The following is a 57,671-nucleotide window of genomic DNA, read 5'->3' on the forward strand; positions in this document are numbered from 1 at the left end:
AAACCCTTCATTTACATTACTCGAATTGATCGGTTCGTTTCTTCTACCCAAGACACATATTGCTATATGTCTCGCTTCTTGTACTACTTCTCTGTTTATGTAAATCTTTTCAAAGAACTCTTTCTTTAGCTTATCAAGAACGTTTATTCTCAAAAGCGAGTGCAAAGGTAATACTATTTTCTTTTCCCTCCAAATGTTTTTAAAGAAAAGTTTGAAAAAACTTCAGAATTGGGGATATTATGAAGCTTAAAGACCTATAAAATAGGAGAAAGCGAATAAAAAAATTGCTAAGGCAACACCTTTTATCTAACTTTATCATGTGGAAGAATGCTTCATTATAGAATCAAACTTTTCTTACGAAGCTATATAATATTAAGGCATACATAACAAAACAAGAGCCAACCAAACAATGGGGCAACCGCAAAAAACTTACTCATGCCCGCTCCCAAACAATCAACCTTCATAAAAAGTGGGGCGACATGCTGATTTAATCAACATATCGCCCCACCCTATATCTTTAAATAAGTATAACGTTGTCTATGTGATTTTACCTTGATAGCTTTCAAGTCACCACCACACATCACCCTCTATATATAATAAGGTACGCTAGAGAAGGCCAACCATTATACTCTACAATGTTTTAAATTCTTTGAGTTTGGCACACTCTTTTCACCTCATCTCAATGCAATATCAAAGTTGTTTTAGATAGCAAGCAAGACCATGACGCTGTCCTAAATACTTGGCATCAAAAGCATCAATGGGCTTTATCTCTTCAATTACATAATTATTTCCATTAAATGTAACTGTATGGCCAACCTGATATTCAGCATTAAAACGCACCATTTGCTTTTTACAACGTTCTGATACACCAAAAAATATCATGCGCGCCGACCCATCTGAAAAAACTTCTATTTTGGGTTTAAACTTTCCATAGTTGATATGATACCAAACACCAACAACAATTATAGCAATGCCGAAAATGATAACAAAGGCTGCCAACCAATAATAAGTACTTTCTTCCATAGCTTATAATCCTCTTGTTCTTATAATTTACGATACTTATTAAGATTCCAGTTGGCATAACGTTGCAAGTTCTTGTGCAACACATCAGCTTGAGAGAAATACTCCCAAGGTATAGCTTTTGCTGAAATTTTCAAGACTGCACACTCAATAAAGATACTATTCTGAAATTCACCATAATGTACATACACTTGATCGAAATCCACTTTTTGAAGTTTTCCACCCATCGTTACAAAACCGATACCGTCATTAAAGATGCAAATTTCTTCAAAAGGACGTTTCTCTTTCAACTTTAATAGTGTGCCAATAACCAGCGGAATGGCAATAAACCAAATTCCATTGATGAGAAACTTCACTCCAGATGTAACCCAATCAACATTCTTCAAAGCATCAGCAAAGTTAAGCATTGCCACTTGTACTGCCGGCATGCGTGTCACAATTAAGATTACAAGGAACACAGCCCAGCCTTGAACGACCCTTTTCCACTTTTCAAAACCTTCATAATTACTTGCCTCTAAAACATGTTTAGATATTAAACTCTCTTCCATTTCTTTGTTTTTTATTGTTAGATTCTACTGACAAAGTTAACGAAATCCATTCAATAAACCAATTATTGTCCTTGTTTTTTAACATTCTTGCTATAACTCGGATGCAATACGACACATCCAACACACCGACATTCCATAAAACACAGACATAGAAACATCAAAAAATTGCAGAAAGATGCAACTATTTCGTTTAAAAAAGAAGTTCAAAATATAATTCGTTTGAAACCAAATATATCAGTCCATAAACTATACTTAGTCATGTATATAAATTCTATCAATTTATAGTATGACTAAACTCAACTTTATTTCTTCTTGGTAAACCATTTCGTTTGATCGAGTCTTTCGATGATAGTCAAACGCGATTGGTCGCCTTTTCCAGACTAAACATTATTTCATAATTGTAATTACAAACTATAACATTACCGTATTTGTCTACGACTCCCCTTTAGTTTCCTTTCCAACTATCTTCAAACTCATCGTCCCAAACAAAGTTTTTCTTTACCAAATTGTTCTCCCCGCCATGATGAGAATCACCTTTTTCTGCACCAATTCCATCTGAATCAGCAAGAAGTAAACTCTCATCCAAACATTGACAAAATGTGCTCTCAGGTCTAACGTAGCGTTTTCCATTTACTTTCACCATATTAACCAAATGATTTAATTTGTTCATTTCTGAGCATATTTCTATGTGATGACCCATACGAACAACTTTCATCACAACACCGATCAAAATCACTTTTCATCTCATGCCCATGTATCCACTACATGATAGCTACATGTTCACATACGATGCAAATATAACAATATTTTAATAACATTCATATTTATACGCAAAAATTATTCGTTTATATGTCATAAAAACTGTTCTGTATGTGAAATTCATTGATTTATCATTATAAAATGACATATATTGCCGCCTAATTTGCCACTTTTTACCGAACAAACTATGGCTTTTTACCGCGTAAAACAGGTGAGATTGAATTACGTTATGCACAAGAGAACATTCTCAAATGAAATTGAAAGAGAGTTGGTCTGTTCATAAGCAAAGGATAGCATGACACACAAGGCATCAGAAATAAGGTGAATATTGTGGATGAAATCAATCCATGGTAGATGAAAAATAAGGTATCACGATGCCTATTATCAAGCATTTTTAAGAACAACTCTTTTTAATCGACGCTATAAAACAAAGAAGGCCGGATATCTGTTTCACCAGATATCCAGCCTGTTATATTTCTCTCTCTTAAACCTCGACTACTTATTCAAACCACGATTATTCATCGTTGTGTTGAGCAACAAAAGATATTTGCTGTACTGACTGTTGTTCAAGATATAGTGCATATACTTGAGATTCTTCTCAATGGCTTTGTCAACCATACCTTTACGCTCATCTTTTGGAGCATTAGCAGCATTCATCATCTCGATGCAGAAAGTCTTATGCACATCTTCAACGCTTTCCAATTGATCCATTGACAAGCCAAGAGCCTCTGCAAGTTTGCTGTAATTAACGCTCATATCGTAAGCTGCTACAGTGTTAGTTGCCTTTGTGTTCTCACCTTCGGCAAACGCCATTGTCATACTCATCAATGCTACAAGTGTCAAAATCATCTTCTTCATAATCTCTTTACCTTTCATTTCTTTTAGAACTCCTACCTTGTTTCAGAGTTCGAATTATACATATTATTTTGTTCCTAAAAACTCTTTATCTCTTAAAGACATTGCAAAGGTAGACCAAAATCACTTTACTTGCAAGAATTTATAAGATTGTTTGCGTAAACAGATACTTTTATTGATATAAATCAATAATACATATTACGAATTAAAAGCAAAGGTGTTGCAAATAAATTAAATCGTATTTTTAAATTGGATTCTGCTTAATGATTTACTCCTTATTATATAACCACTGCACAGAATAACCAGGAAACGAATATTAAATAAGCGAAGAAGTGGGAGCAAGACTATGGCCTTGCGTTATTTTATGTCACTAACGAAATCATTGAAAGTAGGCCTCCACACTGCGTTTTAATGGTATGCAGCTCGCATGATGACAAAATAAATGAGGGTAGTCAACTGACTACCCTCAACCAACACAAAAACTAAACTAGACTTAACTAAAACGATTACCGATTCTCTCGAACCTCTTAATCGTAGATGCAAATATAATATCTTCTATCGTTAAATCGAAAAAATTGAATAAAAAACAGCAAAAAAAATGCTATTTCTATATTTTTATGGTCAAATTTAGAAGATAATTGTCTAATATTACCATAGCTGCCATTGCTTCAACAATGGGAACTGCTCTTGGCAACACACATGGATCATGACGTCCACGCACATCGATTGTCGTTTCATGCCCATGGATGTCTACGGTATTCTGCGGCATAAGAAGGGTGGCAACAGGCTTGAATGCAACACGAAAAACAATATCTTGTCCGTTACTGATTCCTCCTTGAATGCCTCCACTATTATTAGTCAGGACTGAAATTTGGTCATTTTTGTTCACAAACACATCATTCATCTCACTTCCTCTATGCCCCACTCCGGCGAAACCCATGCCATATTCAAAGCCTTTTGCAGCATTGATACTCAACATTGCAGCCCCCAACTGAGCATGAAGCTTGCCAAATTCGGGTTCGCCAAGCCCCACCGGACAGCCTTGAATCACACAAGTGATAACCCCACCGATGGTATCTCCTTCGGCTTTCACCTGCTCAATGAGCGCTGCCATGCGTGAAGCGGTGGGCTGATCTGGGCACCTCACATCGTTGTTATCAATGGTATTGAGGTCATAATCCTGGTAATTGCGCTCGAGAACAATGTCACCTACCTGAGAAGTATAGGCCTTGATATTGATTTTCAACTTGCGAAGTGCGAGCTTAGCCAAGGCACCTGCCACGCAACGCGCTATCGTAATGCGGGCTGAAGAACGTCCACCTCCACGATGATCACGTAGACCATACTTCATTTGGAATGTGAAATCGGCATGTGACGGACGGAAGATGTCGCGCAGATTATCATAGTCTTTCGAATGTTGATTAGTGTTATAAACAGCAAAACCAATAGGCGCACCAGTTGATTTCCCTTCAAACACACCACTCAAAAACTCCACATGATCGGGTTCTGTACGGCTCGTGGTAAGCTTACTCTGGCCGGGACGTCGTCGGTTTAGTTCGTGTTGAACGAATGCTTCGTTGATTTCTACCCCGGCAGGCATACCATCTACCACGCCCCCGACAGCCACTCCGTGACTCTCACCAAAAGTGGTCAGCGTGAATATATTGCCGAAACTGTTCTTCATTAGCCCCATTTCTTCACCTTATATTAATGGCAACCGCCACCACATCCACCTTCACAACCGCCTTCACTGCAGCTGCCTCCACAGCCAGAACAGCCACCTTCGCCGTTGAGCATACTCATATATTTAGAGATTTCCTCATTCGTTGCCTCGCGACTCTCTAAGATTTCGCCAACGAAATTCAATGATTTGCCTGCCAATGGATGATTAAGATCAACCTTTACCTTGTCGTCTTTAATGGCCAAAACACGGGCATTGAAGCGGTTTCCGTCTTCATTTTGCAATGGAATGATAGCATCTACCACGATATGTTCCTCGTCAAACTTACCATTTACGCTAAAGATTGCCTTGTCAAGTTCAAGTACATGCTCGGGATGATGCGTCCCATAAGCTTGTTCTGACGTAAGCGTGAAGTCGAAATGATCACCTTTTTTCAGGTCAACCAAAGCCTGTTCAAAAGCTGGAATCGTAATACCAAAACCACTGATAAACTCGAATGGGCGACCTTCTATCGTCTCTTCTACCAATTCTTTCTTGCCATCTGTCACATCATAGAGTGCATAAGAGGCTGCGATGTACTTATTATTATTCTGTTCCATTTTATTTATTATTATTTAATTTATTTCTGTTTGATTGATGTTTACTTCCGTTTTACAACTCATTTTAGTGAACTTATCGCGTGATTATTGTTCATTTGAAGCGCATTCAGACCTTATCTGTCACGTGTTCGCACTTCGATAGCGACATCTATCCCCCAAAAAGTTGTATACACACATTGTCTAAGGCGATTAAACGCTTTCAAATAGGCACATACCTCATGCGAAATTTGCAATTAAATCACTCCGATGATTTCGCTAACACTGCTGCAACCATGGGCATCAAGCCAAGTGTTCAGCCCATCTTTCACCTTCTTTGTGATGGTAGGATCAACGAAATTAGCCGTCCCTATCTCTATAGCCGTGGCACCACACATTAGGAATTCGATGGCATCTTCTGTGCTGCTGATTCCTCCTAAGCCTATAACAGGAATCTTAACTGCATGTGCAACATCGTAAACCATACGCAAAGCAACAGGCTTAACGGCTGGACCACTCAACCCACCAGTACGAATACTCAGCAAAGGTTGACGCTTTTCAATGTCTATAGCCATGCCCATGAGTGTGTTAATCAACGACACAGCATCAGCTCCTTCGGCTTCACAGGCGCGCGCAATTGAGGCAATGTCTGTAACGTTTGGTGAGAGTTTGACAATCAAAGTCTTGTGATAAATGGCCCTAACGGCCTTTACAATGCTTGCTGCTCCCTCGCAAGTTACACCAAAAGCCATGCCACCTTCTTTGACGTTTGGACAGCTAATATTTAGTTCTATGGCAGGAATAGCTTCAAGAGTATCTATTATTTGTGCACATTCTGCATAGGTTTCAGCACTGTTTCCGCTTACATTGACAATCATATTTGTGTCAATATCCTTAATCAACGGATAGATATGTGTGGCAAAATAGTCTACACCTTTGTTCTGAAGTCCAACGCAATTAAGCATTCCACTGGCTGTTTCGGCCATACGAGGATAGTCATTTCCCTGTCGCGGATGAAGCGTTGTACCCTTCACAATGATGCCCCCAATCTCATCAAGTGGCACCAAATCGGCAAACTCTAAACCATAACCAAAAGTTCCCGAAGCTGTCATCACGGGATTCTTCAATGCTAATTGATTTATCTTTACACTTAGATCTGCCATAACAACTGATTAATATTTAACACAGGTCCGTCTGTACACACACAGCGATTCCCTTCATTTGTCTTCTCAACACAACATAAACACGCACCGAGACCACACGCCATTTTATTCTCCAAAGAGACTTCACAAGTGATGCCATTAGCCTTTGCATAGCGCGCAACACTCATCATCATAGGCTTTGGCCCGCATGTAGCGATGCGCGAAAACTTTTCTTTTTGGAGCACCGAATGATTGGTAACAAATCCTTTTTCGCCCAAACTTGCGTCTTCAGTCGTAATAAAAACGCGTCCAAGTTGATTGAATTGGTCAACTTCCAAAAGGTCCTCGCGCGTACGCGCACCTAATAAGAAGGTTGGAATTCCACCTCTTTTCTTGATCTCATAGCCTAAATGGAGTAAGGGAGCAATACCAACTCCGCCTCCAACTAACAGCATTTTTTCATTTGAATCGACTGGAAGTGTAAAGCCATTCCCCAAAGGATAAAGACAATTTAGCTGTGATCCAGGCTTGAGTTTCCCTAATTGTCGGGTACCATTTCCAACCATTGCGACAAGTAACCACAACTCGTTTTTCTGGTCATCTACAAAGTTTATTGAAATGGGGCGCCGAAGATAAGTTGACGGAGAATGGTCAACTCGTACTTCAACAAACTGCCCCGGCGTTATCTCGGGTAGAGGTTTGTCTGCCATAAGCTTTAAAAGCACATGCTTAGGGCTAAGCATCTCTACCGATGTTACCGTCAGGTCTTGAACGAATTTCTTCATCTTTGCTTTTGTAATAGGTTAATGCAAAGATAAGAAAAAAAACTAAATAGAACAATAGTTAACTCTTTTGAGGGACAAAAGTCTCCCAAGTACTGTCATCATAAAAGACCCGAATTTCGACAATCTTACGCTGCTTATTGTCAATTATTTTGGTAATTATATTATGGTTATTATTGCGTGTCGAATCAACACCCTGCGAATTATTTTGGTTAGAAGGTGGAGTTGTAACAACATTTGAGGCTTCTGCAAAGTCAACCATTAACTCTTGTGGAGTAGAAGGGGTATTTTTCGTGGTTGATTCTGAATCAGATTTGCCAGTCATGTACATCGGTCCTGTACCAAACAAAAGCCAATCGGTTGACAGATTAGGAAGCTTCGACTTGATAGCTTCAGCTATTGCCAAGGTCGGTTTGGTCCTCCCGGTAAAGATGCTACTAAGAGAAGCCGGTGAGATTTGTATGAACTGAGCAAACGTTTGTTGAGTCATGTGCTGACTCTCCATAATCATTTTTATTCGATCTTTCATAAGCTTGTAAGACGTAAAAAAGGGGATTTACCCCTAATTTCATTGATTTTACAAAAGTAAAACAAAAAAACGAGATGTGCAACAATTGTATACACTATTTTGAATCTTACATTTTACATTTACAAATATATAATTTCATATTATATATACAACTTAATAGTAATGAAATGTAAATCACTACGTTCCTAAATTTACATTCTAAAATCAGATATTATCATGTCTATAATGAAATGATACATACTATTTGATTATAAGATAGTTATATATTAGCATTATACTGATATAGCCGTGATTATGCAATATAAATGGAGTTACAAAGTGATATTATATGATATTTAGTGCAGAAATATAGGTTATCTAACTGAATATCAATATAGTTATTGCGTAAAATAAGGCTAAGTATAAGTATACATATAAATATATAGACCTAAATATATACGTTTTTATATTGTAATGTGAATCATAAATATTAATTTGTATATAGATATTGTTCATTTACAAACATAAAATCATGCAACGTTTTGTATTATATTAATTCGTAAATTACAAGATTGTAAATATTAATAAAACTTAATTGTAAATCTAAGCAGGCTGAAAACGCTTAAAAATGAAATAGAGAGCGTATTCTGAACAGATGCCTTATTGGTTGAAAATACGCGAGTTTTAGAGGGGGGTAAAAAGGGTTAAATCGCTTATTTTTAGTGATTTAACCCTAAAAAAAGTGCCCCTTTGGAGCACTCATTCTACGAAAAAATAAGGTAAAAATAGGGCATTTTTAGTGCAAAATGAAGAAAATTAGCTCCTTCATCAACTCACCTGGGCCCGTATTTGGGTTGTCTAACCCCTTACTTTTGGCATCTATTTCTCTAATCTTAGAAATTATCTGCATGGTTTTCATTCCCGAGTAATTTCGCATTCCGATAATATACTCTTTGGCAGCCCATGCATTTCTCAATTCCAAGTAATTCGCAACAGCATTTTCATTGTTTCTATTTGGCGCATAATATGCTATCATCAGATTTTCGAAGTAAGTAAAGATCATTGGGAGAAATGAAAACAATGATCCAGCCTTTGGATTGTTGTCAAAATATTTTATGATTAAATTCGCCTTGTAAATGTCACGATATATGATTGCGTTTCGTAGTTCGAAAGCATTGAAATCTTTACTTACTCCTATCTCCTTTTCAACCACTTCAGGAGTCACTCTCCCATTCGTTGTCAAATGAGACAACAACAACTTATCGAGTTCCGAGGTTAATCTATTGAGATCAGCTCCTACATGATCGGCTATCATCTGTGCTGCTTTCGGTTCGATTGCGACTTGATGTTGGCGCAAATAAGTTTCGATAAATCCAGGCAACTCACGCTCATAGAGTTTCTTACTCTCAAAGATGACGCCACCACCAGCCTGTGCTGAAGGGATAATCTTCTTTCTTTTATCAATACTTCCGTTCTTATGACAGAGCACAAGTATCGTAGAAGCAACTGGATTTTTGAAATATTTCTCCAACGCTTCTGTACCTTTAAGATTTTGCGATTCCTTCACAATAACGACTCGTTTTTCGGCCATCATCGGATAAGCCTTAGCAGAATCTACGATTTGCGAAGCCGTAACATCAGCTCCAAAGACGATATTCTGGTTGAAATCACGCTCTTCTGGTTTCAACACATGAGTCGCAATATAATCTGAAATCTTATCAATATAATAGGATTCCTCACCCATTAATATATAAATAGGTGAAAAACGGCGCGCTTCCAAGTCGCGCATAATCGTTTCATACGATGGTCCTGTATTTTTCTTTTCAGGCATCTCGCTATATTATTTTAATTGTTTACCTTTGCAACAGACTGAAAACGAAAGCTTCATCAAAAACGAAAAGCAAGCTCTTCAGCCGTTTCTATTTTTGCAAAAATAATAAAATGATTCCATTAAACCTACCTGATTATGAAATAAAGTTATCGGGCTCACTGACAAAACCAATGATTTTCGATATTCTTCGTGGCAAATATGTCGCTCTCACTCCAGAAGAATGGGTACGTCAACACTTTGTCCACTTTTTGATAAATCATAAAGGTTACCCCGCAACCCTTTTGGCAAACGAGGTCAAACTCAATGTTGGCGATAAAAAACTTCGTGCAGATACGGTTCTCTATTCACGCCAACTCAAACCGCAGGTTATTATCGAATACAAGGCTCCTCAAATTGAAATCACACAGAAAGTGTTTGATCAGATAATGGTTTATAATATGCTGCTCCACGTAGACTATCTCATTGTGTCTAATGGGATAAAACACTACTGCTGTAAAATCGATTATAACAATCAAAAATATTTATATTTAGAGGACATCCCAAACTACGATATTATTTTACAAAATAAGGCTGATATTGATTCAAAATAAACGTTTTTATTTCATGCTTATTTAAGAAAATAAAAACAAACAGCACTAAATCATCGCACAATCTACGCCTTTTCACCGCACATTATGACGCATTTTAGCGCCTAAAATAACGCATATCGCGATGCAAACTGCATGGGATTAAAAATAACGCCCTATACATCACAATAAAGAAAGAAAGGAAAAGTAAAACAACTTGGCATTTGCAGCGAAGTGCATCAAATGCCAAGGTCCATCGGATGATAATCAAGTAGCACAGCAACGCCCTCTTCTAACGAGCGCTTTACATCTATAAGTCGCTGATTTCTACTCCCTCTGAAGATTAAATCTGTGTCACGTTGTGCCTCAATATAAGGGCCATCAACGAGTACATCTACGTATTGTAACAATGCTTTTTGACGCTCATTCAGACACAAATTCTCAAAAACGAAGCCGCTATAACACCAGATTGTCTTCTTCGTTTCAGCCTTAATAGCCTTTGCCAAAGCCAAAAAACCTTCGGGTTGGAACATTGGATCGCCGCCCGTAAAGGTCACATTGGCAAATGGGTCCTTCTTGATTTCACGCAGAATCTCTTCTGTTTCCATCATCGTTCCATGATGAATATCCCACGATTGCGGGTTATGACAGCCGGGACAAGCATTCGGACATCCGGCACAATAAATGGAAGTACGGAATCCTGGCCCATCAACCATCGTGTCGTGCACTATACTCAATACGCTAATCATTTGTTATTTTCAACACAAAACATCAAAAAAAATCCCCTCCCTTCTTATCGGGAGGGGAACAATATTATTCACATTTGCCATCGACATGCGTCACGCGGTCGTTGAGTTCGGCCAATTTCCCCTGGTTCCAACGGTCGGTTGTACCCACCAAATAGCCTGTAATGCGTTGCAATTTATCGATATGTTGGCTGCCACATTTAGGGCAAACATCGAGCTTTGTGTCTGCATTCTCATAGCCACAATCCATACATCGGTTGCGGTTATGATTCACACTGCCGTATCCAATGTTTAGTTTGTCCATCATATCTACTACATTTGAGATGACTTCCGGGTTATGCGTTGCGTCGCCATCTATCTCTACATAGAAGATATGTCCACCTCGAGTTAGGTCATGATATGGTGCTTCTATCTCTGCTTTATGCAAGGCAGAACACTTATAATAGACTGGAACGTGATTGGAATTTGTATAGTAATCGCGGTCTGTAATGCCTTCTATTGCACCATAACGCTTACGATCAAACTTCGTGAAACGACCAGAAAGACCTTCTGCAGGCGTAGCCAACACACTATAGTTATGCTGATAACGCTCAGAGAATTCATTGGCGCGGTCGCGCATATAGGTCACAATCTTCAGTCCTAAGGCTTGCGCTTCATCACTTTCTCCATGATGTTTGCCTACCAAAGCCTTCAAACATTCAGCCAAACCAATGAAACCAATGCCTAAGGTGCCCTGATTGATGACACTTTCTATCGTGTCTGAGGGCTGCAACTTATCGCAATCAATCCATAATTTGGTCATTAACAGCGGGAATTGCTTGGCAAACGCGGTCTTCTGGAATTGGAAACGATCGTCAAGTTGCTTTGCCGTTATCTCAAGCATACGGTCAAGTTTGGCAAAGAAAGCATTGATTCTTTCCTCCTTATTCCCTATTTGCATGCACTCAATGGCAAGCTTAACGATGTTTATTGTGGTAAAACTTAGGTTGCCACGAGCTACACTTGTCTTCGCGCCGAAGCGGTTTTCAAACACTCGAGTGCGGCATCCCATCGTAGCAATCTCCCACAAATAACGCTTCGGATCGTCTGCTTTCCAATTACTATTCTGGTTGAAAGTGGCATCAAGATTCAAGAAATTAGGGAAGAATCTGCGTGCAGTTACCTTACAAGCCAACTGATAAAGGTCGTAGTTTCGGTCTTCGGGAAGGTAGTTTACCCCACGTTTCTTCTTCCAAATCTGTATGGGAAAGATGGCTGTTTCACCATTACCTACACCCTCATATGTAGATTTCAACAACTCGCGCATAATGCAACGACCTTCTGCAGAAGTATCCGTTCCATAGTTTATAGATGAGAAAACCACCTGATTTCCACCTCTACTGTGGATAGTATTCATGTTATGAATGAAGGCTTCCATAGCTTGATGCACGCGGTTTACAGTCTTATTCTTTGCATGTTGGCAAAGACGCGCGTCACCTTCTAAGCCATCAAGCTCCTTCAACAGGAAGTCATCAAAAGCTATATCATAAAGCGATGAAAGGTCACGCCCAGTGAGTTTCTCCAAGTTTTTCACCTCTTCTATATAAGAACTGCGTACATAGGGTGCAAGATAGAAGTCAAAAGCTGGGATAGCTTGCCCTCCGTGCATCTCATTTTGGCATGTTTCCAAAGAGATACACGCCAAGACTGCCGCTGTCTCTATACGCTTTGCAGGGCGTGAAGAGCCATGTCCGGCAACAAAACCATGCTCAAGAATATGGTCAAGCGGATGCTGAACACAAGTCAAACTCTTTGTGGGATAGTAGTCCTTATCATGAATGTGAATATAGTTATGAGCCACTGCATCGCGCACTTCATCTGCCAACAGGTAGTCATCAACGAAAGGTTTCGTTGTTTCTGATGCGAATTTCATCATCATACCAGCAGGCGTATCTGCATTCATATTGGCATTTTCGCGCGTAACATCATTGTTTTTGATGTTCACAATCTCCATAAACACGTCGCGCGTCTTGGCCTTTCGTGCAATACTTCGTTGGTTTCGGTAAGCTATATAGCGTTGCGCCACATCCTTTCTTGCACTCTTCATGAGTTCCATTTCTACGGAATCCTGAATCTTTTCCACGGTCATTTGGCTCTTGCCATGAATGGAAATATGGTCTGTTATCTTCTGAACCAGCGCGTCATCCTCGCCCTTTTCTGTGTGCATCATGGCCTTTCTGATGGCTGCCATGATTTTCTGCTCGTTGAAACCGACTATTCGTCCGTCTCTCTTTACTACTGTTTGTATCATTTTTATAAAGGTGAATATGTTTTGATTTCCATTGCAAAGATAGCATATTAAATACTAAGTTTATCATTTTGGATAACTTTTTGCATGTTAATAAATGTCAAGTTGCTAATTAACAACACGTTACAAAAAGTTTTGGAAAACTTTGTTTATTTCATCAATTAAATTAGTTTTCAAAATCGAAAACAAAAGATTACAAAATAAAGTTACTGGTATTACATTTTAAATAAGCTAAAACATAAACGAGAAATCAAAAAGAAACTATAGGAATCCCATGTACTTCAAGGCCTTACCTCACTAAAAACGGCATTAAAACACCCTATATTTTACACAAAATGTAATACACTTTATCACATGGCATGATGCATTACGCGCCAAAAGATTCGGGATAAAACAAAATAAGGCTCCACGACCTGGGTTGTAATTTCTATGGAATCACTCGACAATTTGAATCATTTCACCATATGATTTGAGTCAAAAAGCAAGGCAAACTATGCCAAATTGCAACGCACGCTGATAGAGGCGATATCTGCTTGGAATAAATCTTAGCTTATAAAGCCCTATGGCTCATCTCAAACTAAGATATGACATGAAACCCTACGGAACAAAGATTATCACACCACAAGCCATAACACACGTTATAAAAAACTTTCAAATAGCCTCTGAATTGGGCGTTGTAACAAAATTCGGCGCATTATTCGATGCCAAAATTTGTGTATTTCAGAGAAATTTCCGAATATTGCACAGGAGTTTATCTCCAACAAAACATTAGCTATATAAAAAGAGAATATGAAATATTTATTGGTATCCGACATCCACGGATCATTGCCAGCATTGGAAAAAGTGATAGATTTCTATCATCAACAGCATTGTGACATGATGTGCATTATGGGCGATATACTGAATTATGGACCACGAAATGGCTTGCCAGAAGGCCTAAATCCCAAGGCTATTGCTGAAAAACTGAATGCTATTGCCGATGAGATTGTGGCCGTGAGAGGCAATTGTGACTCAGAAGTTGACCAGATGTTGCTTTCTTTTCCGATACTCCAAGACTACATGTTACTCGTAGATAATGGTAAGAAACTATTGCTAACCCATGGTCATATATATAATAAGGAGAACCGCCCCAAGGGAAATTTCGACGCAATCATCTACGGACATACGCACCTTTGGGAGCTCGAAAGAGAAGAAAACAGCGTGATTTGCAACACGGGTTCAGTTACTTTTCCCAAAGGAGGCAACCCTCCTACACTCGGAACTTATGAAGATGGGGTGATAAAAATATTCCATCTTAACGGCAATCTGCTAAAACAGATAGCCCTTTAAGATGGAATAGGCATCATAATATCGCTTTGAAAAGGAGATGTTTACCCTTTCAAGGCGATATTATAATTATAATATTTCTGCACGCCTGTAATGTCTTGAAGGACCTTTATGAATGGAGGGAAGTTCACAGATTCCTTTTCTGCTATGCCTTTTGTTTCCAAAATCATCAGTCCTTTGACGGGTTTATGAAACTTATCTAATTCAAAATATTGCCCCTTCCAAATGAAACTCTTGCGTGTTTTCTGTATCATTTGGCGATAAGGGTCGGCCTGTTGTAACAACGATGAATAGAGATTCTTACTAATTTGGCGTTCCGTTTCAAGCTGTTCTGTATCAGAAATGTTCTTCTTTGTCGTGTGTACATAGACATTTTTGCCTTGCCAACCACGACAACGAAGCCTTACTTCGCAGCCAGGTTCAGCCACAAGATACGTCTGAGTGATTTCACTTTCGATGCAATTTGGTATTTCTCCCGTTAATTCTACAATGTATTTACGTTCCTCAACAATAGGTTGTGGAATGCCAAGTACACTCGAAATCTCCTTTAAAACACGATGAAGCTTGTTGTTAAAGTCCTCATGATTGTTGATAACCCTTAGGTGAGGATGCCCTGTCCAGGCTTCAATCACCTTCTTATCAAGCTCTCGTGCCAGCTCCAAACCTTCCGTTCTTTGCTTATTATTGCTTGTAATATAGAATTGTTCTGCCCCATCTGCGGCCGAAACTAAATGCAAAACAGCATCATAACGAGCGTCACGAAGCTCGTTGGTATTAGTCCCAACAGCAGCTGTTATGGCATCCCACATCTCGGGTTTCATATATGCCGAGATATCCATTGCACCGCGATCACAAATGATTAAGGCAGGTTCCTCACACTGTTCTGCCATGTGTAGGAACTTATCTTCAAGCGAAAGCTGAATCTCAAGCGTAGCTTTCTCACCCTCATAAAAGAGATTTTTGTTCGTCGTTAGATAGTCCATACCCGACTGACTGAACATGGTTGGCACCTCAGGTATTGTGAATACCTTATAACCAAGACTTGAAAAATGTTCTATTATCTTAACTAAGGCCGTCGTTTTCCCGGCACAAGGTCCACCTGTGAGAACGATTCTCTTAATCTCTTTCATTTATTTCGTTGTGTAGAATTAAACTACAAAGTTAAGCTAAAAAAAGCATTTAAGCAAATTTTCAAGCGCTTTTACGTGATCTTCCACGTGTACCCTTGGGCTTAGCTAATTCTGGATGGCTTTCAATATAATTCTGACGATACTGTCGAGGAGTCATGTTCTTGAAACGAAAGAAGGCTCCATAGAAGCTCTGTCGATTCGCAAAGCCGACCTTTTCGCCTATATCTTCGATGCGATATTTTAGATATCGTGGGTCAACAAGCATTGACATGGCTTCGTTTACGCGCTGAGCATTAACCAAACCACAATAGTTCGTATGGAAACGCTCGGCACAAACTGCTGAGATATAACGCACATTGGTTCCTAAATCGTCTGCCAACTGCTTGGCGCTATAGTCTTTGTCCTTATACTTCTGCTCGATAATAATCTTTTGATTGATTCTTTCTTGCAGATCATCTTTTACCTCTGAGCTCATCAGAACACGATAAACGGCAGACCGTTCCCGTTTTTCCGTAATGTTATACTTAGGCATCTTCTCGCTAATATTTATTATATTAAGTTATTCTGATATACAATCCGCAGATTGTTTTATGGGTTAAAATACCATTATTAGTTGCAAATTTAATAAGAAAAAAGGAAAGAACGCAAGACAAAACATAAAAAAAGCTGAAAGATTATCAATCTTTCAGCTTTTTGTTTCATTATTCCTTATAATTTATTCTGCTGCCTCTGATTCTTCTTTCTTTTTGCGAACAGAACGTTTTGCGCGTTTAGGCTTCTCGTCAGTTACGGCTTTTTCGGTCTTCACTCCAGCCAATTCAGGGTCAATCATAATGCGACCACAGTATTCACAGACGATAATCTTCTTGTGCATCTTAATATCTAACTGGCGCTGTGGAGGGATTTTATTAAAGCAACCGCCACAAGCGTCACGCTGAACATAAACAATACCCAAGCCATTGCGAGCGTTTTTACGAATACGTTTGAAGCTTGTCAGCAAGCGAGACTCTATCTTTGTCTCAAGATCTTTAGCCTTTGCTTTCAGCTTTTCCTCTTCTTCGCGCGTCTCTTGCATTATCTCATCCAGCTCATCTCGCTTCTCATTGAGGTCTTCTTCGCGTTCACTTATGCTCTGTTCTGTCTTTTCTAAGTCGCGCTTACACTCATCAATCTTGACTACCGCCTCTTTAATCTTCTTGTTACAAAGTTCAATTTCCAACTCCTGGAACTCTATTTCCTTTGTCAAAGTGTCATATTCGCGGTTATTCTTTACATCATTCAATTGCGCTTTATAACGCTCCACACTGGCTTCTGCATCAGCAATCTCGTGCTGTTTTTGGCCAACTGCGTTCTGAAACTCTTTGATTTCTCTTTGGATTTTCTCTACACGTATGTGCAAACCCGCTAGTTCATCCTCCAAATCTTGAACCTCCAAAGGTAGTTCTCCGCGTAAAGCTTTCTTCTCATCAATGCTACTCAATGTCATCTGTAGTTGGTAAAGAGTCTTCAATTTCTCTTCAACAGACAGATCTGTAGGGTCTTTCTTTGCCATAATACTTATAAATAAATAATGGGATTCGTGTTGAGTTCTGTGATGAAACACCTCACTCCTGCACACTGTTCCTCTATGATTGATTTAAAAATTTCACTCGTATACTGCTCACTTTGATAGTGTCCGATGACTGCTATCTGTATTTCTTGGTCGTGACCAAAGTATTCATGATAGTGCATCTCACCCGTAATAAAGGCATCTGCGCCTGAAGCAATGGCATTATCCAATAGAAACGAGCCCGCTCCTCCACACACTGCAATCGTCCGAATGGGTCTTCTTAGCAACTGATTGCACTGCACACATTCCACATCGAAACGCTTTTTCAACAGCAATATCAGGTCATCGGCGGCCAGTTCTTCCGTGACTTCACCTATCACTCCATCGCCCCCTGCAACTCCATCAACAACAGTTTGCTTACCAAAGAAACGCAAATCATGCAGTCCTATCTTCTCGGCTATCTTGTAATTCACGCCTCCTTGCGCACTATCTATATTTGTATGCATAGACACAATCGCCACCCGTTGTTCGATGGCTTTACGCACAGTGACTTGCACTTCATTTTCATCTGCAATCCGATTTAACTTGCGAAAGATTAACGGATGATGCGAAACGATGAGGTTACAGCCTTTTGCAACAGCCTCATCTACTATCTTTGGCGTCACATCAAGGCACAATAAAGCCCCTGATACATCTGCTTCTGTTAATCCAATCTGTAGGCCGGCATTATCAAAATCAGCTTGCAGAGGCAGAGGCGCGAATCGTTCAAGGGCACGAATTACTTCCTTTATTTGCATGCTATGCATAAAATTAGACTACAAAGATAGCCATTTTATCACGTGATGTAAAGGGTATTGCGTATTGTTTAACGTTTTTTACCAATCACCAAGGTTGCTTTCGGCTTCCACTTTCTTTTCAATGTCATCAGGAAGTGCCGAGAAAAAGTCGATTCCCGTAATGCGTTCAACCTCATCTATGGTGTTAACATAGTAGTCTTTTGGCCTGTTTCCTCCAACATTCTTATAGATAAAACCTATCGCTTTCGGTGTACCTGCCATGCAAAGCACAACCTTAAAGAAGGCTTCTGGCACGACTACACGCGCTGTTCCAATGGTTTTATGCTTCTGACGATATAAGATTGGGCCAGCCACAATATAGATTCGACCATATTGTTTGGCCCATTTGCGGCATTGATTCTCCATTTCATTCCAGTCGCCTACATTCAGATTGTGGTCTTGTGGGCATATGTTCGTCATGAGAAATGATTGTTCTTGCGCCGTCTTATCCCACTTATTGTCGCCCGAAGGACACATATGACCACGATCATAGCCGCTTCTGCTGTAGTCAAATGTGGTCACCTGCACACCCTTTGCTTCGCTATCAGCTTGAAATCCAATTCCCGCGCGCTTGTAAGGCCCTGTGGTATGCGACTCCGTTAATTGCCAAGCAACCCAATTAGGGATTCGATTATCTGGGTTATATGAAACCACATACCCCACTCTTCTCAGGATTTGTTGCGCACATTCCTTTGGAACCTGCTGCATTAACAACGCTTCATCCCCTGCAGGAGCCTTATATTTAACCGCTGCTTTGACAGCATTCCCCGTGTCGTTCGCGGCATAAGCTTCGACCACCTGCCGCAAACCACTCACCAAAGCCTTGCGGTTTTCATGATTAAACTTACACCCCGAGGCGCTAAAGAGCAATGAAAGTAAGGCTAACCCTATGAGCAACGTCTTCTTCATGCTTCTGTTTTCTCTTCCTTTTCGTTTGATTTCAAATTGCCATAAGCGTCAAAAACATAACGCTTTGCAATGATTAAGGTGAGCAACAAGCTTAAAGACGAGGCGGAAAGCATCAGTGCTAAGCCTATCAACTGCGTCAAAACAGCCACATAAATATCCCATCCTAACATGAGCATTGCCCACACTACTATCGGCGAAATCCCAATAACAATATAGCTCATACGCTTTAATGTCGGAATCATACTCACCTCTAAAGCGCGCTTAACAAAGTATTTCACGGCTTGATTATGGCTTGCTCCATTGCCCAAAAGATAGTAATACAGCGCACGATGATGTTTCAATCCGGCGTAATAGGCATCGAGTGCCTTATAGTTGCTTTCGATAATACTCCCTGCCATGAAGCCGGCGACAGGAAGAAGATAGCCTATTTCCAGCGCATCTACCAACGAACCAATGAGCAACAAGACAAAGATGCCGAGGCAAAATGTTACTATCAGCGTTGAGAGAAAAGCCGGAATAAAATATTTTTTCATGTTGAAACGTGCCTTACTTACCGTCACAAAGGCGGTCAATAAGGCCAACAACACCACAAGAAGTAAGTTGAATGTGATGCTGTTCCAACTCAATTCAAGTTTATAAATAATGCCTGTCAGCGCAAGAAAGCCTACAGCTTTTCCTATAGCCAACGCCACTTTATGCTGCAAATTGAGCTTAAAAAAGTAAATCAAATATACGGGAATGCAAAGCAATATCACAAGGATAAAGATGCTGATAAAACCAATATTCATCGTCTTTGTTATTTTATTATTGAGATTCGAGCAGCGATTTGTCGCACTGCCCCTTTACTTCTTCATCATCAGTAGCAATGATTACCAAGCCACCCGAAGCCGTATAACGCCGCAAATAGTCTATCATGGTCGGTGTCATCGAACCTGGATACTGATCAATCACCATGCGTTCACGGCCTTGCATGACGCCAACCACTATCATCATTTGTTGCATCATGTCGCGCGGAATGACTGCAATGGGCTTATCCCATAAGCCGGTTTCGATGCCCACCTTGCGCCATTCGCTCTCCATATTGCCTTTTGTCAGGTCGTCATCTATCGTCATTAGGGCTTGCATAACATCGCCAACGGTCTTCAAAGACAAGTCTACTTCGCGTGGCACATAGGCCGTATGGGCACGATAATAGGCTGCCGAACGTTCGTCAACCACGTCACCATCGGTTGAAAGAAAGCCCGACTTTAATGGCTGTAAGGCCAAAAGTGTGTAAAGAAGTGCCTTTCGTGCGTTGGCTTTCCAACCATAAATACAGAACATTTCACCTTCTTCAATCACAAAATTGATATCGGTGTACATTTCCGCATGCGTCACACCACGTAAGGTTCCGTTTTTAATTTCCAACATTTGTGTTGTATTTTATAAGGCAAAGTTACGTTTTTTTCTCTAAAAGACAATATGAAGTATCACAATTTTCATTGCTATCAAATCTTTGTTCACAGCAACTCATGCTGTAGAAAAACTTTTCTCATATCACCGTTATGGAGAAAGCACTCAGTAACTCGCATCATTTTATCGAACAATCTGCCTGACTTCACCGCATCATTTGAGGCAGATTACACGCTAATATGACTTGAATTGCAAAACGTTTTTGTGTAATCCTAATTAGATATTGCCCTGAATGAGCCTATATAACGGCCTTATGTTAGATGTGTTATTTGGAGAAAAACACCATGACTCCCAACGATTTTCGCGAAAAACACGATTTCTCCTTTTCACAAAACCATGACTTTCAGAAAAAAATAACTAATTTTGTATCCGACAAACAGATTGAAACAGTATCCAAGAATCAACGATATGGCAAACAAAAACTTCGTGCTTCCGGCGGAATGGGAGCCTCAACAGGGCATTCAACTCACATGGCCACATGCACAAACCGACTGGAAACCTTACCTCGATGATATCACAAAGACCTTCATCGACATGGCAAAGGTCATCACACTCGACGAAAAACTCTTCATCGTTACGCCCGAACCAGCCCATGTAAAACGGCTGCTTGCAGACCATCTTAACGATGAACAGCGTGCCGATATACGTTATTTTGAGATGCCAACCAACGACACTTGGGCGCGCGATCATGGTGCTATCACTTTGTCAAATGGGGCAGAACTGCGCATGCTTGACTTCAAATTTAATGGTTGGGGCGAGAAGTTTGATTGGCAAAAAGACAATGCTATCACGGCTAAGATGGCACAAATGGGGGCCTTTGAAGGCATGATTGAAGACCACACCGACTTTGTTTTAGAAGGTGGAAGCATTGAAAGCGATGGCAAAGGTACTATCTTTACCACCGCATGTTGCCTCTTGGCACCTCACAGAAACCAGCCCATGACGCGCAAAGAGATTGAAGAACGGCTGCTGAAAACACTTCATGCACAACGTGTTATATGGATAGAACACGGCCAACTCCAAGGAGATGACACCGATGGTCATATTGATACAACCGTGAGATTGGCACCTAATGACACCTTATTATATATATATAGTGACGAAGACGACGAGCATTTTGCCGACTTTAAAGCCATGGAAGACCAGCTAAAGTCTTTGCGAACATGCGATGGGAAGCCTTATCAGCTGTTGCGTTTACCCTTCCCCAAGGCGATATATGAAGGCGAAGAGCGGCTTCCTGCGACTTATGCGAACTTCGTAATCCTTAATCATCACGTACTCTGTCCTACGTATGCGCAACCCGAAAAAGACCATTTGGCCATGCAACAACTGCAGAAAGCCTTTCCCAATCATAAGATTATAGGCATTGATGCCCGTACTGTTATCCGCCAACATGGTTCACTCCATTGTCTCACTATGCAATATCCAAAATATGAAAAAGCTTAAAATAGGTATTCTTCAGCAACATAACATCGCTGATTCTTCCGTCAACATGCAACGTCTTTCGCATGGAATTGCCCACTTGGCAAGCCGTGGTGCCGAACTGATTGTATTGCAAGAACTTCACAATTCACTTTATTTCTGCCAGGTAGAAGACGTGAACAACTTTGACCTTGCAGAGCCAATACCAGGCCCTTCGACCAATTTTTATGGCAAGTTGGCAAAAGAACATGGCGTGGTTATTGTCAGTTCATTGTTTGAAAAGCGTGCACCGGGCCTCTATCATAACACTGCTGTGGTGATAGAAAAGGATGGAACCATCGCAGGAAAGTATAGGAAAATGCACATTCCTGATGACCCTGCATACTATGAAAAGTTTTATTTTACGCCGGGAGATCTGGGCTTTCATCCCATCAACACAAGCATAGGACGACTCGGAGTGTTAGTATGTTGGGACCAATGGTACCCAGAAGCAGCCCGTTTAATGGCTTTACAGGGCGCCGAAATCCTAATATATCCCACTGCCATTGGCTATGAAAGTAGTGACACTTCAGAAGAACAGGAGCGACAACGCGAGGCATGGACAACCGTAATGCGTGGGCATGCAGTAGCTAACGGCCTACCCGTTATCGCAGTGAATCGCGTGGGACATGAAGACGATCCGAGTGGAATGACACGGGGAATTGAGTTCTGGGGCAGCAGTTTTGCAGCCGGTCCACAAGGCGAAATGCTTTATAGAGCAAGCAAAAGTGACGAAGAAGTACACATCATTGAAGTCGATATACACCACAGTGAGCAAGTGCGCAGGTGGTGGCCCTTCCTCCGTGACCGCCGCATTGAATGCTATCAAGATATCACTAAGCGTTATATCGACGAATAAAATAGCTGTGAAATTATGTACAAACCATTGAAACATCATCGCATTCTCGGTGAACATCGCCCCCAAAAATCGTCAATCATCGGTGCGTGGATAGTCGCTTTACTCTTCATTTTCCTTGGTCTCATGACCTTTTATACCATGAGAGCGTTTGACGATTATAGCTTATCTGCACGCATTTACTTGGGGTTGCTGGCCTTAGCCTTTATTATTGGTAGCATAGGATTTGTGATAAACCAAGTAGTTTCGAGGCTGTTCATCACACCAGAAGTCGTGATTCGCATTAATATTTTCGGCAAAACAATCCTTCCAATGGCTGAGATTGACTGCTATGAAGATGGGAAAAAGGACATCACTTTGTATGCAACGAGGTTGTCAAAGTTCATTAGTATATCGGAAGATTACAATGGTTTTGAGAGCATAGTAGCATGGGCTCACTCGCAATTTCAAAACAAAGAAGACATTGATAAGCAGCAAGAGACAGAGGAAATGCTATCAGATTTGCACTATGGAGCAAGTGAAGAAGACATTCAAAATAAGGCAAACAAGCTCAAGAAAATAATCTATCCACTCAATGTTCTCACTATAATCGTAGTCTTGTTCATTGTGTTTCTCTCCTCGTTTATACATGACTTTATCGTCTCAATTGCTGCACTTTTGCCCCTCGTTGCAGTCTTTCTCTACAACAAAAGCCATGGATTGGCAAAGTTTCTTATTAGCAAAACAGACCCTCATCCATCGTTAATGGGAATAGGAGGAGTAGCTACTGCCGGCCTGTTATATAGCGCTTGGCGAGAGAATCTCCTTCATATTTCATCGCAATTCTGGTTGATTGTCCTCGTGGTTACACTCATCCTGACTTACCTTTGCACACGGAATGAGCGCATAACGCCAACGTATGGGCAGCGCGATTTGCTGCTTGTCATCGGAGCAACGCTAATCGGTTGTTTTGTCTATAGCTATAGTACACTCGTCTTTTGCAATATAACTTTCGACCAATCTAAGCCAAAGTATTATGATTCGAGCATCAAAGATAAGTCTTATACAAGTGGAAAGGGTCGGCGATATTACGTGAAACTCGCGCCATGGAAAGGCTTAAAAGAGGATGAAAGGACATATATTCCTCATAAACTCTATAACAAATTACAAATCGGAGAGCCTGTAACAATAGAGCAATATGAGGGTCGTCTCGGCGTAAGCTATTACTATCCGATATTTAAATAAAGTTCAACGGCATGAAGAAAGCTTTGTTATTGTTGTTCGTTATGCTTTGTTTTGCACAGCAAGGACAATGCATAAACATTGGCAATCCAAGATTGTCAGCCGATAACAAACGTTGGGATGTATGGCAAACTCTGGCATTAAAGGGACAATTATATGGCAAAAGATGTTATCAAATAAGGTATGTCAGAGACAATAATGATGCGTTTCGCCGTGGATATATCCTCTTTTTAGATGGTAAAACAAGCTTTGCGAGCCTCAAACTACCACTTACTGACGACGAATGTAAGAACTTCTCAGTGGATAGTCTCATGCAAACCAAACGTGGTTTCATGTTACTTGTCACTTGGGGAGGAGGCAAATATCTCTATACTTTGAAATATATTGTCTGCTATCGACAAGCGTCTTTCTTCCTCGATAGCATCATTACGCAACTTTATGAGCCTGAAAAGGGGCGGAAAAAGACCACATATAAGCGCATGAAAAGGCCTTTGAAAATGAAAGGAATGATTGTTCTTCCCGAACTATTAGATTGAAAACATCAAATACATAAGGCTTGCAGACACCATCGTTTGCAAGCCCTTTTCGTGTGATATCATTCTTCTTCTCTTTCTTTCTTACCGAAATTAGCGTCTATTTTCAGGAAAGATGCGACGCAAAACGGCAGCAAACAGCTTATCATCACAATGATAAAGAACAGCCGATAGCCTGCCGCCTGGGACAAAGCACCGGCAAACAAGCCCGGCAACATCATCGAAAGAGCCATCAATCCCGTACAAAGTGCATAATGAGATGTCTTGTGTTCACCTTGTGAAAAGTATATCATGAAGAGCATATATGCACTGAATCCAAAGCCATATCCTAAGTTTTCGATGGCTACACACACGTTAATCAACATCAAGTTTTCAGGCATAACATAAGCCAAATACACATAAGTGAGGTTGGGAATCGTTATGGCAAGCGTCATTGGCCATAGCCATCTCTTCAATCCATCACGGCTAATGAGCATGCCACCAATAACCCCTCCCACTAAGAAACCAATCACTCCGACGGTTCCATTGACTAAACCAAACTCTTGAGGAGATAGTCCTAAGCCGCCCTTACTCGGCAAAGCTTGCAAGAAAAGCTGTGAAACGGGGGTCAGTAATGTCTCAGGAAGTCTGAAAAGAAGCAAGAAAAGTACGGCGATAATGATTTGTTTCTTCGCAAAGAATGAAACAAAAGTCATCACAAACTCCTTCAGAATGTCTTGTGCATTGCGCCTTATTGCCCGATCAGTATCCTCTTTTGGACGCGGAAGAACATAGCTATGATAAAGGTAAAAGGCAATGAACAATCCCGTCATTCCATAGAAAATAAGACTCCACGAGTATCGAATCTGATAGCGAAACATCACTTGAAACACTCCCGCAAGCATGATTAAGACTCCTTTTCCGAGTACCATTGAGAGCCGATAAAACAGACTTCGTATGCCAACAAAGAACGCTTGGTCGTGTTGTTCAAGTCCCATCATATACAAACCATCAGCAGCGACGTCATGAGTAGCACTTGAAAACGCAATCATCCAAAAGAAACAAATCGTTCCTTGCAGCCACCATGAGGCATGAATCGTAAAGGCTACACCCGCAAAAGCAGCGCCAAGAAACAACTCCATGGCTGTAATCCACCAACGTTTCGTTTGATAGAGTTCGAGAAAAGGACTCCAAAAAGGCTTTATTACCCATGGCAAATAGAGCCAAGAGGTATAGAATGTCACCTCAGCATCAGTCAAACCGAGCTGCATATAGATTTCAATGGCCAGCACGGTAACGGCAATATACGGCAGTCCTTCAGCGAAATAGAGCGATGGAATCCATGTCCATGGGCTTGAATTTCTCATGATTGACGATAGATTTGTTTGATGATTGCGCCAGGATAATAATGCAACAATATCTCTTTATAACTGTAACCACGTTCTCCCATGACTGCCGCGCCTATCTGACAAAGCCCTACTCCATGGCCCCATCCAGCCCCAATGAGGGCAAAACGCTTAGGAATGCCCTGCTCGTTGCGGTCAAAAGCATCGACGACAAAAGCCGAACTATAAAGGTGACTCTTGCTAAGTGCGCGGCGAATCTCAAGTTCTTTGCCGATAACAAGCGTCAGTTTCTCTCCCACAATCCTTAGTTTTGAGAGCCTTCCACTTGTGCCTCTTTCCACTGGAATGAGGTCAACAACGGCACCAAAGTCTATGCCTAACTTCTCCGTTAGCAGCTGTTGAACCTGCTGTTGCGTATATTCCACGCGCCAACGATAGAAGTCTGACGTCTCCTGATCATAGTTATTGAGCACTTGGGAAAGCACTTTCGCATCACGAGTATTACAGAAACTCTCGGGCGAAGAGCGTATCCAACGGTCTGCATTGACTTCAACCGTCAAATCGAGTGCCTCTTGTTGCGGCGCATCCCGCAAGGCAACAAGATAAGGTTTGCGCAGATTCTCCCAACAATATTGGAACTCTTCGGTCTCCCCTCCACAGCATTTAGAGAATCGTGCATCACAAATCTCATCCTCATCTGTCAGTACCTGGCCTGCGGTTTGTCTGATTGCTTCAGCCACATGCGCACTCGTTTCTTTCGTAATGCCTTGATATCGCTGGCAATGATCATCTGCACAAACGTCAAAAAGCGTATGATCTTCGCGGTCATACCAACGAATCAGCTCGCCATTTCCTTGGATTTCCGAAGCTGTAACGTGTGCCGTTGTCTCGCCTTTCCTGCGGTTTTGCATCTGCACCAATAGCCAACTGCGAGATATTACGGCATGGGCCTTGAGCAATTCAAGGCTCGATGTGGCACTCATCTCACTCGAAATGACACTCTCTAAATAGCGTTCCACGGGCAATTCATTAACTGCACACACGCTATTTCCATTGACAATGAACTTCAATTTGCCAAGAAACGTTTGGGTTTCCTTACGTTCCCAATGGAAGTTTACGCCTATAGTGACATCATAAAGTGAAAAAGAAGCCTCATCACTTTGAGGCAGAAATTCCAACTGCTTGTATGTCTTTCCGTTCCATAACACGCCATTTTCCGAGAAACTTACCGTCTGTTTTCCTGCTGACGGCATGCCTTCCGCAACGTAAGTTGCATTGAGACAGAACTTAATTTCACGGCCACTAACAATGCCAACAGATACATTTGGCTGTGTTGTTATTTTCATCTTATTATATTTAAAGTCTGGTTTCAAATATCGTTTCTTATTTTTTCGCTCACTTCATCCATGGTCTTTTCACTGACACCACACGTCTTCAAAAGGGCAACAGCCTGCTTTTCAGAGAGTTTATTGAAGTCTTTTTCACGCGGAACAATCACTAATCCCGCCATATCTAAAGCCCCGGGACTCACCAATAGCTGTGCCTCGCCTTCGTCATAATAGCAAGCTGGCCGATGCTTTCCACGCGGAATGATGACCGAAACATAGGCTTCGCCATCGCGCCATGCCACAATGTTCAACCTGGGTTCAGCCTCATCATGGTGTAAAGGCAGCTGTTTGTAAACACGGCGAAAGAGCACTTGACTGCTCCTTCCACTCACACTGCGCACCACAAACATGGGAACTATTTCATCGGTCAGCACACTTAACGTGCTCTTATCCTCCAAAACCACCAAAGGTTTGAGTTTAGATTGCAACCGATGCCACTCACGTTGCAGTGGCAACTGCCCACTTTCACCCGCTTGCAGATGTAGATGATCGGGCACACTCGCCCCACTTTTCGGTCCGTTATAAAAGACTACAAGGTCTTTGTACAGGTGAAGCAACTCTGGAATCACCTCATAATGCGCCAAAACAGCCTGCAGTTCATGATGCAAAGCCACAATCGTGAAGTGCTTAGGCAATATTGGAAACGGATTGACGAGCATGCAAAAATCGTCGTTTATGCGTCGCTTCATCTGCTGTTTCGGGCGATTTTCCTCACAAAGTGGGCACAGCCGATGGGCCAAACTGACGCTATCAAGCTTTGCAGCTGTACTGATGATTCTCGCCGGATTATGCTGAAGCGTGAGCCAACCAAGCCGCTTTGTCTTCACATGTTTCAGACTTTCATAGCGCATTCGCACCTCATCCCACTGCGATAGCTGCCGAAAGAAGAAATCGTCTAAACGTTCTTCCTCGCTACTATCCCCTGAATGTTTTGGCGTTTTGGGCGTCATTTCCATCTGCTTTGTGTGACGTGATTTTTCTTCATGATTGCTTTGAGCCTCCAAGGCAAACACAATTACAACCAGCTTTCAAACAAACGGCGATGCAAAAGGTTGGCATTGGGCCTATAGATGATGCAAAGATAAGAAATAAAATTGAATCAACATCGCTTCAATTACAATTTTTCCATGCGAAGATGAATGTGCGTCGAGCTGCGCAACAAAGTTTGTTTGTTTTCAACTGCCACCTTATCGGTCTTGCAATCTCAGGCAGATTACAGCGTCATTCGCGCCATTTCACCGCATAAAATGACGGAGATTGTGGCATGAAATGACATGAATTAAATCATGATTTTCATGACATTGGCTCAACAGAAAAGTCAAGCCATGATATATGGGCAGGCTTATGAGGGGACACGCGCGTTCAAAAAAAGGAGGCAAATCACGAAACATTCAACATTATTTATTACCTTTGCACTATGAATTCTCCTAAGAAAGCACTTTTAGGCATGACCTTATACGAACTCAAAGAGGCGTGTCGAGCATTAGGTATGCCTGCCTTTACGGGCGGACAGATAGCAAAATGGATGTATACGCACCACGTTAAACAGATTGACGAGATGACAAATATATCCAAAAACAATCGTGCCAAGTTAGCAGAAGCTTACACTATAGGCTGCAATGAGGCCATAGATGCACAACATTCTAAGGATGGAACCATCAAATATCTATTCCCAACACATGATGGAAAGTTTGTAGAGACGGTGTATATCCCAGAAAATGACCGTGCAACCCTATGCGTTTCGTGTCAGGTTGGATGCAAAATGAACTGCCTTTTCTGTCAAACGGGAAAGCAAGGCTTTGAAGGAAGTCTGACAGCTACAGACATATTGAATCAGGTTTACTCCCTCCCCGAGGTGGATAAACTAACAAACATTGTGTTCATGGGCCAGGGAGAGCCCATGGATAACCTTGACAACATACTGCGAACGACAGAGATTCTCACCGCCGATTATGGCTGGGCATGGAGTCCGAAGCGTATCACCGTGAGCAGTGTTGGCGTGAAAAACAAGCTGAAACGCTTTCTTGAAGAGAGCGATTGCCATGTAGCCATCAGCTTACACTCGCCAATTGCCGAGCAAAGAGCAGCCTTAATGCCAGCTCAAAAGGGTATAAGCATCTCGGAAATTGTTTCACTTTTGCGCAACTATGACTTCTCTCATCAACGTCGTTTGTCGTTTGAATACATTGTGTTTGGAGGCATAAATGACTCTACAACGCATGCCCGCGAGATTGTAAAGCTATTGAATGGGCTTGATTGTCGCGTCAATTTGATTCGCTTTCACCAAATCCCCGGTGTGCCATTGCATGGTGCTGACGAGAAGAGAATGGAGGAATTGCGAGATTATCTCACGGCACATGGCGTGTTCACTACTATCAGAGCAAGCCGTGGACAGGATATCTTTGCAGCGTGTGGACTATTGTCTACATCGAAGAAAATCGGTGAAATACGCCATGAACAATAAGGTTTGGCCGCTCGTTTTGGCTGTGTTGCTCATGTTGTCGGGCTGTAGTCATCGGCATAAGAGCATGATGCAACGACTCAATCAGCCGTATGAAGACAACCCAACGATGCAAGAACGCGTGCGCAAACTCATGGGAATCACGATGGAACTCCCGGCAGATATGCAAGCAAGCAAACAGGGAAAAGACTTTCTTTGGATATCAAACAATGCTGCAACGGGCATGAAAAATGTTGTCATTTACAAAGTAAAGACCTCAGAATCTCTGCCGTTAAGTGTGGAGCGCTTTTGCAGTTTGCGTGACAGCGTGATGCAAATCAACCTCAAAGGAGCGTCAGATTCCATGTTTGTTACTACGCTGAAAGCTTCTGTCGAAGGTCGTTTCAACGCCAAAGAAAAGCGTTGTCGTTATGTTGGGCTATGGGAAATGCATGGTGATGCCATGGGAGGACAGTTTGTAAGTAATGTCTATCAGCAACCCAAAGGACAAGGACTTATCATTGCAGAAGGCTTCCTTTATGCGCCCGAAACAAACAATAAGCAAACGCTGCTCAGTCAACTTAAAACCATACTGGGCTCAATAAATATAAAAAACAATAATGGAAAATAAGAAAATTCGTGTGGCTTTGACCCATGGCGATACTAATGGTATCGGATATGAACTAATCTTTAAGGCCTTCGCTGAACCCGAAATGTTCGAGTTTTGCACGCCCGTTATCTATGGATCTCCTAAGATAGCAGCGTATCATTGCAAGGCTTTGGATATCCAAGGGAACTTTAGTATCATCAACACTATAGGCGAAGCGGCAGACAACCGATTGAATTTGTTGACCTGCTTTGATGAAGAAGTGAAGGTGGATTTAGGCACTCCGACTGCTGAAAGCGGTGCCGCTGCACTGAAAGCATTGGATAAAGCCATGACTGATTACCGCGATGATGCGTATGATGTGCTGGTAAACTGCCCCGTAGACAATAGTAACATCCACATCGAAGGCTATACCTTTGGAGGTATCAGCAAATATATTGAGACCTGTTTAGGTGAGGGAAACAAAGCCGCAACACTCTATTTGAGCGACAATATGCGTATGATGGTTGTTGCAGAAGAGGCCTCTTTGAAGGATGTTTCAAGTCTGTTGACAAAGGAATTAATTGAAGAAAAGGCCACAATCTTATTCAATACGATTCGTCGCGACTTTAAGATTTCAAACCCACGTGTGGCAATCTTGGCACTCAACCCTACGGAACAGGGAAATGAAGAAAAAGAGATTATTGCACCAGCCATCAGTAATTTGGTTGAGAAGGGTGTTCAAGCCTTCGGTCCTTACACTGCAGAGACCTTCTTTGAAAACAGATATTATGAAGAGTTTGATGGTATTTTGGCGATGCATTACGACCAAGGCGTTCCATTGTTAAAGACACTTGCCACAGAGAGTGTAGTCAAATTTAACGCTAATCTGCCAATCATCTCTACCGAACCCGATTGTCATGTGCGCTTCAATACTACGGGGAAGTGTCTCGTTGATGCCAATTCACTGCGTCATGCCATTTATACGGCGATAGATATCTATCGTAATCGCATGAACTTTGATGAGCCTTTACAAAATCCTTTGCCTAAACTCTATCACGAAAAGCATGATGATGGAGAGAAGGTTCGGTTCACTATACCTAAGAAGAAGCATGAATAAGAAATATCAGAACGGCTTTTTCATCTTCGGAATTGTTGTTCTTGTCATCATGATTACTCAGCTAAACTTCCGCCAAGTGTGGGAAGGGCTGAGCCATGCAGGCTATTGGTTCATTGCAGTTGTAATGCTTTGGGGTTTCCTTTACCTATTTAATACGTCGGCATGGTATATCATTATCAACTCACAACAACGCGAAGCAGGACAGAAAAAGATTTCGTTTGCGTGGCTATATAAGGTTACTGTGTCGGGGTTTGCACTCAATTATGCGACTCCCGGCGGTCTAATGGGCGGCGAACCCTACCGTATTATGGCGCTATCTCCCTACATAGGACCAGAAAGAGCGTCTTCATCGGTCATCCTTTATGCCATGACTCACATCTTCAGTCACTTCTGGTTTTGGCTGCTTTCCATATTTATCTTCCTCTTAACTCAGCCACTTAATGTGCTGATGGCAGGTCTTTTAGCACTCACAGGAGCGTTTTGTTTGCTGGGCATTTGGTTCTTTATATCGGGCTATCGCAAAGGATTGGCCAACCGAGTGATGAAGTTTCTCGGCCACATTCCATTGTTAAAGCGATGGGCTTTGCCTTTCGTTGAGAGCCATCGCGAGCAACTTGACACGATAGATCAACAGATAGCAGCCCTTCATAAGCAGAATCCTAAGACGTTTATCTCGGCAGTTCTCTTGGAGTTGTCATGTCGTTTCACCTCGGCATTAGAGATATATTTCATTCTGTTGGTACTCATGCCACAGGCTAATTTCTTGCAATGTGTGCTTATTTTAGCCTTTACCAGTCTCTTCGCAAACCTGCTTTTCTTTATTCCTTTGCAGCTTGGTGGACGAGAAGGAGGCTTCCTTATGTCGACAACGGCATTGGGAATATCGACCAGTGCAGGTATCTTTGTGGCACTGATTGTAAGACTTCGTGAGCTGATTTGGACGGGCTTAGGCCTCCTTCTCATTAAGTTTGATAAACAAAAGAAGTGATTTGGGCTCACCATTCAAAAGTCTTTGCAGCCCTAAAAACATATAAAAAGTCTGCCATTATAGCAGGATTATGGAATAAAATATGTAAATTTGTCACCTAATGAATACATCAGAACTGCAAAGAATAAAGCAACGCTATAACATAGTAGGCAATAGTGACGGCCTGAATCGAGCCTTAGACATTGCCCTTCAGGTAGCCCCAACGGACCTATCTGTATTAATTATTGGCGAAAGTGGAGCCGGAAAGGAAATCATTCCGCGTGTAATTCACGACAATTCTCCACGTCGTCGTGAGAAATACTTTGCCATAAACTGTGGCTCTATCCCTGAAGGCACAATAGATAGTGAACTATTTGGTCATGAGAAAGGCTCGTTTACAGGAGCTATTGGGGAAAGCGAAGGCTACTTTGGAACGGCAAACAAGGGGACAATCTTCTTGGATGAAGTCGCTGAACTGCCTCTTGCCACGCAGGCAAGACTGCTTCGTGTGCTCGAAACGGGTGAGTATATACGCGTTGGAGGCCAAAAGATTATGAAGACAGATGTGCGTATTGTAGCCGCAACGAATGTCAATATGCACAATGCTGTCAGTGAAGGTAAGTTCAGAGAAGACTTGTTTTATCGTCTAAATACTATCCCAATACAGATTCCTCCCCTACGAGATAGGGACGAAGATATTGTTCTTTTGTTCCGACTTTTTGCCATGCAGATGGCTGAAAAGTATCAGATTCCAAAGATAACACTAACAGATGAGGCCAAGAAATTACTCATGCAATATAAGTGGCCGGGTAATATTAGACAGTTAAAGAACATTACTGAACAGATGTCTATCCTCAGTAAACAACGCGAAATCGATGCAGACACGCTATTACACTTTATCCCTCACGATGAAGAAAGTACGCAATTAGCTACGATTTCAAAGCCCGGTGAGCACTCTTATGAAACAGAACGCGAGATACTATATAAGATATTGTATGAACTTCGCGGTAATGTCAACGACTTAAAACGCGACATGAATTTGCTGAAAAAGCAGATAAATGACAACAATATGATTGCCAACGTGCCGAGTTTCCAAGGGAATGCCATCGTTCCGGCACAGAGTTCATCACTCATTCGCAATGAAAGCGCTCATCCTTATGGCATTATCAGCACCCCGACACAAGAGGTTCAGCCCGACACTTACGATGCCGTCGCCGAAGAAATCAACAAGCCTGAGTGCCTTAATCTTAATGATTTAGGACGCCAAATGGTAGTAAAAGCTTTGGAACGCAATGGAGGAAACCGCAAAAAAGCAGCGCAAGAGTTAGGTATTTCAGACCGAACGCTCTACCGACGCATCAAACAATACGGACTCGATTAAGGCTTATGGCCTTACTAAAGCTCACGAAAATGAAGAAACTAAAATACATCTTAGCGCTTTGTTTGTTTGTTTTTATGGCCTCATGTGCCTTTAAAGGCTACAAGTTTAACGGCGCAAGTATTGATTATAGCAAAACAAAGACGATACAAATTGCCGAGTTTCCCGTCCGCTCCAGCTATGTTTGGGGACCTATGGGGCCGTTATTCAACAACCGGTTAAAAGACCAATTTGCCGACCATACGAAGCTAATCCAAGTGAAAAGGAATGGAGATTTGAAGATAGAAGGGGAGATAACACAATACACTCAGCGTAATAAGTCGGTGACAAGTGACGGAAGATCTGCACAAACAGAACTTGCAATGACTGTTAATGTGAGGTTTACGAATACGAAGAATCACGCTGAAGACTTTGAAAAACAATTCACATCAACTGCCAGTTACGAGACAACAAAGAGCTTAAATGCCGTTCAAGAAGAACTCGTTACACAGATGACAAAAGACTTAGTGGACCAGATTTTCAATGCAACAGTAGCAAATTGGTAAGTAAATATGGATATTAAGCGCCTTATTCTACATCCCGAAACAATGGACCGAGAGACCCTTTACGATCTCCGTAGCTTCATTGCGCTCCATCCTTACTGCCAAACAGCAAGACTGTTAATGCTGCAAAACCTCTATATTCTACATGATTCGGCGTTTGATGAAGAGTTGCGTAAGGCTGCAATCTGCATCACAGACCGTCGTATTCTCTTTGACATGATTGAGGCAGCCCACTATAAAGTGCACGCAGGAAAGTCCACTATGACGCAGAAAAAGCTTCATGAAACGACGGCAGAGAATGGAGACCGCACAACGAAACTTATCGATACGTTCCTCGATTCTATTCCCGAAGACACCGAAGATAAGGCAAATGACAAGACCAAACGCCCCACTCCAGCCGATGCTACCGTGGACTATGTGGCCTACTTGCTTAATCTTGAAGAGGAAGAAGAGCAGGAACAACATCGTCATAAGGCACAAGACCGCACGTCAACACTTATTGATAACTTCATCGAAGATGGCGGATTCAACCTCAGTACCGAAGAGAAAACAGAGGATGAACTGTCAAAATACTACACACCCAATTATCGTTTAGAAGACCTGCCGCATGGAGATGCTACGCAAAATGAAGCTCCTCAACAGCCTATTGATAATGAAGAAGTAGACGATGTCGATGAAAATTATTTCACAGAAACCCTTGCTCGCATCTACATTAAACAGAGAAGATATGAGAAAGCTTTGGAAATTATTAAGCGTTTAAATTTGAATAATCCAAAAAAAAATGCTTACTTTGCAGACCAAATGCGTTTCTTAGAGAAATTGATCATAAATAATAAAAACAAAAAATAAAGCAATGATTTACACATTATTAGTCGCATTGATCGTACTTGCAGCCATTCTTATGGTCTTTGTTGTATTGATTCAAGAGTCAAAAGGTGGCGGTTTGGCATCAAACTTCTCATCTTCCAATGCCATCATGGGCGTGAGGAAGACTACCAATATGATTGAAAAACTAACCTGGGGACTCGCCATTTCAATGGTTGTTCTTAGCGTTCTTTGTGCTCGTGTGGCACCAAGTGCACCAACAGATCAAAGTGTTATGGAGAAGAATGCTACTGAAACACAGACTACTAACCCCATAAATACACAGGGTTTTGGGGCAAGTCAGCAAGTGCCTCAAGCTCCTCAATCACCTGCTAAATAAAAAATTAGTAAAAAATATAAGGAAAAGTTTGGTGTTTCCAAACTTTTCTTATACCTTTGCACCCGCTAAACAACAATAGCAAACGCATTAAATGGTGGATGTAGTTCAGTTGGTTAGAGCGTCAGATTGTGGTTCTGAATGTCGTGGGTTCGAGTCCCACCCTCCACCCTTAAACGGGAATTCTCTCACGAGAGTTCCCGTTTTTCGTGTTATAACGAATGAGGTCTGGAGCTGCATCCCTATGAATCAAATCCAAACAACGCTGTTCAAGCGCGATTCATAAGGGTGAAACTCCAGACCTCTAAGGTCAAAACAAGCCCGAAAGTTTATCGCTTTGCTTTCAAAATCAAGCGAAGACTCTGCTTATAATTCATGTAACTCCACATCCAATTCAGGAAAACAATCGTCTTATTCTTTACTCCTAAGATTGAACGTAGATGCACTATAAGCCATAAAAGCCATGCAAAGAAGCCGCCAAACTTAAGCTTTCCTATTTCAACTACAGCCTTCTTGCGGCCGATTGTAGCCATAGTACCGAGATTATGATAGCTAAATGGCTGCTCAGTTTCTCCTTTTTCTTGCCTGATTAGGTTCTTTGCAAGCGTCTTTGCCTGCTGAATGGCAACCTGAGCCAACTGAGGATGGCCATAAGGATAAGCCTCATCACCCTCTACAATGCATTGATCGCCGATGGCATATACATCTTTCAAGCCCTTAACTCGATTGAAACGATCCACTAAAATGCGACCAGCGTGACCGATACTTTCAGGCGGAATACCATCTATATTGTTGGCTTTGATACCACTAACCCATATTACTGTCTCTGCGGAAATACGCTGACCATCTTTCAATACCAATTCTTTGTCAACATAATCTGTCACCATGCAGTTGGTCATCACCTCCACCCCAAGTTCTTTCAACGCTTTTTCAGCCTCACGGGATGAACGTTCTGACATTGCACCTAATAGGCGCGGAGTGGCATTAATGAGGTAGATGTGCATGCAAGATGTATCTAAATCGGGATAATCGCGAGGCAGAATGGTTTGTTTCATCTCTGCCAACACCCCAGCAATCTCAACACCTGAGGGGCCACCGCCTACGATAGCAATGTTCATTAAGGCTTGTTTTCGCGCCTCGTTATCCTCAGTTTCCGCACGCTCCAGATTCTGAAGAATCGTATTTCTCAGTCGCATTGACTCACTAACCGACTTCATCGGCAGTGCAGAAGCCTCGATATTCTTGTTTCCAAAGAAGTTGGTTGTCGCACCAGCTGCCAGCACCAAGTCGTCATAATGAATCGTTCCAATGGATGTTTTGATAGCTTTCTCTTCAGTATCTATATGCTGAACTTCGGCCATTCTGAAGAAGAAGTTCTTCCAACCTTGGAATAATCGACGAAAAGGAAAAGAGATATTACTCGGTTCAAGACCTGCAGAAGCAACTTGATAAATTAGTGGTGGAAACTGATTATAATTGTTCTTATCCACCAAAACCACTTGGAAATCGGTATCACGAAGGCTTGAAACGAGTTTCAAACCACCCAAACCACCTCCTACAATAACCACTCTTCGTTGTTCATTTCGCTTAATATTAGCTCTCATAAAATTATTATCCCAATTCAATTAATAACAAATTATACCCATCAAAAATAGTGCCGAACTCACAAAAGCAAGGCGTTTCCGATATATTTTTTATCATATCGCCTCATCTATGCCAAACTTTCAGTAGTCAATGACACATTAGTGCCCTCTTTGACAAGATGAAAGTAGCGGAACAGCAATGGCAGACGGCAGACCAAAATGACTGAAAACAGGCTGTGAAATGCGTTATTTCACTGCATCATTTGCGTCATTTCATCGAGTAATTAGCGTCTAATTACAGCGTTGTCGATACGTAGTCATTTTATCATTCATCAGCATTAAATTAATAAGAAACGCAAGAAAGTTTATTCACGATATAAAAACAACAGGCAAAAGAAAATCATGTTAACCCGCAAAGTCATCTGATTTATCCTGTTATCCCAATACATAAGCCCCACATTATAAATCATTTCATCATGTCGCTTGATGCGAGTTTCGCCTTTCGTGCCATTAAAACATGGCATAAAAAGAAATCAATCAAGATAAATGTAGCGCCAAATTATCTTCCCTACACTATGCGGTGAAATAAAAATCTCTTTTGAATAGCGTCATGTTTTGCAGTTTCATCGTTTTTTATTAACTTTGCCTTATCGATGATTGACTCACAAACTGTAGAACGAATTAAGGACGCATCAAACATTGTTGATGTCGTTTCAGAGTTTGTTACGCTGCGAAAGAGTGGCAGTAACTATAAGGGATTGTGTCCTTTTCACAATGAAAAGACCCCATCATTTTATGTGTCTCCAGCGCGCGGAACATGTCATTGTTTCGGCTGTGGAAAGGGAGGTAACGCCGTAAGCTTCATCATGGAGCACGAACAAATGACCTATCCTGAGGCCTTAAGATGGTTAGCTCACAAGTACAACATAGAGATAAAGGAACGCGAACTCACTGATGATGAGAAACGAGAGCAAAGTGAACGCGAGAGCATGTTTATCATAAACGAGTGGGTTTCCAATTATTTTGAGGACATACTCCATAATAATGATGACGGCGTTGCTATCGGAATGCAGTATTTTCGCACTCGAGGTTTCCGCGATGATGTTATCCGTAAGTTTAAATTGGGCTATGATTTAGCAGACCGTTTGGCACTTGCGCGGGCAGCAAAGCAAAAGGGTTATCAAGACGAATACCTGCTGAAGACAGGCGTTTGCTATCGAAACGACCGCGGAGAACTCATCGATCGCTACTCAGGTCGCGTCATATTTCCGTGGATTGGCATAAGCGGTAAGGTGGTAGGCTTTGGTGGTCGCGTGCTCGATTCACGCACAAAAGGAGTCAATCAGAAATATGTGAACTCGCCAGATAGTGATATTTACCACAAAGATCATGAGCTTTATGGCATCTATCAGGCTAAAAAGGCGATAGCAAAAGAGGACCGTGTCTACATGGTTGAAGGCTATACAGACGTTATTTCGATGCATCAGTGTGGTATAGAAAACGTCGTTGCAAACTCTGGAACGGCACTAAGCATCCACCAGATTCACATGCTTCATCGCTTCACGGCTAACATAACGCTGCTCTATGACGGCGATTCGGCAGGCATACATGCGACACTTCGTGGTACGGATATGCTGCTTCAAGAGGGTATGAACCTAAAAGTCTTGTTGTTACCAGATAGTGAAGACCCAGATAGTTTCGCTCGAAAACATTCGTCAGATGAGTTCAAAGACTATATAGAATCACACGCAACAGACTTCATTCGCTTTAAGACGGCGTTGTTACTTGACAATGAAAACGACCCATTGAAACGTTCGGAAGCCATCAACTCCATTGTAACGAGCATCTCGATGGTGCAGAATCCTATCCTGCGTGATACCTATTTGCAGGATTGTTCGCATCGTATTGGCATCAATGAAACTACACTTATCACGCAGATGAACAACATGATACGCGACAGAAAGGCTACGGGCTCAATGTCACCAACCGGAGTTCAGTCGGCACCAACAGGCCAACAGCCTTATGAAAAGAATCAAGCCGCCGCATTGTCACAAAGCCAAATGCACACCGAATCAAAGGTTGAACAACTCATGTTGCAACTGATTATAAAATATGGTGACCGAGTTGTCTTCAAAAACATTGAGGATGCTGATGGCAATCTGATTGAATTTTCGATTGGAGAATACATTCATTACAGTCTATCTACAGATGGATTATCGTTTAAAAACGAGCTTTACAACCGCATTTTACAGGAAGTTGTGGAGAAAGTTAGCGATCGTTCATTCAAGACCGAGCCTTATTTTGTGCATCATCACGATATAAACATCAGCCAATTGGCTATCAACATGACGGAAGAACGATTCAAATTGTCTGAAAGTCAGCAAGAGAAGAACGATGATGATAGCTTGAAAAATCGAGCCATTCACTTGATGTTAGACTTTAGAATGGAATACATTGAGAAACATTTACGTGAATTAAAGCAGAAAATAGCAAAGGCTTCGTCGGATGAACTCCTTTCACTTATGGCAGAATATAAGGAGATGACCGAGATGAGGAATATCCTTGCAAAGCAATTAGGCAATAACATCATTGTGTAAACAGAATTAAACAGGAGGGGTATGTATTACATAAAAAAGAGTTTTGAAATATCAGCTTCACACCACTTAAAGCTCTCTTATCAGAGCAAATGCAGCAATGTGCATGGCCACAACTGGCATATCACGATATATTGTAAGTCGCGTGAGCTCAACAAAGACGGCATGGTGGCCGACTTTTCAGAAGTAAAACGCCTCATACATGACCGACTTGATCACGCCGATCTCAACAAAGTATTGCCTTTTAACCCTACAGCTGAGAACATAGCACACTGGATTACCAAGCAAATTCCTACGTGTTATAAGGCTGAAGTGCAAGAAAGTGAAGGGAATGTAGCTATATATGAGGAAGACTTATAACGTTAATGAGATCTTCTTTTCACTGCAAGGTGAGGGCCGAAATACGGGTCGTTGTGCAGTGTTTATACGTTTCAGCGGTTGCAATTTGAAGTGTAGTTTCTGTGACACGGACTTCAAATCATATCGTGAAATGACTGTCGATGACATTATTTCTGCCATTAGTAAGTGGAAGAAAGCAGGCTTTGTGGTTCTCACAGGAGGTGAACCTACCCTGCAAGTTGACGACAAATTGATTGATGCTTTGCATGCTTCGGGCTTCTATGTTGCTATGGAATCCAACGGAACAAGAGTTCCCCCGCAAAATCTTGACTGGCTAACAGTGTCGCCAAAAGGCTCAGTTGTTGTGACAAAGTGTAACGAATTAAAGTGCATTTTCGACGGAGAAAGTATGGTAGATGATGCCGGAATACAAGCCGACTACTATTATCTTCAGCCCTGTGATGTAGGAGATAAGACCAAGAATCAAGTCATCTTGCAAGCTTGTATCAGTTATATCCTATCACATCCAAAGTGGCGTCTGAGTCTGCAAACACACAAAATGATTGGTATTCAATAAATGTTCTATGTGTATTGGGTAATCATTCCCATCTACATTCTATCCATTTTGTTAGCCAGTTTGGCTGTACTCATGGACAATAGACAGCCTGCAAAGACTGTCGCTTGGCTCATGTTACTCTCCTTTATCCCGTTGATTGGCATTGTAATCTATATCTTTTTTGGACAGAATTATCGTAGGCAACACTTCATAAGTCAGCACAGTTTAGACGAACTAACGAAGCGAAGTATGCTTGAATTTGCCGAACAACGCAACCTACAACTGCCCGAAAATGCGCGCCAATTGATTCATCTCTTTGCCAATCAAAGCATGGCTTTGCCATTCAAAGATAACAATGTAGAGATATATACCAATGGAAGCGACTACTTCCTTGCCTTACTTCGTGCCATAGGAAGGGCTCAAGATCACATCCATATCGATACTTACATCTTTGATGATGACCCACTTGGCATGCTCATTGCAGACGCTTTGATTGATAAAGTAAGGCAAGGTGTCGAGGTAAGGATTATCTATGATGACGTTGGTTGCTGGAATGTTAGCGACCGATTCTTCGTGAAAATGAGGCATGAAGGGATAGAGATTAAACCCTTCATTCCAGTTCGTTTCCCCGCGTTAACAAGCAAAGTTAATTATCGAAACCATCGAAAGATTTGCGTGATTGACGGAGAAGTCGGCTTCATTGGAGGCATAAATATCGCTATGCGCTATGTAAAAGGGAGCAAAGGACGGCCTTGGCGCGACACACATATGGCCATAACAGGCGGTATTGTCTATTCCCTTCAACGTGCTTTCCTAATAGATTGGTACTTTGTTTCACGCACATTATTGTCTGATCACCGTTATTATCCTGAGACTTCTCACGTGGAAACATCCGGTTATTTGGCTCAAATTGTGACGAGTAGTCCCATACAACCATGGCCTGATATCATGCAAGGTTATGTCCGAATCTTAGTCGAAGCAAAGCGTTATGTCTATATGGAGACGCCCTATTTCCTACCTACTGAGCCGATACTTTTCGCCATTCGCACGGCTGCTTTGTCGGGAGTTGACGTACGATTAATGATTCCTATGTATGGTGATGCGAAGCTTGTTGAGTGGGCATGCAAGTCATATCTTGGCGAGATTGTAGAGGCAGGAGCCAAGGTTTTGCTTTATAAGGCGGGCTTTAATCACTCAAAACTCTTGGTCAGTGATGATTATTTCTGTACGTGTGGAAGCACAAATATTGACTTCAGAAGCTTCGAAAATAACTTTGAATGCAATATATTCTTCTATGATAAAGACTTAGCTTTGCGCATCAAAGAAATCTATTTGAATGACGAAAAGGATTGTGTCGACATCGAAGAGATACGCGATTACACGCACAGATCATTCGCTACACGACTTTGGGAGAGTATTGTCAGACTGCTAAGTCCGCTATTATAAGCAACAAACGCTATCCTTTCCGCTTCTGAAAAGAAAGTAAACAGCCCGTATCTCCTATCCTTCTTAAAACTAAAAGCATAGTAATCAGGCTGCAATTTGCTACAAATCATGCGGTAAAGTCCGTCAAATCACACGACAATTCAATAGAGATTACACAGCCCTTTTCCTCTAACATTAAGACAAACAAAAAGGGTAAGGTCAACGAATCAACCCTACCCTCTTTATGATTTAAGCCACAAGGTGGTGACTATTTCTTCTCTTCGGGAGCTTTGTCAATAAGATCCATAAACTGATCTAACTTCGGTGTAATAATAATCTGTGTACGGCGGTTGCGCTGTTTGCCCAATTCCGTGTCGTTAGTAGCCACAGGATTATACTCGCCTCGGCCTCCTGCAGTGAGTCGTTTTGGTGAAACACCGAAATGATCTTGCAGATATTGTACCACCGATGAAGCGCGAAGTGCAGAAAGATCCCAGTTGTTTCGAATATTCTTCATTGCAGCCGACTTTGTGTTTACAGGCACATTATCGGTGTTTCCCTCAATAAGTACGTCATAATCTTTATAATCCATGATAATCTTTGCAATCTTTCCAAGCGTCTCTTCAGCCCGATCATTGATTTCATAACTACCACTTCTGTAAAGCATATTATCTGCAAGAGAGATATAAACGACGCCTTTCAGCACGCGAACATCTACTTCTTTCATCTCCTCACGACTCAAAGAACGAGTCAGATTGTTAGTCAACACTAAGTTGAGTGAGTCGCTCTTGCTCTTCACTTCAACCAAATGGCGGATATATTGATTACTTTCGTTAATCTGATCTACCAGCTTTGAGATATTGATATTATTGGCATTGGCGTTCAAAAGGCTTTTATCGAGCGAACCTTGTAACGCTGCAAAGTCCTTCTTTTGCTGTGCCAACTGCTCCTCAAGACTGGCAACTCGCGCCTTACTTGCAGCCAGTTCTTCTTTCGTATTCTGATAGTTTGCTGTCAGTTCTCTATTTTCTGACTGACAATTCTCTAAGTCTTTCTTGCTTGCGCAACTGCTAACGAGCAACATTCCAGCTGCCATCGTGAGCAACAATACATGTTTTTTCATATTACTCTCTTTTTAATTTATAGTTCATTCATTAGATATTGCAAATATACGCCTTACAAATTGAAACAAGAAAAAAGTTTACTTGATTTTGTGTTATTTAACGAACGTCAACCTCCTAAGCTGCTTTTACTCGCTCTTTACATTGATTTTTGGAGGTCGTTCGATTCAGAGGATTTCTTTAACTTACAAGAAATATTCAAAAAAAGATAAGAAAACATAAACGCAAAGAGGCTTTATTGCGCTTTACTTTTTTATGTTTAACTTTGCGACAAAAGTCATATCAGACCATTCTTAAACAGGAACGGAAAATGAAAAAGAAGCTAATCTTTTCAACGTTATTGCTTTTCGGAACGATGCCCCACGTCTGGGCACAACACGAAGGCATTGTTCTTGACATGGAAACTCGCCAACCTTTGGCTGGTGTTAAAGTCTACACAAACACCAATAAGATGTATATGACTGACCGACAAGGCCACTTTTCAATCACAGATCGAACCACACGGAGTGTCACTTTCTCGCATAGTAGTTATGTAAAGCGCACACTTAACCTCACAAACTATAAGGATACGGTGTTGCTTTTGCCTAAAGACATCACGATAAACACGGTTGTTATCACCGCAAAAGCACCCACAATAATGAAGAGTGCGCCTATAAACGCATCAACAGTAATTAGTAAGGACCCGCTCTTGAAACCTCCTTCACCCACTGGCTACAACTTTCTTTGGTTCTTAGAAAGGGGTAGTAAGGTGCCGGGAAAGGTCATGCGAAAGGCTCACGAGGCTGTAAAGAACTATACACCCGACCCAAATCCACAACAAAAAGATAATGAACAATCAAACGTACTACCTTGAACAAAAGGCAAAAGCAACTGCCATTGCAACACGACTGAAACGATTCAGCCGACTCTTTATCATTGCAGAGATTGCACTTTTCGCACTCATCATAGGCGCGTTGGCCATAGCTTTCATGACCACATGGACACTATTGGGAACCATTTTGGCTGTTATCAGCTTCATTGCCTACGTGTTTACACGCTCCTTTGACAACAAAAACACACACAATATAAAGCAAACCGAGCAACTCATTGCCGTATATACCCACGAACTTGAAGCCATTAACGGAGACTATTCGGCTTTCGACAGTGGACAAGACTTTATTGATTATCAACATCCCTTTACCTATGATCTCGATGTTTTTGGGCAAAACTCACTCTTTGCACGCCTTAACCGCACAGTGACCACAGGGGGACGAGTGCAACTATCACGTAATCTTTCATTCAAAGATGTGCGGTTTCAGCATGAAGAAATACGCTATATGAGTCATGAAGTCAATTTCATGGACCGCTTTCAAGCCTTGGGAGAAGGGACAAAAGTTGACACTTTACAATTGCTTTCGATTCGAGACAGCCTCACAACAGCATCAATTCCTCGATGGTTTTCTACGCGATGGTCGCTCATTGTGGCTTCACTGACCCTCTGTCTGCTGCCATTACTCATCATTCTTTCCGTCTTCAAACTCGTTGACGGCAATGTACCGGTGTTCTATGCTACGTTGCAATTCTTCATCGTTTACCTGCTTTGTAACAGCCACGCACGGCAGATTGCCAAACAAACAGCCGAAATTCACAATGCAGCCGAAAACTTTTTGTTGCTCATAAAACAAGCGATTACCCTGCAACAGCTGCCTTCTTCCCTGCAAAAAGAAGTCGAAACGCTTCGCAATGCACAACAACAGGCCACATTATTAAATAGTATTATCAACCGACTTGACCGCAGAGGAAACATCCTTGGGCTGATGCTTATCGACACTTTTGGACTGAACGACTACTTCCTTATCCGCGAATACCTGCGTTGGGAGGCTGACTTCAAGAATCAAATCGAAGCAGAAGTTGTCGCATTAAGCCACATTGATGCCCTCGTTTCGTGGGGACGCTTCGCCTATAATCACCCAGAAGCTACCACAGCCGAAGTCACTTCAGACACCAATGTCAGTGTAGAGACTGAGGAAATCTACCATCCTTTCTTGGGAACGAAAGCCATAAAGAACAACTTTTCGATAGTAAACGGAAGCTATACTATCGTGACTGGAGCCAACATGGCGGGTAAAAGCACCTTCCTAAGGACCATTGGTATCAACTATATCTTAGCCAGAAATGGCGGTCCTGTGTTTGCAAAACGCATGCGAACTTCAACATTTAACCTCTTCAGTAGCATGCGAACAACGGATGATTTGGATAGAGGTATCTCTTATTTCAATGCCGAACTCCGCCGACTTCAACAGCTAATACGCTTTTGTAAGCACCCTTTCTACACCGAAGGAAAGCCAACAGAGAGTGCGTCGACACTCATTATTCTCGATGAAATACTAAAAGGCACGAATTCACTCGACAAACTTAATGGTTCAAGATTATTCTTAGAGAACATCTGTTGCCTACCCGTTACTGGCCTCATCGCCACACACGACCTCGAACTTTCAAAGCTTCAAGACACCAATCCACAGCGATTCAGCAACTATTGCTTTGAGATTGAACTCGGAACGGATGTCACCTATTCTTATAAAATCACGCCGGGCGTGGCACGAAATCAAAATGCAACCTATCTGCTGAAAGGCGTATTAAAAGAGATTAATGCTGAAAACGACAAACAATAACGTGCATTGCAAAGCATAAAATGGGCTAAAACCATACCAACATCTATGGTGTTGACCACTCCACTACACGCATAACCTATGGTAGGTTGGCGCCAACCTTGGGCTATAAGCCTTACAATGCCTACAACGTTGAACTGCAATTGCTTTGCAATCTCCTGCATTTTACACGATAAACAGCGTCATTTTACGCCACAATTTGCGTCATTTTATCGCATGATTTGCATCAAATCATGTAACGACCTGACGCTTGTGCGCTATGATTATCTATGCCAAGACCATATCAAATGTTCAAATATGCGCTGTGTTTCACCGCCAACAACACCCGTGATAGCAACACATGAGACTTCAACGAAATAAAAACCACCCATTTATTTTGATTTATGAGTGATTTACATTAACTTTGCACAACAGAATATATCACCTATTTATAACTATATAAAAGTATGATTCTTTTCTTCAGAACGCCTTCAAAGAGCGTGATTGCAACAGAGATTGACCATCAACCCCAAGCTGATGAGATTAGCAAATTAAGCTGGTTGTTTGGTGATGCAAAGCCAGAGGAGGCTCAACAACTTTCGGGTTTCTTCGTCGGTCCACGTAAAGAAATGATTACTCCATGGAGTACGAATGCCGTTGAGATTACTCAAAACATGAGTCTTAACGGCATTTCGCGTATTGAAGAGTATTTCCCCGTAGACTCAGAAGAGGCAGAACATGACCCAATGTTACAGCGTATGTATCATGGTATCGGTCAAGACGTCTTCAAAGTAGACCATAAACCCGAGCCAATTAAATACGTAAATGACTTGGAAAAGTATAATGAAGAAGAAGGACTTGCATTGAGTAAAGACGAGATTTCCTATCTACATACGCTTGAAAAAGACAATGGTCGTCCGCTAACGGATTCTGAAATATTCGGCTTTGCGCAAATAAACTCAGAGCATTGTCGCCACAAAATATTCGGTGGAAAGTTTGTAATTGACGGACAAGAAAAGGAATCTTCGCTCTTCAACTTAATCAAAAAGACAACGCAAGAGAATCCAAACAAGATACTTTCTGCCTATAAAGACAACGTCGCTTTTGCCCAAGGACCAGTCATTGAGCAGTTTGCACCGGAGAATCAAAGCACAAGTGACTATTTCAAAGTAAAGGAAATAGAGAGTGTTATCTCTCTAAAGGCAGAGACACATAACTTTCCTACGACGGTAGAACCATTCAATGGAGCCGCTACCGGCACAGGAGGTGAGATACGAGATCGCATGGGTGGCGGTGTTGGTTCATGGCCAATAGCTGGTACAGCCTGTTATATGACAGCCTATCCTCGCCTGAAAGACGACAATGGTAAAGCCGATGTAGACCGCGATTGGGAAGATATTGTCCCCGTGCGCAAGTGGCTTTATCAGAATCCTGAACAGATATTAATCAAAGCTTCGAATGGCGCGAGCGACTTTGGAAACAAGTTTGGTCAGCCATTAATTTGCGGTTCAGTGCTCACTTTCGAGCATCAGGAGAACCAAGAGAAGTATGCTTATGACAAGGTTATCATGCTTGCAGGAGGTGTGGGCTATGGAAAGAAGCGCGATTGTCTAAAGAAAGAGCCCCAAAAAGGCAACAAAGTAGTCGTTGTTGGCGGTGATAACTATCGCATAGGCTTAGGGGGTGGCAGTGTATCTTCAGTCGATACAGGTCGCTATAGCAATGGAATTGAGCTGAATGCCATACAGCGTGCCAACCCCGAAATGCAGAAACGAGCTTACAATCTCGTTCGTGCCTTGGTGGAAGAAGATGAGAATCCCGTTGTAAGTATACATGACCATGGCAGCGCAGGGCACTTGAATTGTCTTTCAGAATTAGTCGAAGAGTGCGGTGGAGAGATTGACATGAGCAAACTTCCAATAGGAGACAAGACGCTCTCTGCAAAGGAAATCATTGCTAATGAGAGTCAAGAGCGCATGGGATTACTCATTGATGAGAAGTATTTAGACCACGTTCAACAGATTGCCGAGCGTGAACGTGCGCCGATGTATGTAGTGGGTGAGACGACAGGTGATGCGCATTTCAGTTTCAAACAGGCTGATGGTGTGAAGCCATTCGACTTAGATGTGGCACAGATGTTTGGTCATACACCGCAGACAATCATGGTAGATGAGACCGTAGAACGCCGATATGAGGACGTCACTTATAACGAAACACAACTTGATGACTATCTAAACCGCATGTTACAACTTGAAGCTGTGGCCTGCAAAGATTGGTTAACAAACAAGGTTGACCGTTCAGTTACGGGAAAGATTGCCCGTCAACAGGGACAAGGTGAAATCCAATTACCGCTCTCCGATTGTGGCGTTGTGGCCTTAGATTATCGTGGTGAGAAGGGAATTGCTACCGCAATGGGACATGCTCCGCAAGCCGGCTTGGCAGATCCAAAGGCAGGTAGCGTGCTCTCTGTAGCCGAATCATTAACCAATCTCGTTTGGGCGCCGTTGGCAGAAGGCTTAGATAGCGTCAGCTTAAGCGCCAATTGGATGTGGCCTTGCCGTTCACAGAAGGGTGAAGATGCCCGACTTTATGAAGCAGTTGAGGCATTAAGCGACTTCTGTTGCGCCATTCATGTGAATGTTCCGACTGGAAAAGATTCGCTTTCTCTATCACAACAGTATCCAAACGGAGAGAAAATCATTGCTCCAGGCACTGTAATTGTCAGCGCCGGAGGTGAAGTTAGCGACGTAAAGAAGACAGTTAGTTCTGTGATTGTTAACGATAAGAACTCCAGTCTCTATCATATTGACTTCAGTTTTGACGAACAACATCTTGGTGGTAGTGCCTTTGCACAGAGTCTTGGCAAAGTAGGCAGCGACGTTCCGACTGTAAAGAACCCCGAATACTTTGTAGATTGCTTCAACGCTATACAGGAATTGATTCATCGCGGATGGGTAATGGCGGGCCATGATATTAGTGCTGGTGGCTTGATTACAACGTTATTGGAGATGACTTTCGCTAATAAGACGGGAGGTTTGAACATTAATCTACACGCGATTGCAGGCAAAGACATCATTAAAATACTATTCGCCGAGAACCCAGGAGTTGTTATTCAGGTGAGCGATACACACAAAGAAGCACTCATGGAGTATCTCGATGAGTCGGGAATTGGCTATGCTAAGATTGGTTATCCAGTGCCAAATGAACGCAAAATCACTGTAAAGAAGGATGAATATGTACATGATTTCGACATCGATGCACTGAGAGATACTTGGTTTAAGACTTCATATTTGTTGGATCGCGACCAGAGTTTCAATGGAATGGCAAAGAAGCGATTCACCAACTACAAGAAACAAGCGATTGAGTTAAAGTTTAATAGCAACTTCAAAGGCACCTTAGAGAGCTATGGTTTGACTGCCGACAGACGCGAACCATCAGGAATCAAGGCCGCAATCATACGAGAAAAGGGAACCAATGGAGAGCGAGAGATGGCTTATACGCTTTATTTGGCAGGCTTTGATGTTAAAGATGTCACGATGACCGACCTCATTAGTGGACGCGAAACGCTTGAAGATGTGAACTTCATCGTGTTCTGTGGTGGTTTCTCTAATAGCGATGTACTCGGTAGTGCGAAAGGATGGGCAGGCGCATTCCTATATAACGAGAAAGCAAAACAAGCCCTTGAGAAGTTCTATTCGCGTCAAAACACGATGAGTCTTGGCGTTTGTAATGGGTGTCAACTCATGGTAGAGTTGAACTTAATCAACCCAAATCACGAGCACAGGAGCCACTTATGTCACAACACTTCAAAGAAGTTTGAGAGCACATTCCTTGGCTTAACTATCCCTAAGAACAATAGTATCATGATGCAAAGTCTTAGTGGAAGTAAACTCGGTATATGGGTTGCACATGGTGAAGGCCGTTTCTATCTGCCCGAATCTGAAGACCATTATAACGTTGTTGCTAAGTATAATTATGCCGAATACCCAGGAAATCCGAATGGTTCTGACTATAATGTTGCTGCAATTTGTTCGGAAGACGGACGCCATTTGGCTATGATGCCTCACCCAGAACGTGCAATCTTCCCATGGCAGAATGCCTATTATCCATTCAATCGCAAGCAAGATGAGGTGTCACCATGGATAGAAGCCTTCGTCAATGCACGCAAATGGATAGAAGAGAAGACAAGAACAGAAGAATAATAACTAACAAAAAAGAATGTATCTAACATTATTCAAGACATTCTTTAAGCTGGGAATAGCCACCTTTTGGGGTGGCTATACCATGCTTTCCAAGATAGAAGATGATGTGGTTCGACACCATCAATGGATGAGTCAGCAAGAGTTTACCGACCTACTTGCCTTGGTTCAGACCTGTCCTGGTGTCTTTTTTATCAATATGAGCACGTTTATTGGCTATAAGATAAAGAAGACTCGCGGCGCTATTTGCACCACTTTAGGAACTGTTTTGCCGTCATTTCTCATCATACTTCTTATCGCAACGTTCTTCCATAAGCTTCAAAACAATCCGATTATTGCGTCAATCTTTGCGGGTATTCGACCTGCTATTGTGGCCTTAATTGCCATTCCTACGTTCACATTAGCTAAAGAAACACACATCAATCTGACAAATTGTTGGATACCAATTGCAGGATCTTTGGCCATTTGGCTACTCGGAATGAATCCTATTTGGGTAATACTTGCAGCGGCTTTTGGTGGATATATCTATGGAAACTATATCAAACCAACAGAATAAACAACATCGATAAATGGTATTTTTACAGCTTTTCATCGCGTTTTTTGCAATTGGTTTGTTCGGCTTTGGTGGCGAATATGCCATGGTTTCGTTACTCCAGAACATCCTTGTCAACCGCTTTCACTGGCTCAGTGTAGGCGAATTCACGAATGTTATCGCTGTAAGTCAGATGACACCTGGCCCAATCAGTCTCAACACAGCTACCTATTGTGGTTATACAGCCATACAACAAGCCGGTTATTCTGACTTGCTTGCCGTGGTCGGTTCTATCACTGCAACCCTTGCTTTGATACTTCCTTCATTCCTGTTGATGCTATTTGTTTGCAAGATGTTCATCAAATATATGAACACAACGACTGTACAGAGCATATTACTTGGTTTGCGTCCTATGATTGTTGGCTTATTATTGGCATCTACTTTACTATTAATGACCCCCGAGAACTTCTCTACTCCCGCCAATCCTTGGGCGTTTTGGATTAGCATAGGCCTTTTCATTGCGACATTTGTAGGTGTGAAAGTCGTTGGCATTAACCCCTTACGAATGATTGGTTATTCAGCCTTTGCAGGCCTACTTTTATTATATTAATTCACGATATCAACGATTTTAGCCATCCATGACAGACAAATCACGACTGAAAGGCTATGTAGAAGCCATTATTTCTTCGGCTACTTTTGGCACAATTCCCCTTTTCAGCATCCCCGTTTTGGCTGCAGGCATGCAGATATCCTCATTACTTGTTTATAGGTTTGGATTCGCTTGTCTGATGATGATGGCTGTACTCATCTATAATGGAAAGTCACTTCGCATCACCTTTGGAGAGGGATTGCGACTCACTTTCATGTCACTACTCTATGCCGTTTCAGCCATTTGTTTAATCAATGGCTATCATTATTTGCCGAGTGGAGTGGCTACAACCTTGCTGTTTTCCTATCCCGTGTTTACCGCAATCCTTGAAATCATCTTCTCACACCACCGACTTACGTTTCCCGTTGCATTCTCCATAGCACTCGCTGTGGCTGGTGTTGCGATGTTATCTGGCATTATTGTGAACGGCTTTGACGTCAATTCATCCATCGGTTTGCTGTTAGAACTCTCCTCAGGATTACTCTATGCAATCTATATGGTGGCTTATCCGAACATGAAAATAAAGCGAATGGGCAGCCTAAAGACAAACTTCTTTATGTTCTTTATGGCTATGATAATCCTGGCTTTATATTCATTTTTCACCATGGGACACATCCAACCCATTGGCGATGTGCATGTGTTTTTCTACCTATTATTATTAGGTTGCATCCCAACAACTATCAGTAACGTGACCTTAGTCATGGCAATGAAGCACATAGACAGTACGAGTGTTGCCACACTTGGTGCCTTTGAACCGCTCACTGCCATGCTGATTGGCATATTAGTCTTTGGGGAACCCATGACCCGGTATGTCGTTGTAGGCTTTATGATGATTGTTTCAGCCGTATACATCTTAATCAAACATCACGCATAACGACTGAAAAGTTAGCGCATTATCCTAACTTTCTAATCTTAAACGAAATGCTTACAGACCCATAAACGAGTGAACAAAGTAACAGGATAAAGGCTATCAACACCACCATTTTAGGCAAAACTACGGGCACAAGCAACATGATTACGCACGCCATTAAAAAGATAAAATGAAACGTTAAGCGATACATGAACTTGCGGGTCAAGGCCTTTTGTGCCTCATTCATCTTGCTATAAGAGAGTCGGTCAACATGAATCAAAGACATTTTACCATGTGCAGCCAAGATGCCGAGCAGGCCTAAGCACACTCCTATGACTGCAAGCACCATCAAAGTTGACTTCGGTCCATACGCTGTTGGACTTGAAAGATTCCATTCATAGTGTATAGGAATTGTCTGAGGTGCCAGGTCATAGACATGCGCGGTAAGCATAACAAGTCCTACCAGCAATGCTAATATCAAGAAATCATTACGATATTTCGTGTTCTCTTGTTTGTTTTCAGGTGTTGACATTGCGCTCTTTATTCTTTTGTTTACTATGCAAATATAAACAAAATAAATGGTTATACATGCTTTTGTCCCTGCTATTTATTCATAAAAAACTAAAAACGAGTCATGGATAGCGTCCTTTCAAGCTCACCAAACACACCGAACCATGCCACAACTATTAAAAAATGACAAAACAAAAAGAAAAGATTGAATTATTCATTAAAATCATGTAAATTTGTGAACACTGATTAAATCAGGAGAAATCTAACGAAAAAGAAAACCAAAATGAAGAAGATCAGAGCAGCAGTTGTAGGCTATGGAAACATCGGTCACTACACAATTGAGGCACTTGAAGCCTCACCCGACTTCGAGATTGCAGGCGTTGTGCGCCGCCAAGGAAGTCAAGACAAACCACAAGCACTGGCAAACTATGAAGTGGTTGACGACATTTCAAAACTCAAAAACGTTGATGTTGCCATCTTAGCAACACCTACTCGTAGTTGTCCCGAGTATGCCGAAAGGATTACTTCTTTAGGTATTAACACCGTGGATAGCTTCGACATACACACTTCTATCCTTGATTATAGGACGCAACAGATGGCAAACAACAAGAAAACTAATACTGTAAGTGTCATCTCTGCAGGCTGGGATCCGGGCTCAGACTCTATTGTTCGAGTACTCATGGAGAGTCTCGCGCCGAAGGGTTTAACCTATACCAACTTCGGACCGGGTATGTCAATGGGTCACTCTGTGTGTGTGCGTAGTAAGAAAGGTGTAAAGAATGCGCTCTCAGTTACTATCCCATTGGGAGAAGGAATCCATCGCCGCATGGTCTATGTAGAATTGGAAGACGGTGCAAAACTTGAAGAAGTGACCGCTGAAATCAAAGCCGATCCCTATTTCTCTCATGATGAAACCCACGTGTTTGCGGTGGCTTCTGTAGACGATGTGCGTGACATGGGACATGGAGTGAACTTAGTTCGCAAAGGCGTTTCAGGCAAAACACAAAACCAACGCTTAGAGTTTAATATGAGCATCAACAATCCGGCACTCACCGCTCAGGTATTAGTCAACGTGGCACGCGCATCAATGCGACTTCAGCCCGGTTGCTACACAATGCCCGAAATCCCAGTTATCGACATGCTTCCAGGCACGCGTGAGGAGATTGTTGCTACTCTTGTATAAGGCAAAATCAATGTAAAGGGGTTGCTAAAACCATAACATTTATTGATGAAAATACTTAAAAAAGCGGACAAACTATGTTTGTCCGCTTTTTGTGTTGTATGCTTCGTCCTTCCCCCTCCTACTCCTTCCTAAGCCAGCATCAGCATGCCTCATATTGGAAAGTAAAACCTATCATTTTAGGGCGTGAAAAGCGTCATTTTACGTAACAATTAGCGTCATTTCATCGCATGTTTCGCGTCATATTACAACGTGAAATGGCCTATATCACATGATGAATCTACACTAAGCGTGTTATATAGTAGCACGAAACGACTTGCAGCCATATTATCTGTTGCACTCATCTCCACTTGAATCATGTCCTCTTCTGTGCGAACACAAGTAATTTTTTCGTTTTTGTTGCCAAACTTTCTTTCTGAAAGCACGTAATGTTTCAACATAATTGCTTATCTTTGCAGCGTTAAATCAAAACATAATTCAAATATGGACGATTATCACGCGGAAACATTTCGTTTGAAGGCGTGAGGTTTAGCATGATGCTAATCCCCACACCTTATTAATCAATGGAGGTTAGCAAGAATGAGAAACTATTGGAACATAGAGAAGAATCTAAATGCCATTAAAGAGTGGCAACCCAATTGTTGGATACAAGTTACATGCCCAACAGACGAAGATCAGGAATATCTTCAAGACACATTTCATATCCCCGACTACTTTCTTTCAGACATTAGCGATACCGATGAGCGTGCCCGCTATGAATATGATGACGGCTGGATGCTCATCATTCTACGTATTCCATACGTAAAAGAGGTGCGTTCGCGCACACCATATACCACAGTTCCGCTCGGTATTATCCACAAACGAGACGTTACAATCACGGTATGTTACTACGAAACTAATATGATGATAGACTTTGTTAGCTATCAACAGAAGCGACATGAAGGCTTTACTGACTTCGTAGATATGACGTTTAGATTGTTCCTTTCAAGTGCAGTTTGGTATTTGAAACGACTCAAACAAATCAGTAACCTCATTGAAAAGGCGAAACATAATCTTGATCAAGATGTGAACAATGAGAGTCTAATTGGGCTGAGCCGACTACAAGATTCACTGACATATTTTATCACTTCAATACGTGGAAACGAGAACTTGTTGCAGAAACTAAAGTTCAAATTGCAGGTGGATGAACTCGATGCAGACCTTATTGAGGACGTAGGCATTGAGATGACTCAGGCACGTGAGACAACAAATATCTACTCAGACATTCTCAAATCGACAATGGATACCTATTCAAGTATCATCAACAACAACATGAATACCGTCATGCGAACCCTGACTTCGGTAAGTATCATCATGATGTTCCCTACACTTATCTCAAGTCTTTTCGGCATGAACCTCGTCAATGGCATGGAAACGAGCACGTATGGATTTACAATTGCAATCGTTCTTTCAGTCGTTGTATCAGGCGCTTCGTGGTGGATTTTGAGACGTAAACGTTTGTTATAGCGTGTAAAAAGAAAAAACAATGATTTAATTAGGATTTTCCAGTTTTTTTATTTAAGTTTGCATGATGTTAGTTATTGCATCATGCAATGGAAAACTCAAGTCATAAACTAAATCGGTTAAATGATGGACTCTCAAGAAAACACCCTAAAAGAGGGAACAATAAGTGAAGAACAGCAAGTTAAAGAAACATCTGTTCCTGTTGAAAACACAGCAACTACGCTCACAAGTTCAAAGAATTATAAGAGCAAAGCAGAAATTATTGAACGACTGAAAGAAATAGTTGGCAATGACGAAAACCCCACAAAGGAGGAACTCGACCATCTAAAGACATCGTTCTATAAGTTGCATATTGCAGAGCGAGAGGCTCAACAGAAGGCTTATCTCGAGGCAGGTGGCGACCCCGATAAATATGTTTTGGTCCCTGATGAAGCAGAAGATGTGTTCAAAGCAGAAATGGGAGTCATCAAAGAACGACGTGCTAAACTCTTCCTACAGCAAGAAGCTGAGAAACAAGAAAACTTGGAAAAGAAGCTCAATATCATTGAACGAATCAAGAATATGGCTTCCTCTCCCGAAGAAGCAAATAAGAATTATAATGAATTCAAAGAGCTTCAACAGCAATGGAAGGATATAAAGAACGTACCAGCAGACAAGGCTAACGAGCTGTGGCGTAACTATCAACTTTATGTTGAGCAATATTATGATCAGCTAAACCTTAATCGTGAGGCAAGAGAATACGACTTTAAAAAGAATCTCGGCATAAAGAATCATCTGTGTGAGGCGGCAGAAAAGCTCGCCGAAGAACCCGATGTAATCAGCGCCTTCCATCAATTGCAGGAACTACATCAGCAATTTCGTGAGGTAGGTCCAGTCGCAAAGGAACTCAGAGACGAAGTATGGACACGATTTAAAGCTGCTTCTACGGTCATCAATAAACGTCATCAACAACACTTTGACGAGCTACGCGCCAAGGAAGAAGATAACCTTGTAAAGAAGACTGCACTCTGTGAGAAAGTTGAAGACATCGTAAAAGATGAGCATAAAGGTGCGAACGAGTGGGAAAAACTGACGAAAGAAATCATTGATATCCAAGCAGAATGGAAGAAGATTGGCTTCGCTCCGCAGAAGATGAACGTCAAAATATTCGAACGTTTCCGTGCAGCATGCGACGATTTCTTCTCAAAGAAAGCTGCATTCTTTAAGGAAATGAAACAGCGTTACAATGAGAATATTGCTAAAAAGCAGTCACTCATTGAGAAGGCTGAAGCCTTAATGGAGAGTACCGACTGGAAAGTGACAACCGATAAGATGATTGCTTTGCAGAAAGAATGGAAGACTATAGGAGCTGTTCCAAAGAAAGTTGGTGACGAACTATGGAGTAAATTCCTTGAGGCTTGCAACAAATTCTTTGAAGCACGCAATGCTGCTAACGCAGGAACTCGTAATGAAGAGCGCACTAATCTTGACAAGAAGAAAGCCATTATCAGCCAACTCAAAGAATTGGTAGAGGGTAATGTTGATGACTTACAAGAGAAAGTGAAAGGATTAGTCGATGAATATGCAAAGATAGGTCACGTTCCTTATAAAGAGAAAGATAAGCTCTATAAGCAATATCACGAGATTCTTGACAAACTTTATGATGACCTTCATGTTACAACAGCAAAGAGAAAATTAGATAATTTCAAGAGCAACTTGAAGAATGTAGTAAAGCGTGGCGAGGATGCTCTTGACAATGAACGAGGTCGTTTGATGAGACGTTACGAAGGATTAAAGCAGGAAATCAACACCTATGAGAATAATCTTGGTTTCTTAAATGCAAGTAGTAAGAAGGGAAACAGCCTCATAGACGAGATGAATCGCAAGGTACAGAGACTGAAAGATGACATGGAATTAATCAAGCAAAAGATTAAAACTATCGACTCAGAAAACAAATAAGACAGAATGATTTCATATCATAAAGAGATGCATCTAAATGGATGTGTCTCTTTTTTTTAGTCTATTCCTAACCTAAATCTATTATAATTGGATAACACTTATATAGACTTTGATTCGCTTAAACAGCAACTCCATGAGACTTATGCAAAGAGATGCCAATACCATTAGGATGAAAGGGGAAAACATAAGGCCAAAAAAAATTGATTGTCTCACGACAACCAATCTTCTTAACCTTAATAATCTAATACCATGAAAAACACATTGCAAAGATATATGTAAGTTTCATTAATTCCAAATAAAACTACAACAATCTTCTATTCTTTAATACTTTTTAATTAAATATGCAAGTTCTAAGGACTTTTTAAAAGAGAAATGAGCCTTTTCTTCACCTTATATATATAGGTCACTGGATTTTCTTTTGCAGATGTTTCATGGGATGTGAGCCCCACTCTCCATCGTCGACATAATGAAAACCCAAACGATGATAGAGCCGCTCTGCATCTGGATTACCTTTGTCAACTAACAAACCAACAGACAATCCGAGT

General features: G+C 41.6%; 54 protein-coding genes and 1 tRNA gene (1 of these 55 running past the window's edge). 28 read left to right on the forward strand and 27 right to left on the reverse strand.

All coding sequences use genetic code 11. The annotated features are described in order from the left end of the window. Positions 1-690: 690 nt before the first annotated feature. From HMPREF9145_RS02620 to holA, 10 genes are all read right to left on the reverse strand, one after another. Positions 691-1,023, reverse strand: coding sequence for a hypothetical protein (locus HMPREF9145_RS02620; RefSeq protein WP_007135886.1), 333 nt, complete (start codon positions 1,021-1,023; stop codon positions 691-693). A gap of 20 nt (positions 1,024-1,043) precedes the next feature. After that, positions 1,044-1,568, reverse strand: a complete 525-nt coding sequence (locus HMPREF9145_RS02625) for a hypothetical protein (protein WP_021824948.1) — start codon at positions 1,566-1,568, stop codon at positions 1,044-1,046. Positions 1,569-2,013: 445 nt separating this feature from the next. Beyond that, positions 2,014-2,238, reverse strand: coding sequence for a hypothetical protein (locus HMPREF9145_RS02630; RefSeq protein WP_155945255.1), 225 nt, complete (start codon positions 2,236-2,238; stop codon positions 2,014-2,016). A 584-nt stretch (positions 2,239-2,822) separates the two neighbouring features. Then, positions 2,823-3,203 (reverse strand): hypothetical protein, encoded by a 381-nt coding sequence (locus HMPREF9145_RS02635; protein WP_021824844.1) that lies wholly within the window; start codon positions 3,201-3,203, stop codon positions 2,823-2,825. Positions 3,204-3,789: 586 nt separating this feature from the next. Then, positions 3,790-4,866: a chorismate synthase gene (aroC, locus tag HMPREF9145_RS02640; RefSeq protein ID WP_021825118.1), complete on the reverse strand. Its 1,077-nt coding sequence runs from the start codon at positions 4,864-4,866 to the stop codon at positions 3,790-3,792. A gap of 23 nt (positions 4,867-4,889) precedes the next feature. Then, entirely contained in the window at positions 4,890-5,462 is a 573-nt protein-coding gene (locus HMPREF9145_RS02645; RefSeq protein WP_021825062.1) for an FKBP-type peptidyl-prolyl cis-trans isomerase, read from the reverse strand. Between the two features lie 233 nt (positions 5,463-5,695). Then, positions 5,696-6,601, reverse strand: a complete 906-nt coding sequence (locus tag HMPREF9145_RS02650) for a dihydroorotate dehydrogenase (protein ID WP_021824972.1) — start codon at positions 6,599-6,601, stop codon at positions 5,696-5,698. Further along, positions 6,589-7,365: a dihydroorotate dehydrogenase electron transfer subunit gene (locus HMPREF9145_RS02655; protein WP_021824946.1), complete on the reverse strand. Its 777-nt coding sequence runs from the start codon at positions 7,363-7,365 to the stop codon at positions 6,589-6,591. The genes HMPREF9145_RS02650 and HMPREF9145_RS02655 overlap by 13 nt, the downstream gene beginning before the upstream one ends. A 58-nt stretch (positions 7,366-7,423) precedes the next feature. Continuing rightward, positions 7,424-7,891, reverse strand: coding sequence for a helix-turn-helix domain-containing protein (locus HMPREF9145_RS02660; RefSeq protein ID WP_036906326.1), 468 nt, complete (start codon positions 7,889-7,891; stop codon positions 7,424-7,426). Between the two features lie 775 nt (positions 7,892-8,666). Then, the gene (gene holA, locus HMPREF9145_RS02665) at positions 8,667-9,701 is read right to left on the reverse strand and encodes a DNA polymerase III subunit delta (protein WP_021824929.1); all 1,035 of its coding nucleotides are present in this window, start codon (positions 9,699-9,701) and stop codon (positions 8,667-8,669) included. A 110-nt stretch (positions 9,702-9,811) separates the two neighbouring features. Here holA and HMPREF9145_RS02670 point away from each other — a divergent pair, with 110 nt between their 5' ends. Continuing rightward, positions 9,812-10,291, forward strand: coding sequence for a type I restriction enzyme HsdR N-terminal domain-containing protein (locus tag HMPREF9145_RS02670; protein WP_021824827.1), 480 nt, complete (start codon positions 9,812-9,814; stop codon positions 10,289-10,291). A 215-nt stretch (positions 10,292-10,506) separates the two neighbouring features. Here HMPREF9145_RS02670 and nrdG read toward each other — a convergent pair whose 3' ends face one another. Then, entirely contained in the window at positions 10,507-11,016 is a 510-nt protein-coding gene (gene nrdG, locus HMPREF9145_RS02675; RefSeq protein WP_021825107.1) for an anaerobic ribonucleoside-triphosphate reductase activating protein, read from the reverse strand. Between the two features lie 64 nt (positions 11,017-11,080). Then, on the reverse strand, positions 11,081-13,303 hold the full coding sequence (locus HMPREF9145_RS02680; protein ID WP_021825006.1) for an anaerobic ribonucleoside triphosphate reductase: 2,223 nt from the start codon (positions 13,301-13,303) through the stop codon (positions 11,081-11,083). Positions 13,304-14,089: 786 nt separating this feature from the next. Here HMPREF9145_RS02680 and yfcE point away from each other — a divergent pair. Continuing rightward, positions 14,090-14,629 carry a phosphodiesterase gene (gene yfcE / locus HMPREF9145_RS02690; protein ID WP_021824833.1) on the forward strand — a complete coding sequence of 180 codons (540 nt, stop codon included), beginning with the start codon at positions 14,090-14,092 and terminating at the stop codon, positions 14,627-14,629. Positions 14,630-14,670: 41 nt separating this feature from the next. Here the strand turns inward: yfcE and HMPREF9145_RS02695 are convergent, their stop codons facing one another. From HMPREF9145_RS02695 to HMPREF9145_RS02725, 7 genes are all read right to left on the reverse strand, one after another. Next, entirely contained in the window at positions 14,671-15,756 is a 1,086-nt protein-coding gene (locus tag HMPREF9145_RS02695; protein ID WP_021825068.1) for an AAA family ATPase, read from the reverse strand. A gap of 61 nt (positions 15,757-15,817) precedes the next feature. After that, the gene (locus HMPREF9145_RS02700) at positions 15,818-16,288 is read right to left on the reverse strand and encodes a helix-turn-helix domain-containing protein (RefSeq protein ID WP_007135849.1); all 471 of its coding nucleotides are present in this window, start codon (positions 16,286-16,288) and stop codon (positions 15,818-15,820) included. Positions 16,289-16,471: 183 nt separating this feature from the next. Beyond that, positions 16,472-17,308 (reverse strand): zinc ribbon domain-containing protein, encoded by an 837-nt coding sequence (locus HMPREF9145_RS02705; protein WP_021824927.1) that lies wholly within the window; start codon positions 17,306-17,308, stop codon positions 16,472-16,474. 5 nt (positions 17,309-17,313) lie between these two features. Further along, on the reverse strand, positions 17,314-18,102 hold the full coding sequence (locus tag HMPREF9145_RS02710; RefSeq protein WP_021824843.1) for a Nif3-like dinuclear metal center hexameric protein: 789 nt from the start codon (positions 18,100-18,102) through the stop codon (positions 17,314-17,316). A 78-nt stretch (positions 18,103-18,180) separates the two neighbouring features. Continuing rightward, entirely contained in the window at positions 18,181-19,050 is an 870-nt protein-coding gene (locus HMPREF9145_RS02715) for a DNA/RNA non-specific endonuclease (RefSeq protein ID WP_021824931.1), read from the reverse strand. Beyond that, positions 19,047-19,838 (reverse strand): ABC transporter permease, encoded by a 792-nt coding sequence (locus tag HMPREF9145_RS02720; protein ID WP_021825153.1) that lies wholly within the window; start codon positions 19,836-19,838, stop codon positions 19,047-19,049. Before HMPREF9145_RS02720 ends, HMPREF9145_RS02715 begins: the two co-directional genes overlap by 4 nt. 16 nt (positions 19,839-19,854) lie before the next feature. Beyond that, entirely contained in the window at positions 19,855-20,460 is a 606-nt protein-coding gene (locus HMPREF9145_RS02725; RefSeq protein ID WP_021825059.1) for a hypothetical protein, read from the reverse strand. A gap of 450 nt (positions 20,461-20,910) precedes the next feature. Here HMPREF9145_RS02725 and HMPREF9145_RS02730 point away from each other — a divergent pair, with 450 nt between their 5' ends. The 4 genes from HMPREF9145_RS02730 to HMPREF9145_RS02745 are packed head-to-tail and all read left to right on the forward strand — an operon-like array spanning position 20,911 to position 24,576. Continuing rightward, positions 20,911-21,948 (forward strand): agmatine deiminase family protein, encoded by a 1,038-nt coding sequence (locus HMPREF9145_RS02730; protein WP_021824914.1) that lies wholly within the window; start codon positions 20,911-20,913, stop codon positions 21,946-21,948. Then, the gene (locus HMPREF9145_RS02735) at positions 21,935-22,822 is read left to right on the forward strand and encodes a carbon-nitrogen hydrolase (RefSeq protein WP_021824880.1); all 888 of its coding nucleotides are present in this window, start codon (positions 21,935-21,937) and stop codon (positions 22,820-22,822) included. The genes HMPREF9145_RS02730 and HMPREF9145_RS02735 overlap by 14 nt, the downstream gene beginning before the upstream one ends. 15 nt (positions 22,823-22,837) lie before the next feature. Beyond that, positions 22,838-24,043, forward strand: coding sequence for a hypothetical protein (locus tag HMPREF9145_RS02740; protein WP_021825138.1), 1,206 nt, complete (start codon positions 22,838-22,840; stop codon positions 24,041-24,043). Between the two features lie 11 nt (positions 24,044-24,054). Then, positions 24,055-24,576, forward strand: a complete 522-nt coding sequence (locus HMPREF9145_RS02745; RefSeq protein ID WP_021824928.1) for a hypothetical protein — start codon at positions 24,055-24,057, stop codon at positions 24,574-24,576. A 59-nt stretch (positions 24,577-24,635) separates the two neighbouring features. Here HMPREF9145_RS02745 and HMPREF9145_RS02750 read toward each other — a convergent pair whose 3' ends face one another. The 3 genes from HMPREF9145_RS02750 to HMPREF9145_RS02760 are packed head-to-tail and all read right to left on the reverse strand — an operon-like array spanning position 24,636 to position 28,236. Continuing rightward, complete coding sequence (locus tag HMPREF9145_RS02750) at positions 24,636-25,919, reverse strand: MFS transporter (protein ID WP_021824809.1); 1,284 nt, start codon at positions 25,917-25,919, stop codon at positions 24,636-24,638. Beyond that, positions 25,916-27,244 carry a SpoIID/LytB domain-containing protein gene (locus HMPREF9145_RS02755; RefSeq protein WP_036906333.1) on the reverse strand — a complete coding sequence of 443 codons (1,329 nt, stop codon included), beginning with the start codon at positions 27,242-27,244 and terminating at the stop codon, positions 25,916-25,918. The genes HMPREF9145_RS02750 and HMPREF9145_RS02755 overlap by 4 nt, the downstream gene beginning before the upstream one ends. Before the next feature lie 23 nt (positions 27,245-27,267). Then, the gene (locus HMPREF9145_RS02760; protein WP_231369740.1) at positions 27,268-28,236 is read right to left on the reverse strand and encodes a DUF4922 domain-containing protein; all 969 of its coding nucleotides are present in this window, start codon (positions 28,234-28,236) and stop codon (positions 27,268-27,270) included. Between the two features lie 467 nt (positions 28,237-28,703). On the opposite strand from HMPREF9145_RS02760, the gene rlmN reads away from it, so the two are divergent. The 9 genes from rlmN to HMPREF9145_RS02810 all read left to right on the forward strand — a co-directional run bounded on the left by rlmN (position 28,704) and on the right by HMPREF9145_RS02810 (position 35,692). After that, positions 28,704-29,750, forward strand: a complete 1,047-nt coding sequence (gene rlmN, locus HMPREF9145_RS02770; RefSeq protein ID WP_021825092.1) for a 23S rRNA (adenine(2503)-C(2))-methyltransferase RlmN — start codon at positions 28,704-28,706, stop codon at positions 29,748-29,750. Continuing rightward, positions 29,740-30,357 (forward strand): DUF4837 family protein, encoded by a 618-nt coding sequence (locus tag HMPREF9145_RS02775; protein WP_021824991.1) that lies wholly within the window; start codon positions 29,740-29,742, stop codon positions 30,355-30,357. Before rlmN ends, HMPREF9145_RS02775 begins: the two co-directional genes overlap by 11 nt. Then, complete coding sequence (locus HMPREF9145_RS02780; RefSeq protein ID WP_021825086.1) at positions 30,347-31,432, forward strand: PdxA family dehydrogenase; 1,086 nt, start codon at positions 30,347-30,349, stop codon at positions 31,430-31,432. The genes HMPREF9145_RS02775 and HMPREF9145_RS02780 overlap by 11 nt, the downstream gene beginning before the upstream one ends. Beyond that, the gene (locus tag HMPREF9145_RS02785; RefSeq protein ID WP_021824812.1) at positions 31,425-32,420 is read left to right on the forward strand and encodes a lysylphosphatidylglycerol synthase transmembrane domain-containing protein; all 996 of its coding nucleotides are present in this window, start codon (positions 31,425-31,427) and stop codon (positions 32,418-32,420) included. The genes HMPREF9145_RS02780 and HMPREF9145_RS02785 overlap by 8 nt, the downstream gene beginning before the upstream one ends. 100 nt (positions 32,421-32,520) lie before the next feature. Further along, positions 32,521-33,780 carry a sigma-54 interaction domain-containing protein gene (locus HMPREF9145_RS02790; RefSeq protein ID WP_021824968.1) on the forward strand — a complete coding sequence of 420 codons (1,260 nt, stop codon included), beginning with the start codon at positions 32,521-32,523 and terminating at the stop codon, positions 33,778-33,780. A 29-nt stretch (positions 33,781-33,809) separates the two neighbouring features. After that, the gene (locus HMPREF9145_RS02795; protein WP_021825052.1) at positions 33,810-34,322 is read left to right on the forward strand and encodes an LPS exporter LptE; all 513 of its coding nucleotides are present in this window, start codon (positions 33,810-33,812) and stop codon (positions 34,320-34,322) included. A gap of 6 nt (positions 34,323-34,328) precedes the next feature. Continuing rightward, complete coding sequence (locus HMPREF9145_RS02800; protein WP_021825133.1) at positions 34,329-35,168, forward strand: hypothetical protein; 840 nt, start codon at positions 34,329-34,331, stop codon at positions 35,166-35,168. A 4-nt stretch (positions 35,169-35,172) separates the two neighbouring features. Next, positions 35,173-35,523, forward strand: coding sequence for a preprotein translocase subunit SecG (secG, locus tag HMPREF9145_RS02805; protein WP_021824900.1), 351 nt, complete (start codon positions 35,173-35,175; stop codon positions 35,521-35,523). 93 nt (positions 35,524-35,616) lie between these two features. Continuing rightward, a tRNA-His gene (locus HMPREF9145_RS02810) sits at positions 35,617-35,692 on the forward strand. 157 nt (positions 35,693-35,849) lie between these two features. Here HMPREF9145_RS02810 and HMPREF9145_RS02815 read toward each other — a convergent pair. Beyond that, on the reverse strand, positions 35,850-37,124 hold the full coding sequence (locus tag HMPREF9145_RS02815) for an NAD(P)/FAD-dependent oxidoreductase (protein WP_021825019.1): 1,275 nt from the start codon (positions 37,122-37,124) through the stop codon (positions 35,850-35,852). Between the two features lie 632 nt (positions 37,125-37,756). Between HMPREF9145_RS02815 and dnaG the strand changes: the two genes are divergently transcribed. From dnaG to cls, 4 genes are read left to right on the forward strand one after another with little or no spacing between them, the layout of a single operon-like run. Beyond that, a complete protein-coding gene (gene dnaG, locus HMPREF9145_RS02820; RefSeq protein ID WP_021824904.1) occupies positions 37,757-39,700 on the forward strand; it encodes a DNA primase in 1,944 nt (647 codons plus the stop codon). 21 nt (positions 39,701-39,721) lie between these two features. After that, complete coding sequence (gene queD / locus HMPREF9145_RS02825; protein WP_021824813.1) at positions 39,722-40,057, forward strand: 6-carboxytetrahydropterin synthase QueD; 336 nt, start codon at positions 39,722-39,724, stop codon at positions 40,055-40,057. Continuing rightward, positions 40,041-40,613: a 7-carboxy-7-deazaguanine synthase QueE gene (locus HMPREF9145_RS02830; RefSeq protein ID WP_021824988.1), complete on the forward strand. Its 573-nt coding sequence runs from the start codon at positions 40,041-40,043 to the stop codon at positions 40,611-40,613. Before queD ends, HMPREF9145_RS02830 begins: the two co-directional genes overlap by 17 nt. After that, positions 40,614-42,038, forward strand: a complete 1,425-nt coding sequence (gene cls, locus HMPREF9145_RS02835; protein WP_021824911.1) for a cardiolipin synthase — start codon at positions 40,614-40,616, stop codon at positions 42,036-42,038. 247 nt (positions 42,039-42,285) lie between these two features. Here cls and HMPREF9145_RS02840 read toward each other — a convergent pair whose 3' ends face one another. After that, the gene (locus tag HMPREF9145_RS02840; RefSeq protein WP_007135821.1) at positions 42,286-43,140 is read right to left on the reverse strand and encodes an OmpA/MotB family protein; all 855 of its coding nucleotides are present in this window, start codon (positions 43,138-43,140) and stop codon (positions 42,286-42,288) included. 308 nt (positions 43,141-43,448) lie between these two features. On the opposite strand from HMPREF9145_RS02840, the gene HMPREF9145_RS02845 reads away from it, so the two are divergent. From HMPREF9145_RS02845 to HMPREF9145_RS02870, 6 genes are all read left to right on the forward strand, one after another. Continuing rightward, complete coding sequence (locus HMPREF9145_RS02845) at positions 43,449-43,991, forward strand: carboxypeptidase-like regulatory domain-containing protein (protein ID WP_021825098.1); 543 nt, start codon at positions 43,449-43,451, stop codon at positions 43,989-43,991. Then, the gene (locus HMPREF9145_RS02850) at positions 43,966-45,789 is read left to right on the forward strand and encodes a MutS-related protein (RefSeq protein ID WP_021825095.1); all 1,824 of its coding nucleotides are present in this window, start codon (positions 43,966-43,968) and stop codon (positions 45,787-45,789) included. Before HMPREF9145_RS02845 ends, HMPREF9145_RS02850 begins: the two co-directional genes overlap by 26 nt. Before the next feature lie 443 nt (positions 45,790-46,232). Continuing rightward, positions 46,233-49,967, forward strand: a complete 3,735-nt coding sequence (gene purL, locus HMPREF9145_RS02855) for a phosphoribosylformylglycinamidine synthase (RefSeq protein WP_021824918.1) — start codon at positions 46,233-46,235, stop codon at positions 49,965-49,967. Between the two features lie 16 nt (positions 49,968-49,983). After that, entirely contained in the window at positions 49,984-50,520 is a 537-nt protein-coding gene (locus tag HMPREF9145_RS02860) for a chromate transporter (protein ID WP_021825122.1), read from the forward strand. Between the two features lie 13 nt (positions 50,521-50,533). After that, positions 50,534-51,106, forward strand: a complete 573-nt coding sequence (locus HMPREF9145_RS02865; RefSeq protein ID WP_021824811.1) for a chromate transporter — start codon at positions 50,534-50,536, stop codon at positions 51,104-51,106. A gap of 28 nt (positions 51,107-51,134) precedes the next feature. Beyond that, complete coding sequence (locus HMPREF9145_RS02870) at positions 51,135-52,019, forward strand: DMT family transporter (protein ID WP_021824898.1); 885 nt, start codon at positions 51,135-51,137, stop codon at positions 52,017-52,019. A 19-nt stretch (positions 52,020-52,038) separates the two neighbouring features. Here the strand turns inward: HMPREF9145_RS02870 and HMPREF9145_RS02875 are convergent, their stop codons facing one another. Further along, entirely contained in the window at positions 52,039-52,527 is a 489-nt protein-coding gene (locus HMPREF9145_RS02875; RefSeq protein WP_021825005.1) for a DUF1648 domain-containing protein, read from the reverse strand. A 261-nt stretch (positions 52,528-52,788) separates the two neighbouring features. Here HMPREF9145_RS02875 and HMPREF9145_RS02880 point away from each other — a divergent pair, with 261 nt between their 5' ends. Continuing rightward, positions 52,789-53,688, forward strand: a complete 900-nt coding sequence (locus HMPREF9145_RS02880; RefSeq protein WP_007135811.1) for a diaminopimelate dehydrogenase — start codon at positions 52,789-52,791, stop codon at positions 53,686-53,688. 242 nt (positions 53,689-53,930) lie between these two features. Here HMPREF9145_RS02880 and HMPREF9145_RS02885 read toward each other — a convergent pair whose 3' ends face one another. Further along, entirely contained in the window at positions 53,931-54,125 is a 195-nt protein-coding gene (locus tag HMPREF9145_RS02885; RefSeq protein ID WP_021825157.1) for a hypothetical protein, read from the reverse strand. 139 nt (positions 54,126-54,264) lie between these two features. Between HMPREF9145_RS02885 and HMPREF9145_RS02890 the strand changes: the two genes are divergently transcribed. Further along, positions 54,265-55,191, forward strand: coding sequence for a magnesium transporter CorA family protein (locus HMPREF9145_RS02890; protein WP_007135810.1), 927 nt, complete (start codon positions 54,265-54,267; stop codon positions 55,189-55,191). Between the two features lie 120 nt (positions 55,192-55,311). After that, entirely contained in the window at positions 55,312-57,126 is a 1,815-nt protein-coding gene (locus HMPREF9145_RS02895; RefSeq protein ID WP_021824957.1) for a DUF349 domain-containing protein, read from the forward strand. Positions 57,127-57,529: 403 nt separating this feature from the next. On the opposite strand, the gene HMPREF9145_RS02900 is transcribed toward HMPREF9145_RS02895, so the two are convergent. Continuing rightward, positions 57,530-57,671 carry the end of a GNAT family N-acetyltransferase gene (locus HMPREF9145_RS02900; RefSeq protein ID WP_021825060.1) on the reverse strand. 440 nt of this gene lie beyond the right edge of the window, so the window shows 142 of its 582 coding nt (coding positions 441-582); its start codon lies off the right edge, out of view; it ends in the stop codon at positions 57,530-57,532.

It is taken from the genome of Segatella salivae F0493 (genome assembly GCF_000477535.1).
Lineage (GTDB): Bacteria > Bacteroidota > Bacteroidia > Bacteroidales > Bacteroidaceae > Prevotella > Prevotella salivae.

What these genes read in the sequence shown, in the direction of transcription:
- HMPREF9145_RS02620 (WP_007135886.1), bottom strand. Translation starts at nt 1,023, where the DNA reads ATGGAAGAAAGTACTTATTATTGGTTGGCAGCCTTTGTTATCATTTTC.
- HMPREF9145_RS02625 (WP_021824948.1), bottom strand. Translation starts at nt 1,568, where the DNA reads ATGGAAGAGAGTTTAATATCTAAACATGTTTTAGAGGCAAGTAATTAT.
- HMPREF9145_RS02630 (WP_155945255.1), bottom strand. Translation starts at nt 2,238, where the DNA reads ATGAACAAATTAAATCATTTGGTTAATATGGTGAAAGTAAATGGAAAA.
- HMPREF9145_RS02635 (WP_021824844.1), bottom strand. Translation starts at nt 3,203, where the DNA reads ATGAAAGGTAAAGAGATTATGAAGAAGATGATTTTGACACTTGTAGCA.
- aroC (WP_021825118.1), bottom strand. Translation starts at nt 4,866, where the DNA reads ATGAAGAACAGTTTCGGCAATATATTCACGCTGACCACTTTTGGTGAG.
- HMPREF9145_RS02645 (WP_021825062.1), bottom strand. Translation starts at nt 5,462, where the DNA reads ATGGAACAGAATAATAATAAGTACATCGCAGCCTCTTATGCACTCTAT.
- HMPREF9145_RS02650 (WP_021824972.1), bottom strand. Translation starts at nt 6,601, where the DNA reads ATGGCAGATCTAAGTGTAAAGATAAATCAATTAGCATTGAAGAATCCC.
- HMPREF9145_RS02655 (WP_021824946.1), bottom strand. Translation starts at nt 7,365, where the DNA reads ATGAAGAAATTCGTTCAAGACCTGACGGTAACATCGGTAGAGATGCTT.
- HMPREF9145_RS02660 (WP_036906326.1), bottom strand. Translation starts at nt 7,891, where the DNA reads ATGAAAGATCGAATAAAAATGATTATGGAGAGTCAGCACATGACTCAA.
- holA (WP_021824929.1), bottom strand. Translation starts at nt 9,701, where the DNA reads ATGCCTGAAAAGAAAAATACAGGACCATCGTATGAAACGATTATGCGC.
- HMPREF9145_RS02670 (WP_021824827.1), top strand. Translation starts at nt 9,812, where the DNA reads ATGATTCCATTAAACCTACCTGATTATGAAATAAAGTTATCGGGCTCA.
- nrdG (WP_021825107.1), bottom strand. Translation starts at nt 11,016, where the DNA reads ATGATTAGCGTATTGAGTATAGTGCACGACACGATGGTTGATGGGCCA.
- HMPREF9145_RS02680 (WP_021825006.1), bottom strand. Translation starts at nt 13,303, where the DNA reads ATGATACAAACAGTAGTAAAGAGAGACGGACGAATAGTCGGTTTCAAC.
- yfcE (WP_021824833.1), top strand. Translation starts at nt 14,090, where the DNA reads ATGAAATATTTATTGGTATCCGACATCCACGGATCATTGCCAGCATTG.
- HMPREF9145_RS02695 (WP_021825068.1), bottom strand. Translation starts at nt 15,756, where the DNA reads ATGAAAGAGATTAAGAGAATCGTTCTCACAGGTGGACCTTGTGCCGGG.
- HMPREF9145_RS02700 (WP_007135849.1), bottom strand. Translation starts at nt 16,288, where the DNA reads ATGCCTAAGTATAACATTACGGAAAAACGGGAACGGTCTGCCGTTTAT.
- HMPREF9145_RS02705 (WP_021824927.1), bottom strand. Translation starts at nt 17,308, where the DNA reads ATGGCAAAGAAAGACCCTACAGATCTGTCTGTTGAAGAGAAATTGAAG.
- HMPREF9145_RS02710 (WP_021824843.1), bottom strand. Translation starts at nt 18,102, where the DNA reads ATGCAAATAAAGGAAGTAATTCGTGCCCTTGAACGATTCGCGCCTCTG.
- HMPREF9145_RS02715 (WP_021824931.1), bottom strand. Translation starts at nt 19,050, where the DNA reads ATGAAGAAGACGTTGCTCATAGGGTTAGCCTTACTTTCATTGCTCTTT.
- HMPREF9145_RS02720 (WP_021825153.1), bottom strand. Translation starts at nt 19,838, where the DNA reads ATGAATATTGGTTTTATCAGCATCTTTATCCTTGTGATATTGCTTTGC.
- HMPREF9145_RS02725 (WP_021825059.1), bottom strand. Translation starts at nt 20,460, where the DNA reads ATGTTGGAAATTAAAAACGGAACCTTACGTGGTGTGACGCATGCGGAA.
- HMPREF9145_RS02730 (WP_021824914.1), top strand. Translation starts at nt 20,911, where the DNA reads ATGGCAAACAAAAACTTCGTGCTTCCGGCGGAATGGGAGCCTCAACAG.
- HMPREF9145_RS02735 (WP_021824880.1), top strand. Translation starts at nt 21,935, where the DNA reads ATGAAAAAGCTTAAAATAGGTATTCTTCAGCAACATAACATCGCTGAT.
- HMPREF9145_RS02740 (WP_021825138.1), top strand. Translation starts at nt 22,838, where the DNA reads ATGTACAAACCATTGAAACATCATCGCATTCTCGGTGAACATCGCCCC.
- HMPREF9145_RS02745 (WP_021824928.1), top strand. Translation starts at nt 24,055, where the DNA reads ATGAAGAAAGCTTTGTTATTGTTGTTCGTTATGCTTTGTTTTGCACAG.
- HMPREF9145_RS02750 (WP_021824809.1), bottom strand. Translation starts at nt 25,919, where the DNA reads ATGAGAAATTCAAGCCCATGGACATGGATTCCATCGCTCTATTTCGCT.
- HMPREF9145_RS02755 (WP_036906333.1), bottom strand. Translation starts at nt 27,244, where the DNA reads ATGAAAATAACAACACAGCCAAATGTATCTGTTGGCATTGTTAGTGGC.
- HMPREF9145_RS02760 (WP_231369740.1), bottom strand. Translation starts at nt 28,236, where the DNA reads ATGACGCCCAAAACGCCAAAACATTCAGGGGATAGTAGCGAGGAAGAA.
- rlmN (WP_021825092.1), top strand. Translation starts at nt 28,704, where the DNA reads ATGAATTCTCCTAAGAAAGCACTTTTAGGCATGACCTTATACGAACTC.
- HMPREF9145_RS02775 (WP_021824991.1), top strand. Translation starts at nt 29,740, where the DNA reads ATGAACAATAAGGTTTGGCCGCTCGTTTTGGCTGTGTTGCTCATGTTG.
- HMPREF9145_RS02780 (WP_021825086.1), top strand. Translation starts at nt 30,347, where the DNA reads ATGGAAAATAAGAAAATTCGTGTGGCTTTGACCCATGGCGATACTAAT.
- HMPREF9145_RS02785 (WP_021824812.1), top strand. Translation starts at nt 31,425, where the DNA reads ATGAATAAGAAATATCAGAACGGCTTTTTCATCTTCGGAATTGTTGTT.
- HMPREF9145_RS02790 (WP_021824968.1), top strand. Translation starts at nt 32,521, where the DNA reads ATGAATACATCAGAACTGCAAAGAATAAAGCAACGCTATAACATAGTA.
- HMPREF9145_RS02795 (WP_021825052.1), top strand. Translation starts at nt 33,810, where the DNA reads ATGAAGAAACTAAAATACATCTTAGCGCTTTGTTTGTTTGTTTTTATG.
- HMPREF9145_RS02800 (WP_021825133.1), top strand. Translation starts at nt 34,329, where the DNA reads ATGGATATTAAGCGCCTTATTCTACATCCCGAAACAATGGACCGAGAG.
- secG (WP_021824900.1), top strand. Translation starts at nt 35,173, where the DNA reads ATGATTTACACATTATTAGTCGCATTGATCGTACTTGCAGCCATTCTT.
- HMPREF9145_RS02815 (WP_021825019.1), bottom strand. Translation starts at nt 37,124, where the DNA reads ATGAGAGCTAATATTAAGCGAAATGAACAACGAAGAGTGGTTATTGTA.
- dnaG (WP_021824904.1), top strand. Translation starts at nt 37,757, where the DNA reads ATGATTGACTCACAAACTGTAGAACGAATTAAGGACGCATCAAACATT.
- queD (WP_021824813.1), top strand. Translation starts at nt 39,722, where the DNA reads ATGTATTACATAAAAAAGAGTTTTGAAATATCAGCTTCACACCACTTA.
- HMPREF9145_RS02830 (WP_021824988.1), top strand. Translation starts at nt 40,041, where the DNA reads ATGAGGAAGACTTATAACGTTAATGAGATCTTCTTTTCACTGCAAGGT.
- cls (WP_021824911.1), top strand. Translation starts at nt 40,614, where the DNA reads ATGTTCTATGTGTATTGGGTAATCATTCCCATCTACATTCTATCCATT.
- HMPREF9145_RS02840 (WP_007135821.1), bottom strand. Translation starts at nt 43,140, where the DNA reads ATGAAAAAACATGTATTGTTGCTCACGATGGCAGCTGGAATGTTGCTC.
- HMPREF9145_RS02845 (WP_021825098.1), top strand. Translation starts at nt 43,449, where the DNA reads ATGAAAAAGAAGCTAATCTTTTCAACGTTATTGCTTTTCGGAACGATG.
- HMPREF9145_RS02850 (WP_021825095.1), top strand. Translation starts at nt 43,966, where the DNA reads ATGAACAATCAAACGTACTACCTTGAACAAAAGGCAAAAGCAACTGCC.
- purL (WP_021824918.1), top strand. Translation starts at nt 46,233, where the DNA reads ATGATTCTTTTCTTCAGAACGCCTTCAAAGAGCGTGATTGCAACAGAG.
- HMPREF9145_RS02860 (WP_021825122.1), top strand. Translation starts at nt 49,984, where the DNA reads ATGTATCTAACATTATTCAAGACATTCTTTAAGCTGGGAATAGCCACC.
- HMPREF9145_RS02865 (WP_021824811.1), top strand. Translation starts at nt 50,534, where the DNA reads ATGGTATTTTTACAGCTTTTCATCGCGTTTTTTGCAATTGGTTTGTTC.
- HMPREF9145_RS02870 (WP_021824898.1), top strand. Translation starts at nt 51,135, where the DNA reads ATGACAGACAAATCACGACTGAAAGGCTATGTAGAAGCCATTATTTCT.
- HMPREF9145_RS02875 (WP_021825005.1), bottom strand. Translation starts at nt 52,527, where the DNA reads ATGTCAACACCTGAAAACAAACAAGAGAACACGAAATATCGTAATGAT.
- HMPREF9145_RS02880 (WP_007135811.1), top strand. Translation starts at nt 52,789, where the DNA reads ATGAAGAAGATCAGAGCAGCAGTTGTAGGCTATGGAAACATCGGTCAC.
- HMPREF9145_RS02885 (WP_021825157.1), bottom strand. Translation starts at nt 54,125, where the DNA reads ATGTTGAAACATTACGTGCTTTCAGAAAGAAAGTTTGGCAACAAAAAC.
- HMPREF9145_RS02890 (WP_007135810.1), top strand. Translation starts at nt 54,265, where the DNA reads ATGAGAAACTATTGGAACATAGAGAAGAATCTAAATGCCATTAAAGAG.
- HMPREF9145_RS02895 (WP_021824957.1), top strand. Translation starts at nt 55,312, where the DNA reads ATGATGGACTCTCAAGAAAACACCCTAAAAGAGGGAACAATAAGTGAA.